The organism is Nocardioides sp. PD653-B2 (assembly GCF_002117935.1).
Lineage (GTDB): Bacteria > Actinomycetota > Actinomycetes > Propionibacteriales > Nocardioidaceae > Nocardioides.
In genome coordinates this window covers 112,217-153,832 of sequence record NZ_BDJE01000008.1, presented here as the reverse complement: position 1 = coordinate 153,832, position 41,616 = coordinate 112,217, and the positions used below count along the sequence as shown (strand labels likewise).

Below are 41,616 nucleotides of genomic sequence, written 5' to 3'. Positions count from 1 at the left end.
CAGGACTTCGTCCTTCCTCAACCACCGGTGGGCCGGGAGGCGACCGCAACCACCCGCCCGCCGTACCCGCGTTGTCAGCCTGTCGGCGCGCAACCCGGAACGGCCCGCAGCCCACCTGAGGGAGGGCGGTTGGGCTGCGGGGGTTTCGAGACAGGCGCCAGAGCGCCTTCCTCAACCACCGGTGGCCTGGTCCCGTGGCCGGCCTGCCGGCGCGCAACCCGGAACGGCCCGCAGCCCACGTGAGGGAGGGCGGTCGGGTCGCGGCGGACGCCGGCGGCCGCCCTACGAGCTGATCGGTCTGCAAGGTTTCCTCAAGTTCGGTGCGGCGCCCTTGTGCGTGCCGCACACCGTGACAGCATCGAACGAAGGGCTCGCAACCCGCACACGAGAAGTCCGGGGGGACTCGATGCGAACAGTTCTGCATGCCATCGCCATGTCATTGGTCGTGCTGGCCGCCACGGTCGCCACGCAGATGCAGGTCAACGACGTGGACCACGCCGTCAACCACCTGAACAACGACGAGCAGGCGGTGATCCAGCCGGCGGACAGCAGCACGTCCGGACGCTGACCGACGTACGGCGCGTTCGGTGCCGCGCCGTACCGTCGGGGGCATGACTGCTCGACCGACCGTCGCCCTGCTGGGCACCGGCACCATGGGTGCCGGCATGGCCCGCAACATCGCCGCCGCCGGACTGCCACTGCGCATCTGGAACCGCACGCCCGAGAAGGCCCGACCCCTGGCCGACGTGGCCACCGTGGCGGAGACCGTCGCCGACGCCGTCGCCGGGGCCGACATCGTCGTCACGATGCTCTTCGACCGGGAGTCCGTGGCGGCGACGATCGCCGAGGCCGGCGAGGCGTTGGCCAGCGGCGCGCTCTGGATCCAGTCGTCGACCGTCGGCGTCGAGGGCACCGAGGAGCTGGCTCGGCTGGCGAGCGACCTGGGCCTGGCCTACGTCGACGCCCCGGTGCTCGGGACGAAGAAGCCCGCGGACGACGGTGCCCTCGTCGTGCTGGCGTCCGGCCCGGACGAGACCCGCGAGCGGGCCCAGCCGGTCTTCGACGCGATCGGCAGCCGCACCCTCTGGGTCGGCGCCGGGCTCGAGGCGTCCCGGCTCAAGCTGGTGGCCAACGCCTGGGTGTTCACCGTCGTGGAGGGCGTCGCGGAGTCACTGGCGCTGGCGCGCGACCTCGGCGTCGACCCGCGGCTCTTCCTCGATGCCGTGAAGGGCGGCGCGCTCGACGCGCCGTACGTCCAGCTCAAGGGCGCGGCGATGCTCGACGGCGAGCTCGCGCCGGCGTTCCGCCTCGAGGGTGCGCTCAAGGACGTCGACCTGATCCTGGCCGCGGCAGCGGGCGCCGGCGTCGACCTCGGGCTGATGCCCGGCATCCGTGCGCACTTCGCCCGTGCGGTCGACGCGGGCGACGGCGACCTCGACATGGCGGCCACCTACCGGACGCACTGAGGTCCGACGGCTCAGAGAGACGTCATCACGCCGACCGACTCCGGCGCGAAGTGCGGGAAGACCGCCGCGGTCGAGGCGCCGAAGCGAGCCGACACGATCTCGGCCAGCACGCTGCGGTAGTCGGTCGTCACCAGCAGGTCGGAGTCGACGTCGTCGGTCAGCGGCGTCCACGTGCCGTAGTAGCGGCCGCCCTTGACGCCTGCGCCGGCGACGAGCATGACGTTGCCGTAGCCGTGGTCGAGACCGTTGCTCGCGTTCTCGACGACCCGCCGGCCGAACTCGCTGATCGTCACGAGGGTGACCTTCGCGGCCTGGGTGCCGAGGTCGCCGAAGAACGCGGCGACCGAGCCGGCGAGGTCCTGGGCGTTGTCGCTCATCCAGCCGTTCTCGACCGAGCCCATGTCGGAGTGCATGTCCCAGTCGCCCTGGTCGACGGTGATCACCTCGACTCCGACATCGCCGCGGATGACCCGGGCTACCTCGGAGAGCGCGCGGCCGAGGTCGGAGTCCGGGTAGGAGTCCTGGTTGTCCACGGACTCCTTCACCGGCGCGAAGTCGTCGAGCGCGCCGAACATGGAGCGCATCGCGGTGCCGAGGGGCCCACTCTCGCGGTCCCACAGCGTGTGCAGCGACGAGCGGCGCCCCTTGGTGACGTCCCACTTGTCGTCGCCGGGGATCTCGACCGAGTCGATGCTGCCGGCGGACATGACGGGCTGCGCGCCGTACAACGAGGTCGGGACGACGCCACCGGCCGCGTTGAAGCCCTGGAGCGGTGAGGTCGAGGCGTCGGTGCCGATCAGCCGGTTGAGCCAGCCACTGCGCTTCGTCGAGCCCGGGTCGGCGTCCTCCACCTCCTCCATCGCCGAGAAGTGCGAGCGGTTCGGCGCCGGGAGCCCGGTCGCCTGCACGGCGGCGAGCCTGCCGGCGGTCCACAGCGGCAGCAGCGGCGCCAGCTGGGGATGCAGGCCGAACATGCCGTCCTTGGCCAGCAGCCGGTCCGACGGCACGGCGATGCGCGGGCGGGCGTCGTAGTAGACCGGGTCGCCGTGCGGGACGACGAGCGAGAGCCCGTCGGCGGCGCCACGCAGGGACAGGACGACGAGCACGGACGGCGCCGAGGTCAGGGCGGCAGCCGAGGTCGTGATCGCGGCGGAGCCGACGATCGTCGTGGCGCCGACGAGGGCGACCGAGCCGCCCAGGAACGAGCGGCGGGAGAGGCGGGCGAACTCGTCGCAGCAGGGGTTCCTGGTCATCGCGGTCACCGGGTGAGGAAGGCGGGGGAGTCGAGGAAGGTGGTCAGCAGGCGGTACCAGTTCCACTTCACGACACCGTGGTCGCGGGTGATCCTCTCGTGCGGCCGCACGTCCACTGCCTGGCAGCAGGCCTCGAGCAGCTGGGCGGTCGAACGGCGGTGCAAGATCACCTGCGACAGGTGGTCGACGAGCAGGTCGAACCGGATCGGGTAGCGCGGCACCCACCAGCCGACGGGGCGGTAGGTGGCACCGGTCCTCGGCCACCAGCCGCCCGCCATGTTGATGTGGATCGACATCGACGAGAGCATCCGCGACGGCGACGCCCAGGCGTCGTTGTCGATCGGCTGCCCGTCGGGCCGAGGCCAATCGAACGGCTTGGTGCCGATGTCGTCGGCCTGCCAGAGGATCTGGTTGGCAGCGTGGGAGTCGCCGGCGTCCCCCTGGGGCGGCCTGGCGATCCGGATGTCGAGGGCGCGGTACGCGGCGACGACGTCCTCGCCGGGGTCGCGGACCTTGGCGCCGACCGCGGCCTTGAACTCCGCCGACCGCACGAGTGCGCTCAGCACGGGCCGGATCTCGGTGTCGTGGTCGAGGTAGACCTGCGCGAGCTGGTCGACGAGGGAGTCGGAGGGCGTGTCGCTGACGAACTTCACCGCGAGCTTGCGCGCCACCCGGCGAGCCGTTGCCGGGTGGTGGGCGAGGTAGGTGAGGTACTTCTGGGTCACCGCGCGCCCGTCGGCGTCGCCGTTCGGGTGCGTGAAGTCGATGACCTCCACCGGGCCCGTCCAGTGCCACTGCTTGCGGTAGACCGGGTCGAAGGTCCTCCACATGTCGGCGCTCCAGCCGGTGAGGATGCGGGCGGAGCTCTTCACGTCGTCCTCGTCGTACTCGCCGCGTCCGACGGTGTGCAGCTCGAGCAGCTCGCGACCGAGGTTCTCGTTCGGGTGCTCGGCGGAGGAGCTCACGTTGTCGAGGTTGATCAGCATCGCCGGGTGGGTGATCACGGCGTGGAGCAGGTCGTCGAAGCGGCCGAGCGCGCCCGCGCGGATCGTGTCGCCGTACTGGGTGCGCCAGAACCACGCCGAGTCGTTGTAGACCGGCACGTTGAAGTGGTTCTCCCAGAGCTCGGTGACCGTCTCGAGCACCTGGCGCTTGGACTGGATGCGGCGCAGCAGCACCCAGCGCTGGTAGTCGGCCATCACCTCCCAGCCGCCCTCGATGTCGTCGCGCTGACGTCGCCAGATCTCGGTCGCGCTCCGGGAGAGGCCGGACCACCACGACCGGAGCTCGTCGGCACGCTCGTCACCGATCGCACCGGCGTCGAGCTGGGCGTCGAACCACGCCAGGGGGCCCCCGGCGCGACGGACGTCCGCGGCGAGCTCCGGCGTCACGCCGTACGAGAAGCGGCCGACGAGGTGCCGGCCGGCCGGCGACAGCAGCCGGTCGCCCCGGTAGTGGGCGGGGGTGTACGACGTCGCGGCGCCTGCGGGACCGGCGAGGGTCACGGCGGTGCCGGTGGCGGCCGCGCCGCCGAGGACGGTGCGGCGGGACGCGCGAGCGGTGCTGGTGGGCATGCGGGCGGCTCTCCCAGTCGTCGCGGTACCCGGTGGCTTCCCGAGAAGGAAGGGTGGTCCGCGGTCGGGGACAGCCTATGCGGACCGGCCGTGCCGGGGCGGGACATTCCCCGAATCCCCTGCGGGGGCGCATCCCGGTACAGTTCGCGAGACCAATCCCGCACCGTGAGGACTCGACGCTCCGCCCATGGACGGCTCTCAAAGTCCCCCGCTCTCCCCGCCTGACCTGCTCGGCCGCGGAGAGCACCGATGACCGCGTGGCTGCTGCTGGCCGCAGCGATCCTCCTGATCCTCGCCTGTGGCGTGTTCGTCGCGGCCGAGTTCTCCTTCGTCACCGTCGACCGCACCAAGGTCGAGCAGGCCGCCGCGGCGGGTGACGCCGCCGCGCGCGGCCTCCAGGAGGCGCTGCGCACGCTCTCCACCCAGCTCTCCGGAGCGCAGGTCGGCATCACCATCACCAACCTCGCGATCGGCTATCTGGCCGAGCCGGCGATCTCCGACCTCATCGACGGCCCGCTCAGGAGCGCCGGTGTGCCCGACGGTGCGATCACCCCGGTCGCGGTCGGCGTCGGCCTGACCCTGGGCACCATCCTCACGATGATCTTCGGCGAGCTCGTCCCGAAGAACCTCGCCCTGGCCAAGCCGATGGAGGTCGCCCGGGCCACGCAGCGGTTCCAGCGGACGTTCACGGCCGTCAACCGGGTGCCGATCCGGTTCCTCAACGGGTCGGCGAACGCCGCCGTACGCCGCCTGGGCATCGAGCCGCAGGAGGAGCTGCGCTCGGCGCGGAGCTCCACCGAGCTCGCGTCCCTCATCCAGCGCTCGGCGCACCTCGGCACGCTCGACGTCGAGACCGCCGAGCTGATGGAGCGGTCGGTGGAGTTCGGCTCCCGGACGGCCGGCGAGATCATGACGCCGCGCGTCCGGTGCAACTGTCTCCACGTCAACGACCGGGCGAGCGCCGTGATCGAGCGGACCCGCGAGACCGGCAACTCCCGTTTCCCCGTGCTCGACGACGGCGAGAACGTCGTCGGCACGGTGCACGTCAAGCACGCGGTCGCGCTGCCGGTCCCGGAGCGCTCGACCACCAAGGTCAAGCACCTGATGGCCAAGCCCATCGTCGTGCCCGACTCACTGCGTCTCGACCCGCTGTTGGCGCTGCTGCGCACCGACGGCTTCCAGCTGGCCGTCGTGATGGACGAGTACGGCGGGTTCGCGGGCATCGTGACGCTCGAGGACGTCGTCGAGGAGATCGTCGGCGACATCGCCGACGAGCACGACCGGCTGAGCACCAACGCCCGGCTGCAGCGCGATGGCAGCTGGTCGTTGTCGGGCATGCTGCGCCCCGACGAGGTCGAGGACCTCACCGGGATCGAGCTGCCCGACCACGAGGACTACGACACGATCGCGGGCCTGGTGCTCCAGGTGCTCGGGAAGATCCCGGAGGTCGGCGACCTCGCGGAGGTGTCCGTGCCGGACCGCTCCGACCCGGACGAGCCGCGCGAGCAGCTGGCCGTCCTCACCGTCGACCGGATGGACGGGCTGCGCATCGACCGGCTCACCCTGCGCCTGCTCGACGGCACCAACGCGTCCGACGACCCGTCGGAGTCCCGCGACACGGGGGAGGAGCGATGAACAGCGGCACCGCGGTCGCGCTCGCGATCCTGCTCCTGCTCGGCAACGCGTTCTTCGTCGCTGCGGAGTTCGCCCTCGTCTCGGCTCGTCGTACCCAGATCGAGCCGCGCGCCGAGGCCGGGTCCCGGATGGCGAAGACCACGATCAAGGCGATGGAGAACATCTCCCTGGTCATCGGTGTCAACCAGCTCGGCATCACGGTCTGCTCCCTGGTCCTGGGTGCCGTCGGCGAGCCCGCCGTCGCCCACCTGGTCGAGCCCGGGCTGCACGCCCTCCACCTGCCCGAGGGCGCCCTCCACCCGGTCTCGTTCGTGATCGCGCTCGCGGTGGTCGTCTACCTGCACGTCGTGCTCGGCGAGATGATCCCGAAGAACATCGCGCTCGCCGGGCCCGACCGCGCCGCCCTGGTGCTCGGCCCGCCGATCTGGGCCATCGTCACCGTGCTGCGCCCGGTGGTGGTCGTGATCAACGCGCTCGCCTCGGTGATCCTGCGCCTGCTCGGCGCCAAGCTCACCGACGAGGTCAGCTCGACCTTCACCCGCGAGGAGGTCGCCGCGCTGGTCGAGGAGTCGCGGGGCGAGGGCCTGCTCGAGGCCGACGAGTACGACCGCCTGGCCGGTGCGCTCGGCTTCACCGAGAAGACCGTCACCGCGGTCCTGATGCCGCCCGAGAGCCTCACCACGGTGCGCCGCGGGTCGACCGGGGCCGACGTCGAGGCGCTGTGCGCCGCGACCGGCTTCAGCCGCTTCCCGGTGGTCTCCGACGACGGGGAGCTGCTCGGCTACCTGCACATCAAGGACGTGCTCGAGCCCGACGAGGAGCGCCGCGAGCGGCCCATCGACGACAAGTGGATCCGGCCGTTCGCGCCGGTCACCGCCGACGAGCCGCTGCACGACGCGCTCGAGACGCTCCAGCGGCGTGGCGCCCACATGGCGCGGGTGGTCGACGACGCGGGGGTCACGCTCGGGCTGGTCACCCTGGAGGACGTCATCGAGGAGCTGGTCGGCGAGATCCGCGACGCGGCACACCTCGAGGACTCGGTCTGAGGTCGACCCGGCCGATAGGGTGTGCTCGGCAACAGCCCCCGGACATCATCGAAGTGCAGGGAATCAGTGGCGGACGACTCGACGCGCAGTCGCGTGTGGACGGTGCCCAACCTGCTCAGCATGATCCGGCTGGCCGGGGTGCCCGTCTTCCTCTGGCTGATCCTCGGGCCCGAGGCCGACGGCTGGGCGCTGGCGCTGCTCATGGTCTCGGGCATCACCGACTTCCTCGACGGCTTCCTGGCCCGCAAGCTCGGTCAGACCTCCACGCTGGGCCAGATCCTCGACCCGGTCGCCGACCGGCTCTACATCCTGGCCGTCGTCGTCGGGCTGGCGCTGCGCGAGGTCATCCCGTGGTGGGTGGCGCTCTCGCTGCCGCTGCGCGACCTCCTGCTGTGGGGGCTGGTCCCGCTGCTGCGCACCCGCGGCTACAGCGCGCTCCCGGTGCACTTCCTCGGCAAGGCCGCGACCTTCAACCTGCTCTACGCCTTCCCGCTGCTGCTCCTCGGCGACGGCGACGGCACGGTGGCGACCCTGGCCAACGTCTTCGGCTGGGCGTTCGCGATCTGGGGCATCGGCCTCTACTGGTGGGCGGGCGTCCTCTACGCGTGGCAGGTGCGGACCCTGCTCGCCACCACCGAACGGCGGGCGGCGGCCACCGATGCCTGAGCCCACGCTGGAGCAGCTCCGGCACCAGGACCGGGTCAGCACGCCGCTGCTCACCCTGATCACCCAGCAGTCGTTGGACGAGGACTACCTCCACGTCGCGGCGCGCAAGGCCGCCGAGCGCGCCGCCACCGGCGGCGACGGCCCGCGCCGCAGCCGGCCTCACCGGACCGCGGCAGTCGTGGTCGCCGCGTTCGGCCTGCTGGTGACCGTCGCGGCGCTGCAGACGTCCGCCCGCGCCGGTGTGGACGACGCGGGCCGGGCCAGCCTGGTCAGCCGGATCGACGAGAGCCGCGACGACGTCGCCGAGCTCCAGCGCCAGATCGTGAAGCTCCGTGAGCTCAACGTCGGGCTCCAGGACAACCTCGACGAGGTGACGTCCTCCGAGCAGGCCGCCCAGAACCGGAAGGTGCGGCTCGGGGCCGTCAGCGGCTTCCGGGCCGTCTCCGGTCCCGGCATCCGGATCACCGTCGACGACGACCCGAGCGGCATCCCGGGCGGCGAGGTCAAGGACTCCGACCTCGCGCTGCTGGTCAACGGGCTGTGGCGCGCCGGCGCCGAGGCGATCTCGATCAACGGGATGCGGCTCACCTCGCGCTCCGCGATCCGCAACTCCGGGATCGTGATCCGGGTGAACTTCCAGGCGCTGTCGCCGCCGTACGTCGTCGCGGCGATCGGCGACAAGGACACCCTGCAGGGCAGGCTCCTCGACACGGCGAGCGGCCGGCAGTTCTTCGACCTCCCCAACCAGGTCGGGATCGTGGTCGACATGGACAATGTGGACCAGCTGTCCCTCCCGGCCGCGCCGAGCAGGCTCCTGCGGCTCCGCTCAGCGGTCCAGGGCACGGCCCAACAGAACCTGAACCAGCCGCAGAAGGAGACAGAGCCGTGATCGCCGCACTCGGGCTGCTGGTCGGGATCGTGCTGGGCGTCGTGTTCCAGCCCGACGTGCCCCTGGGCCTCGAGCCCTACCTCCCGATCGCGGTCGTGGCCGCTCTCGACGCCGTGTTCGGTGGCCTGCGCGCCTACCTCGACGGGATCTTCGACGACAAGGTCTTCGTGGTCTCGTTCGTCAGCAACGTCGTGATCGCGGCCGGCATCGTCTATCTCGGCGACAAGCTCGGCGTCGGCGGGCAGCTGTCGACCGGCGTGATCGTCGTCCTCGGGATCCGGATCTTCTCCAACGTCGCCGCGATCCGGAGACACCTGTTCCATGCCTGACGACCTCGAGGACGACCACGGCGGCGCCGAGGCGACGCCCGAGCGGCAGCCGTCGGGGCGGGACCGCCTGCGGCGCGCGTTCCTGCGGCCGTCGCGCGGCCAGCTCGTGGTCGCCGTGCTGCTCGCGCTGGTGGGCTTCGCCTCGATCACCCAGGTGCGCTTCAACGAGGTCGACAACACCTACGGCAGCCTGCGCGAGCAGGACCTGATCGACGTGCTCAACGGCCTCGCCGGGACCACGCAGCGCGCCGAGGCCGAGATCGCCCGGCTCCAGCACACCCGCGACGACCTGCAGTCGAGCACCGGAGCCCGCGAGGCGGCCCTCGCCCAGGCTCAGGACGAGGCCGAGACCCTGGCCATCCTGGCCGGGCTGGTGCCGGTCACCGGTCCCGGGATCCGGGTGACGATCACCGAGGGCGACACCGCCGTCGACATCAACACGGTGGTCGACATGATCCAGGAGCTCCGCACCGCCGGGGCCGAGGCGATCCAGATCAACGGCGAGGTGCGCGTGGTCGCGAGCACGTCGTTCGCGGACGGGGTCGGCGGCATCCTGGTCGGCGACCAGCTGGTGTCCTCGCCGTACGTCGTGGACGTCATCGGCGAGCCGCACCTGCTCGCCGAGTCGGGCATCGACTTCCCGAAGGGGCCGCGCGACCAGTTCGAGGAGGGCGGCGCGACGGTCGAGGTCGACGAGCTCCCGTCGCTCGACATCGAGAGCGTCGTCGAGCCCGAGCGACCGGAGTACGCACTCCCGAACACGTCGCAGTAGCCTCACGGCTGGTGCACCCGCACACCCACCCGAGCTCGACCGGAGGAAAACGCCTTGTATCCCGACGACCTGATGTACACCACCGAGCACGAGTGGGTCCGCCAGCCGGGTGAGCAGGAGGGGTCCGTGCGGATCGGGATCACCCACTACGCCCAGGACGCCCTCGGCGACATCGTCTACGTGTCGCTCCCCGAGGTCGGCGACACCGTCGACGCCGGCGGCACCTGCGGTGAGCTCGAGTCGACCAAGTCGGTCAGTGACGTCTATGCACCGATCTCGGGTGAGGTCGTGGCCCGCAACGACGCGCTCGACTCCACCCCCGAGCTGGTCAACAACGACCCGTACGGCGGCGGCTGGCTCTTCGAGGTCGTGCCGTCCTCCGGCGGTCAGCTCGACGACCTGATGGACGCCATCACCTACGAGGCGTCGCTCAACGTCTGATCCCCGGCCGGCACCCCCGGCCGGTCGCCCCGAGTTCGCTTGAACGTCGGGCGCGGGCTGATAAGTTCGGGTGACCGTCACCCTCAACCCCGCGTTAAGGGTTCGGGACACCGCGATCCGATGGCGACCGAAGGACTGACCGATGCCGTTCTGCACCTCGTGTGGCAGGCAGAACCCCGATGACGCCCGCTTCTGCTCGCAGTGCGGCACCCGGCTGGTGACCCCCGAGCCGGCCGAGCCGTCAGGGGCGGGGGAGACGCCGGGCGCGGGAGACGGCGAGTCCACGGCCACCATCTCCATCGGCACCGGGGCCGACAAGGTCGAGACGTCCGACCGGCAGCTCAACGCGGTCGACGCGGCCGCGGTCGACGCGCTGCCCTCGGGCCACGCCCTGTTGGTCGTCCAGCGCGGACCCGGCTCCGGGAGCCGCTTCCTGCTCGACGCCGACGTCGTCAACGCCGGTCGGCACCCCGACAGCGAGATCTTCCTCGACGACGTGACGGTGTCGCGTCGGCATGCGGAGTTCCACCGCAGCGGCGACACGTTCACGGTGAGCGACGTCGGCAGCCTCAACGGCACCTACGTCAACCGCGACCGGATCGACCGGGTCCAGCTCACCGACGGCGACGAGGTCCAGATCGGCAAGTACCGCCTGGTGTTCTTCGCCGGCCACGAGACCGCATGAGCGTCCCGTCCGGAGCGTCCGCGTCCGCCCGGGCCCGCATGAACATCGGTGAGGTGCTGGACCAGCTGCGTCCCGACTACCCCGGCATCACCATCCCGAAGATCCGGTTCCTGGAGGACAAGGGGCTGATCAAGCCCGAGCGCACCCAGTCGGGCTACCGCAAGTTCTCCCACGACGACGTCGACCGGCTGCGCTACGTGCTGCGCATGCAGCGCGACCACTACCTGCCCCTCAAGGTCATCGGCGAGCACCTCGACGCGATCGACCGCGGCCTCGAGCCGCCGCCGATCGACCCGGTCGTGCCGACGGTCCCGCGGGTCGCGCTCGCGGCCGACGGACTGCCGAGCGCCGAGTCCTTCAACCGGCGCGACCAGGTCCGGCTGTCGCGCCGCGAGCTCGTGAAGATCGCCGAGATCTCCGAGGAGCTGCTCGACGAGCTCGAGCAGTTCGGCCTGGTCACCCCGCGCGCCGGCACCGGTCACTACGACACCGACGCGCTGGTGGTCGCCACCACGGCCCGCGAGCTCGCGGACTTCGGCTTCGAGCCGCGCCACCTGCGCGCCTTCAAGACGGCCGCCGACCGCGAGGTCGGCCTGGTGGAGCAGGTCATCGCGCCGCACCGGGGTGGCCGCGACGCCGCCGCGAAGGCCCGGGCCGACGACGCGGTCAGCGAGATCGCGGCGCTGTCCGTGCGACTGCACGCGACCCTCGTCAAGGCGGGTCTGCGCCGCACCTGAGGCGGCGCCCGCGGCCTTTCGGCCGGGAGTAGGGTGAGGGACGTGCGCGAAGTCGATGTCATGGGTGTCCGGGTCGAGATGCCCTCGAACCAGCCGATCGTGCTGCTGCGCGAGGTGACGGGGGAGCGCTACCTCCCCATCTGGATCGGGGCGGTCGAGGCCACCGCGATCGCGTTCGCCCAGCAGGGCGTCGTCCCGCCGCGGCCGCTGACGCACGACCTGATGAAGGACGTGCTCGACGCGACCGGCAACGAGCTCACCGAGGTCCAGATCACGGACGTGAAGGACGGGGTCTTCTTCGCGAACCTGGTCTTCGGCTCCGGTGCGGAGGTCAGCGCCCGCCCGTCGGACTCGATCGCGCTCGCGCTGCGCACGGGCACCCGGATCATGTGCGCGGAGGAGGTCCTCGACGAGGCCGGCCTCGCTGTGCCCGCCGAGCAGGAGGACGAGGTCGAGAAGTTCCGCGAGTTCCTCGACCAGGTCACGCCGGAGGACTTCGAGGCCCCGCAGGACTGAGCACAGGTCTAACCCTCAACCTGAGGTTGATGGTTGCGACACGCCGCCCACCTCTTTGACGACCCTCAGGTAGAGGCCTACCTTGAACTGTCTCTGTTGTAACTCCACCGCTGTGGTGCCCGATCATCGTGGGCCGACCGGCACCCTTCCCCGGGAGTTACGCACACGGAGTAGCCAGCGGAGGACCGAGTGAACGAGAACGAGCAGCAGCACGGCGAGGGCGTCGAGGCGGCCCTGGCTGTCGAGGCGGCCGAGGAGCAGGGCCTGCTCTTCACCGACGACGTCTCCCCGCTGCCCAGCGACACCGGCTACCGCGGGCCGACCGCGTGCAACGCCGCCGGCATCACCTACCGGCAGCTCGACTACTGGGCCCGCACCGGACTGATCGAGCCGACCGTGCGCGGCGCCAAGGGCTCCGGCTCCCAGCGGCTCTACTCGTTCCAGGACATCTTGCTGCTCAAGGTCGTCAAGCGTCTCCTCGACGCCGGGATCTCGCTGCAGCAGATCCGTACGGCCGTCCAGCACCTGCGGCTGCGCGGCACCGACGACCTGACCCGGGTCACGCTGATGAGCGACGGCGTCTCGGTCTACGAGTGCACCAGCAACGACGAGATCATCGACCTCCTCCAGGGCGGCCAGGGCGTGTTCGGCATCGCGATCGGCGGTGTCTGGCAGGAGATCGAGGGCACCCTCGCCGAGCTGCCGTCCGAGCGCACCGCCGAGGCCGAGGCCGAGCCGACCGCCGGCGACGAGCTCGCCGCTCGCCGGGCGGCCCGCAAGACGGGGTAGCACCCACCCGAACCACGGACGTCGGCCCGTCGCCCCTCCGGGCGGCGGGCCGACGTCGTCTCTGCCGAGATCGGCCGGTAGATTAGGCCGTGCTGACACTCCTGCACGGGAGAGTCCCCGGCGCACGACGTGGCCGGGGCGCCGAAGGGGCAATTCCTCCCCGGAACCTCTCAGGCCACCGGACCGTGCGGGTCAGGCACTCTGGAGCGCCAACGGCGGCGCGACAGAGGGGGAGGCACCCGAACGACCTTCGAGGAGCCACCATGTCACCGCACCCCTCGCTCACCGAGCTCGACGGCGCCCTGCCGTTCGTCGACCGGCACATCGGCCTCCGGCCCGCCGACATCGACACGATGCTCGCCCGGCTCGGCTTCGAGTCGCTCGACGCCCTGATGGCGGCCGCCGTCCCCGGCGGCATCCGGTCCGCCGCGTCCCTCGACCTCCCGGAGCCGGTCAGCGAAGAGGTCGCCGCCCGTGAGCTGCGCGAGATCGCCGACACCAACCGACCGGGCGAGCCGATGATCGGCCTGGGCTACCACGGCACGATCACGCCCCCGGTGATCCGGCGCAACGTGCTCGAGGACCCGAGCTGGTACACCGCCTACACGCCCTACCAGCCCGAGATCTCCCAGGGCCGGCTCGAGGCGCTGCTGAACTTCCAGACCGTGATCGGCGACCTCACCGGGCTGCCGACCGCCAACGCCTCGCTGCTCGACGAGGGCACGGCGGCCGCCGAGGCGATGACGCTGGTGCGCCGGGGCAACCGGTCGGCGTCGGGCCCGTTCGTGGTCGACGCCGATGCGCTGCCGCAGACGATCGACGTGATCCGCACCCGCGCGGAGGGCATGAGCATCGAGGTCGTGGTCGCCGACCTGAGCGACGGGCTGCCCGACGGCGAGCTGTGCGGCGTCCTCGTGCAGTACCCCGGGGCCTCCGGGCAGATCCGCGACCCGCGGCCGGTCATCGCCGCCGCCCACGAGCGCGGCGCGCTGGCGGTCGTGGCGGCCGACCTGCTCGCGCTGACCCTCCTCGAGGCACCCGGCGAGCTGGGCGCGGACGTCGTGGTCGGCTCCAGCCAGCGCTTCGGCGTGCCGCTCTTCTACGGCGGCCCGCACGCCGGCTACATGGCCGTGGCGGCAGGGCTCGAACGACACCTGCCGGGCCGCCTGGTCGGGGTCTCGGTCGACGCCGAGGGCCGCCCGGCCTACCGGCTCGCCCTGCAGACCCGTGAGCAGCACATCCGGCGCGACAAGGCCACCTCCAACATCTGCACGGCGCAGGTCCTGCTCGCGGTCGTCGCGTCGATGTACGCCGTCTACCACGGCCCCGAGGGCCTGCGCGGCATCGCGCGGCGCGCCCACCTGCTCGCCGCCCGGGCGGCCGCGTCGCTGTCCGGCGCCGGCTACACCGTCTCGACGACCAGCTTCTTCGACACCTTCACCGTCCAGACCCCGGGCCGGGCCGAGAAGATCGTCGCCGCCGCCCGCCAGGAGGGCCTGCAGCTGCGGCTGGTCGACGCCGACACGGTGGCGCTGTCGTTCTCCGAGCTCAGCGGCGCCCACACGCTCCGGGCCGTGCACGCCGCCTTCGACGTGGTCCCGAGCGCCGTCGAGCCCCTCGACGCGCTGCCGCAGGAGCTCGCCCGCACCACCCCGTACCTGACCCACGAGGTCTTCGGCAGCCACCGCAGCGAGACCCAGATGCTGCGCTACCTGCGCCGGCTGTCGGCGCGCGACTACGCGCTCGACCGCGGCATGATCCCGCTGGGCTCCTGCACGATGAAGCTCAACGCCACCACCGAGATGGAGCCGGTGTCGCTGCCCGGCTTCGCCGACCTCCACCCGTTCGCCCCGGCCGAGGACGCGCTCGGCTACCGCCGGCTCGTCACCGAACTCGAGGGCTGGCTCGCGGAGGTCACCGGCTACGACCGGGTGTCGATCCAGCCCAACGCCGGGTCGCAGGGCGAGCTCGCCGGCCTGCTCGCGATCCGTGGCTACCACCGCGCCCACGGCCAGGCCGCGCGCGACGTCTGCCTGATCCCGTCCTCCGCCCACGGCACCAACGCGGCCTCCGCGGTGATGGCGGGGATGCGGGTCGTGGTCGTGAAGTCCGGTGCCGACGGGACCGTGGACCTCGACGACCTGCGCGCCCAGTGCGAGGCGCACTCGGGCGACCTGGCCGCGATCATGGTGACCTACCCGTCGACGCACGGCGCCTACGAGGACACCATCGGCGAGCTCTGCGAGATCGTGCACGGCCACGGCGGGCAGGTCTACGTCGACGGCGCGAACCTGAACGCCCTGCTGGGCTACGCGAAGCCGGGGGAGTTCGGCGGCGACGTGTCGCACCTCAACCTGCACAAGACCTTCTGCATCCCGCACGGCGGCGGCGGGCCGGGTGTCGGCCCGGTCGCGGTGCGCGCGCACCTCGCGCCGTACCTGCCCTCCCACGCGATGCACCCGGAGGAGGCGAAGCGGGACGGCATCGGGCCGATCAGCGCGGCGCCGTACGGCTCGGCAGGAATCCTGCCGATCTCGTGGGCCTACATCCGGCTGATGGGTGCCGAGGGCCTGACCCGGGCGACGGCGGCCGCGGTGCTGTCGGCCAACTACATCGCCAGCCGGCTGGGCGAGGCCTACCCGGTGCTCTACCGCGGGCACGGCGGGCTGGTCGCCCACGAGTGCATCCTCGACCTGCGCGGGCTGACCAAGGAGACGGGCGTGACCGTCGACGACGTCGCCAAGCGGCTGGTCGACTACGGCTTCCACGCGCCGACGATGTCGTTCCCGGTCGCCGGCACGCTGATGGTCGAGCCGACCGAGTCGGAGGACCTCCCCGAGATCGACCGCTTCATCGACGCGATGATCGCGATCCGGGCCGAGATCGACCGGGTCGGTGCGGGGGAGTGGAGCCCGGAGGACTCGCCGCTGCGCGGCGCTCCCCACACGGCCCGTGCCCTGGTCGGCGAGTGGGACCGCCCCTACTCCCGCGAGCTGGCGGTCTTCCCGACCGGCATCGACCCCGACAAGTACTGGCCGCCGGTCGCCCGGATCGACCAGGCCTACGGCGACCGCAACCTCGTCTGCGCGTGCCCTCCGCTGGAAGCCTTCGCGGAGTGACGCCCACCCCGCGGGCGAGCGTCAGCGACCACACCTCCCGCCGGTTGCTCGCCCGGCTCGCCCATGCCCAGTCGAGCGGTCGGCTGCCGTCGGTCGTCGCGGGCCTGGTCCGCGACGGCGAGCCGGCGTGGTTCGGCTCGTACGGCTCGACCGGGGTGCCCGCCCACGACCCGCTGGACGTGCAGTACCGGATCGGGTCGATCACCAAGACGATGACCGCGGTGCTGGTGCTCCAGCTGGTGCGCGACGGCCGGATCGGGCTCGACGACCCGGCGTCCACCGTGCTCGGCGACGTCGGCTACGCCGACCGGACCCTGCGCGGGCTGCTCGCCCACGACGCAGGCCTCCAGTCCGAGCCGGCCGGCTCGTGGTGGGAGCGGTCGGTGGGCGTCTCCTTCGAGGAGCTGGTGGCCGCCAACGACGGGTCGGCGGCCGCCTTCCCGGCCCACCAGGAGTTCCACTACTCCAACCTCGGCTACGCGCTGCTCGGTGAGCTGGCGGCCCGGCTGCTCGGCACCACGTGGTGGGAGGCCGTGCGGACGCGGATCCTGGACCCCCTCGGCATGGACCGTACGTCGTACCTGCCCGAGGGCGCGGCCGCTCAGGGGCAGTCGGTGCACCCGTACGACGGCACCCTGCTCGACGAGCCCTCCACCGACAACGGCGCGATGGCGCCGGCCGGCCAGGTCTGGGCGACGATCGCCGACCTCGCGACGTACGCGGCCTTCCTGGGGCAGGGGCACCCCGACGTGCTCTCCGCCGGCGAGCTGGCGCAGGCCTTCGGGCCCCAGTCCGGCAACCCGCACGACGGCGTGACCTACGCCCACGGCCTCGGCTTCCAGCTCTTCCCGGGCGGGTCGGGCACCCTGGCCGGCCACAGCGGCTCGATGCCGGGCTTCCTCGCCGCCTGCCTGGTCGACCGCAAGCGGCGCGTCGGGGGAGTGGTGCTCGCGAACGCCACCACCGGCTACTCGCCCGTCCAGCTGGCGACCGAGCTGCTCGACGAGCTGCACCGCTGCGAGCCCACCATCGACCGGCCATGGGTGCCGACCGCGCACGTCCCGGCGGAGCTCGCCGGCGTGCCCGGCGTCTGGCACTGGGGCAACACGCCCTTCGTCTTCGCGATGGACGGCAGCGAGCTGGTCGCCCGTCGCAACGGTGCCGAGGCCTACCGCTTCGCCGTCGTGGACGGGCGGGTCGTCGGGCGCTCCGGCTACCACGCCGGCGAGGAGCTGCGCGTCGTACGCCGCGACGACGGGTCGATCAGCCACCTCGACATCGCGACGTTCGTCTACACGCGCACGCCGTACGACCCGGACGCCCCCATTCCTGGGGGACATCCGGGTCGCTAGCGGGTGCCGCTGCTGATCCGCGGTCAGTCGACCGTGGACTCCCGGGTGACCTGGAGGTCGTAGACGAACGAGTCCGCGCAGTCGAGCGGGACCGTGGTGCCCTTCCAGGTGAGCGTGAGCTCGCTGGCCAGCCGGCGGTGGGTGCCGTCGACGGTGATGTGCTGACCGGCGTCGTCGTGCTCCTCGTGGACCGCCGTCTTCCGGCCGACCGCGTGGGCCCGACCCTCGACGAGTGCGCGCCGGCCGTCGAGCTTCAGCACGCCACGGACCGCGCGCCCGTCGACGAAGTCGCGCCGGGTGCGGCGTGAGTCGCCGGCGACGGCGCCGTCTCCGATGACGACCTGGATGGTGTTGCCGTGGAGGTTGTTCTCGTAGAGCGACGAGTAGACGTGCTCGCCCCGCCAGGTGCCGGAGCAGTCGAGGACGATGCCCTTCTCGTGGGTGGTGGTGGGCGCACCGGCGTGCGCCGCGCTCCCCAGGCCGATCAGGCTGGAGGTCGCGACAGCGGCCAGGACGCCCGTGATCAGCTGGTTGCTGCGCATGGTCGGATCCTTGCTTCCTGTAGGTGGACGAACACCGGGGATACGCCTGGACCGCTGGTCGGGTTGCACGAGCGACCAGACATTTTCCGCTGCCGTCCACCTGGGTGCGATAGACACATCTCGTGTCAGGTGCGCGGAAGGCCGGAACTGCTCGGGCGGTCCTGCACGCACGCCTGGTCGCCCAGGTCGAGGACCTGGCGCGGCGAGACGCCGAGATGCGCCGTGGCGACCCGTCCGGCGTCCATCAGGCGCGGGTCGCCTGCCGACGGCTGCGGGCGGTCCTGGTGTCGTTCCGGCCGCTGCTCGACGAGACGGCCACCGGCCCGCTGGCGGACGAGATCCAGTGGCTGGCGCGGTCGCTCGGCGCCGCACGGGACGAGTTCGTGGTGCACGAGCGCCTCCGGCTGCTGCTCGACCAGGAGCCGCCGGACCTGGTGGTCGGCCCGGTCTCCGACCGGCTGGCAACGACGTACGGCGACCGGGTGCACGTGCCGGGCGTGCTGCTGAGCCAGCGCTACCGCGACCTGCGCGCCGGGCTCGACGGTCTGGTCACGGAGGTGCCGTGGACCGCGCTCGCCGAGGGACCGGCCGACGAGGTGCTGCCGGAGGGGCTGCGCCGGCAGTGGACGCGGCTGCGGAAGCGGTACGCCGCGGTCGTCGACGACCCGCACGACGACGTGGCACTGCACGGTCTGCGCAAGGCGGCCAAGCGGTTCCGCTACACGGCGGAGGCGGTCGAGCCGGTGGTGGGCAAGCCCGCGCGCCGCTCGGTGCGCGCGGCGACCCGGCTGACCGAGCACCTCGGCGAGCGGCAGGACACGGTCGCGAGCAGGGCGCAGCTGGTCGCGCTGGCCGGGGCCGCGGCGGCCGCCGGCGAGCCGACGTTCACCTACGGCCGGCTGCACGCTCGCGAGGAGCGGCGTGCCGACGAGCTCGACGCGGGCCTGGCCGACGTCTGGGAACGGCTCACTGGGCCTGCGAGACGCTCGACATGTTGAAGTCGGGCACCCGCAGCGCCGGCATCGCCGTGCGGGAGAAGTAGTCGTCGCCCCACTCCCGGCTGAACGCCGGCACGGTGGCCGACGCATGCGTGAAGCGGTTGAGCAGGTCGACCGGGCTCTCGTTGAAGCGGTAGTTGTTGACCGCGCCGGTGATCTCGCCGTGCTCGACGAGGTAGACCCCGTCGCGGGTGAGGCCGGTGAGCAGGAGGGTCTGCGGGTCGACCTCGCGGATGTACCAGAGGCAGGTGAGCAGCAGCCCGCGCTCGGTGCCGGCCACCAGGTCGTCGATCGACCCGGTCGCGCCGGCGACGGACAGCACCAGGTTGTCGATCGCGGGGGTGACCGGCTGCTGGGTCATCGCGGCCGAGTGCCGGGTCTGGATCAGCGAGGTCAGCTCGCCGTCGCGGATCCAGTCGGTGTGCCCCAGCCGCAGCCCGTTGTCGAAGACCGACGACTCGTTGCTCGACGAGGTCGCCACCGCGAACGGCTCGCACTCGAGACCGGGGTAGGCCGGATCGGACGACAGCGTGACGCCCGGCTTCGCGACCGGCCGGCCGATCCTGATGCCGCCGCCGCGCAGGCTGTAGACCGACTGGCCCTCGAACGCGACACGAGCACCGGCGCTCCAGTACGCGTCGATCATCAGGTCGGCCACCGCGGTCGGCGGCAGGATCGTGTCGTAGCGGCCCGCAGGCAGGTCGACGCGGCGCTGCGCCCAGCCGAGCCGGCGGGCGAGCTCGGCGTCGAAGGCGAGCGGGTCGACGTCGGCGAAGTCGCGGGTGGCGCCGCCGACCCAGGCGCTGCTGGCGAGGTCCGCGGTCTTGCCGGTGCACCCGTAGTGGCCGGTCGGCTGCACGTGGCGCAGCCGGAGGCCGGTGGTCGAGCCGAGGTACGTCGTGGTCATCTCGTGGTTGACGAAGCCGTAGAGCACCCTGCCCTCGGCACCCGCCCGGCCGAACGCCTCGCCCAGCGCGGGCGCGACCGCGTCGTACACGTGGATGTCGGTCGTCACCGACACGTCGTCCCAGTCGGCCGACACGGCGTCGCGGACCAGCTCGGCGGCGTCCTCGGCGGGCGTGGCGGCGCGGGCCGCCGCGTCGGCCGCGTCGACGAGCACGGTGACACCGGCCTGGGTGGTGGCGCTGCCGGTCACCGAACCGGTGGCGACGCCGTCGGCGGTGCGCACGAACGAGATGACGGTGACGTCGATGCCCTGCATCACGCCGTTGGTCGTCAGGGTGTTGTTGGCCCAGCGCAGGTTGGCGCTCGTCCTGTCCCGGACGATCACGATGCAGTCGTCGGCGATCGACGTGGCGAGCGCGTGCTCGACGAAGGACTGGGGATGCAACGCCGTGCTCATCAGTGCCCCGCCTCGTCGGTCGTGTTCAGGATCCGGACGCCTCGGAAGAGCGACGTCGGACAGCCGTGGCTCACGGCCGCGACCTGCCCGGGCTGGGCCTTGCCGCAGTTGAAGGCCCCGCCCAGCTGCCACGTCTCGGGGCCGCCGACGGCCTCCATGGAGTTCCAGAACTCCGTGGTGGTCGCCTGGTAGGCCGCGTCGCGGACCTGGCCGCCCAGCTCGCCGTCGGTGATCGTGTAGAACCGCTGGCCGGTGAACTGGAAGTTGAAGCGCTGCATGTCGATCGACCACGACTTGTCGCCGACGACGTACAGCCCACGCTCGACCCGGGAGATCAGCTCCTCGGTCGACGGGCCCCCTGGCGCCGCCTGGAGCGACACGTTGGCCATCCGCTGGATCGGGATGTGGCCGGGGGAGTCGGCGTACGCGCAGCCGTTGGACCGGCCCCCGTTGAGCTCGGGGTGCATCAGGCCCATCTGGCGGTCGAGCTGGTAGCCGACGAAGAGCCCGTCCTTCACGATGTCCCAGCTCTGCGTCTCGACACCCTCGTCGTCGTACCCGATCGTGGCGAGGCCGTGCTCGACGGTCCGGTCGCCGGTGACGTTCATGACCGGGGAGCCGTACTGAAGGGTGTGGAGCTTGTCGTACCTCGCGAAGGAGGTGCCGGCGTAGTTCGCCTCGTAGCCCAGCGCCCGGTCCAGCTCGGTGGCGTGCCCGACCGACTCGTGGATGGTCAGCCACAGGTTGGAGGGATGGATGACGAGGTCCATGGTGCCGGCCTCGACGCTGGGCGCCTTGAGCTTCTCGGCGAGCAGCTCGGGGACCTCCTCGATCTCGCCGTCCCAGTCCCAGGCTCCGGTGCCGCCGGCGAGGTACTCCCAGCCGCGGCCGACCGGCGGGGCGATGCTCGCCATCGAGTCGAACGTGTCGGCGCCCGCGCCCATCGCCTCGAAGCCCGGGTGCAGCCGGACCCGCTGCTGGGTGGTGCGGGTGCCGGACAGGTCGGCGTAGTACTTGTTCTCCTGCACCTGCAGCAGGTGGGCGGACGCGTGGTCGACGGCAGCGCCGGTGCGCAGCCGGTCGGTCCAGTCGATGAGCAGCGCGGCCTTCTCGGCCACCGCGACGTCCAGCGGGTTCACGTCGTACGACGACACCCACTCGACGTCGGCGTGCACCGGCTCGTCGGCGATCTCGACCGGCGTGCTGGTCATCTCGGCGGCGACCCGCGCCACCGCGACCGCGGTCTCGGCCACCCGGACCGCTTCCTCGGGGGTCAGGACGACGCCGGACGCGAAGCCCCACGCACCGCGGTGGATGACCCGGACCGCGAAGCCCAGGTCCTCCTGGTCGTTCGCCCCCTGGAGGACGCCGTCCCGGACGGTGAGGCTCTGGTAGCGGACCCGCTCGAACCGGAAGTCCGCGTGCCCCACGCCGAGCTCCCGGGCCCGGGTCAGGGCGGCGTCGCCGAGGTGGCGGTAAGGCAGGGACGTGAACGACGGATCCAGCCTCGACGCGCTCATGGGCCGAACCTATCTGATGTCTGCCTGCCGATTTCCATCCCTTAGGGTCGGGCCATGGGTGCACCGGCGTGGGTGGGTATCGGCGCGCAACGCAGCGGGACCGCGTGGTTCACGGGCCTGCTCACCCAGCACCCCCAGGTCGGCCTCGGGACCAACGGGAAGAAGGAGCAGCAACTGCTCCACAAGGTCGCCGACGGCCGGGTCCCGGCCCAGGAGTACCTCGACCTCTTCCCGGACGACGGCGTGCGCCGCGGCGACTTCTCGCCGCAGTACCTGCGGCACCCGTCGTGCGGCGTGGTCGTGCCCCGTCTGCTCCCGGACGCACCGATCCTGGTGCTGCTCCGTGACCCGGTGGAGAGGTACCGGTCGGCGATGCGGCTGGCGGTGACCCGCGGCAGGTCCCAGCCGTACCCGATCCCGATCAACCTCCAGACCTGGGCCGGCTTCTACGCCGACCAGCTCGACACCTGGGCGTCGTTCGTCGGGCGGGAGCGTCTGCACGTGATGGTCTACGAGCAGGTGCGCGAGGACGCGCAGCTCGCCGTCGACGCCGTCTGGCGCACGCTCGGGCTGGACCCGGTCCCGCTCTCCGCGGTCGACGAGCGCTCCCGCTCGAGCTCGAGCAGCGAGGCCGACTGGGACTGGCCGGAGGGCACCCGCACGGCGCTCCAGGTCATGTACCGCCCCCAGGCGCGACGGCTCGCCGACGACTGGGGACTCGACGTCAGCCGGTGGGAGTCGCTCGGCTGACGGGTGGGTACTGCCCCGCCATGACCGACACCGGGGACCAGAAGAAGCTCGTCGACCTGGTGGACGACATGCCCCTCGCGATGCTCACGACGTTCGGCGCCGACGGCGTGCGCAGCGTGCCGATGGCCCGCCAAGAGGTCGAGCCCACGGCGGAGATGTGGTTCATCGCCGCCCGCGACAGCGCCCACGTCCGCGCCATCCAGGAGAATCCGGCCGTCGCGCTGACCTTCTCGTCACGCGACGCCTGGGTCTCGGTGACCGGGTCGGCGGCGGTCGTCGACGACGACGCGAAGCTCGAGGAGCTGTGGAACACGTTCGCCGAGGCCTGGCTCCCCGGCGGCCCCGAGGACCCGAACGTCGTCCTGCGCGAGGTCGACGTCGAGCGCGGGGAGTACTGGGACACGCCCGGCGGCAAGGCCGCCTCGATCGTCAGCTTGGTGAAGTCCAAGCTGACCGGCGAGCCGTACGAGGCCGAGCACGGCCAGGTCGACGTCTGACCGTCAGCGACTGACGGCCAGCGTCGAGCCCCGGCGGGACTTGGTGACGCGGAGCTGGACCGGGATCCGGTCGCGCATCTCGGGCACGTGGCTGACGACGCCGACGACCCGGCCGCCGTCGCGCAGCGAGTCGAGGGTGTCCATGACGTCGTCGAGGGTGTCGGCGTCGAGGGAGCCGAAGCCCTCGTCGACGAAGAGCGTGTCGAGGTCGGCACCGCCGGCCTCGTGGGTGACCACGTCGGCGAGCCCGAGCGCGAGAGCGAGGGAGACGACGAACGTCTCGCCGCCCGACAGCGTCGCCGGGTCGCGGGACTCACCCGACCAGTCGTCGCGGACCAGGATGCTCAGCCCGCCCCGGGTCTCGCCCGCGCCGCGGCGCCCGGTGTGCTCGAGGGAGTAGCGCTGGTCGCTCATCCCGGCCAGCCGGGCGTTGGCGGCCGCGACCACCTGGGAGAGCCGGTAGGCGAGGACGTAGGCGGAGAGGCGCATCTGGAGACGGTTGTCCGCGGACTTCCCGTCGACGAACGACGACAGCCGGGTGGTGAGCTCGAGGTCGTCGCGGATCGGGGCCCAGGCACCCAGTGCGGCCGTCAGCTCGGTGCGGAGGGTGCCGAGGCGCTCGAAGCGCCGCTGCCACATGGCCGCGGTCGACCGGGCCTCGCCGAGGGCCGCGAGGGCGTCGTCGTGGGCGGAGCCGAGCTGCGCCAGGTCGGGGACGGGCTGGTCGGCGAGCTCAGCCGCGCCGGGCTCGGCGAGCACGGCGGCGACGGCGGCCAGGCGGCGGTCGTGCGCCTCGAGCCGGGTGTGGAGGGCGTGCACCTCCGGGTCGGGCCGCGCGGCGGCGACCGCGTCCTCGGCGCTCGCGAAGCCGGCGCGCTCGACGGCGTCGGCCAGCGACGTGGTCGCCTCGACCAGCGACGACTCGGCGGCGGCCACGGCGTCGAGCGCCTCGCAGGCGGTCCGACCGGTGGCGGCCTGGGCGGAGTGCTGGGCGTGCAGCGAGGCCAGGTCGGGCGCGCCGGTGCCCTGGAGCAGGTCGTCGATCTCGTCGCGGAGGGCGGCCAGCCGCTCCTGGCCGTGGCGCTGGTCGGCCTCGAGCGCGCCGGCCTCGAGGCGCAGGCGGGTCAGCTCCTCGCCGAGCCGGGTCGCCTCGCCCTCCAGGTCGGTGAGCTCGCGGGACCGGGGCTCGACCCGGGACGCCAGCTCCTGGAGACGGGCGAGCTCGGCGGCGGCCTCGGCGCGCTGTGCCGTCAGGAGACCCGCCGGCTCGGGTCCGGCCGCCTGCCGCGTGAGGGCCAGGTTGGTGACGAGGTTGCGCACCCGCTCCTCGTGGGCGACCTGCACCGACGTCGCGTCGACGTGGCGCTTCTCGGCGGCCTTCTCCGCGAGCGCGTCGGGTGCGCCGGGGGCGGCGTACGCCTTGTGGGGGTGCTCCGCCGAGCCGCAGACCGGGCACGAGTCGCCGACCGCGAGCGCCCTCGCCATCTCCGCGGCCATGCCCTCGAGTCGCGCTTGGCGGACGTCGAGGTATGCAGACCACCGGGTCAGCGTCTCGGACGTGGCCACCTGGAGGTCGAGCCGGGCCAGCGCCAGCTCCTCCTCGAAGGTGACGACCTGCGCCGCTGCCTCGACGCGGGTCGTGAGGTCGGAGACCCGGGCGGCCTGGCCGTCGACCGCGGCGGCGGCCGCGCGCGCGGTCGCCAGCTCCTCACGCAGCGTGACGGTCCGCTGCGGCAGCGCGGCGGCGGCGGCCTCGGCGACCGAGATCTGCTCGGCCAGCCGACCCGCGCGCTCCTGGGTGGCCTCCAGGGCCGTGGCGGCCTGGGTCAGCGCGGCCTCGCGGGGGAGCGCGGCCTTGACCCGACCGGCCGCCTCGACCGCCTCCTCGACGGCTGCGTCGAGCGACCCCCGGTCGACCCAGAGCCCGTCGAGACCGGGCAGGTCGAGCGCGGTCGCAGCCCGCTCGCACGCGTCCTGGGCCACCGCAGCGGCCCGGTCGCGCGCAGCGGTCGCCCGCAGGGCCAGGTGGTGCAGCGGCAGCACGGCGGCCGAGCGGCGCGCGGCGTCGAGCGCCGCCCGGGCGGCCTCGACCGCGGCGGCGTGGTCCGCCAGCGCCGCCTGCTCGGCGAGGGCGGCGTCGACCCGGGCCCGCCGCTCTGCCAGCGCCCGCGCGTCGTCCAGCGCCTGACGCGCGGCCGCCTCGGCCGCGGCCGCCCGGTCCGCGGTGGTGTCGGCGTCGCCGCGACCCCGGTCGGCCTCGGCGTGCAGTGCCGCCGCCCAGCCGAGGACCGCGCCGTCGGCGGCCGGGACGGCGAGGTCGTGCAGGTCCCACGCCTCCGGGGCCGGGGCCTCGACGGCCTCGCTGATCCGGCTCACCAGGGCGGCCACCCGCTGATGGGCGCTCTCGGAGGAGCGCCTGAGGGCGATCCGACGGTCGCGCAGCCAGCGCTCGACGTCCTCGAAGCGGCCGGTGCGGAAGAGCTGCTGGAGCAGGCGGTGCCGCTCCTCGGACCGGGCCCGCAGGAACGTCTGGAACTCGCCCTGCGGCAGCATCGCCACCTGCGTGAACTGGGCGAGGTTCATGCCGACCAGCCGGGTGACCAGGTGGCCGGTCTCGTCGAGCCGGGTGGAGTGGGTGACCCAGTCACCGTCGACCCGCTCGGCGATCGACACCGACGCCTGCTCAGTGGTGACGCCGGTGCCACGCTTCTTGGGCCGCTCCCACGACGGTGAGCGGACCAGCCGGAACCGGCGGCCCGACAGGGTCGCCTCCAGCGCCACCCGGGGCCGCACGCCGGGCGCCGCCTGGTCGGAGCGCAGCCGCTTGGCGGTGTTGCGGGCGCCGGGCACGTCGCCGTACAGCGCGAAGCAGACGGCGTCGAGGACGCTCGTCTTGCCGGCGCCGGTCGGCCCGGACAGCAGGAACAGCCCGGCATCGGACAGCTGGTCGAAGTCGACCGCCACGGTCTCGGCGAACGGTCCGAACGCAGTGATCTCGAGCTGGTGAAGCCTCACGGGCCGGCCTCGGAGAGGAGGACGTCGAAGTCGGGGTCCTCGCAGCAGGCGTCGGTGGCGGCGAGCAGCAGCGCGGACTCGTCGTCGGTGGCGGGCGTGCCGCGCAGCTCGGCCAGGAAGTCGAGCGAGATCAGGTGGTCCGAGCGGCCCTGGGTGCGGGCCAGCGGGACCGACGCCGAGGCGCCGCCGGCCGGCTCGAACCCGAGCACCAGGGTGTGCGGGAACCGGGAGCGCAGCCGGTCCATCGCCTGGAGCGGCCGGCTGTCGTCGGTGAGCGTCGCCTGCACCCACGAGCTCTCGTGGTCCACCAGCCGCGGGTCGGCGAGCAGCTCGTCGAGCGTGCCCCGGATCCGGGCCAGCCGGCGCGGCACCGGCGCCTCGACGAAGTCCGCCGACACCAGGCCGGTGGCGCCCAGCTCGACGAGCCAGGAGCCCTTGACCTGGGTCGCCTCGGAGAACGAGTAGGCGAGGGGGGACCCGGAGTAGCGGACGGACTCGGTCAGGGTGTGCCGGCCGTGGAGGTGGCCGAGCGCGGCGTAGGAGACCCCGTCGAAGACCGAGGTGGGCACCAGCGAGACGCCTCCGACGCTGATGTCGCGCTCCGAGTCGCTCGGCTCGGCCCCCGCGACGAACGCGTGGGCCAGCACGATCGACCGGGAGCCGGGACGCCGGTCGAGGTCCGCCCGCACCCGACGCATCGCCTCGGTCAGCGCCGCCTCGTGGGAGCGAGCGGACAGCCCCCACGGCTCGCGGACCGCGTCGGGGTCGAGGTAGGGGATGCCGTGGACGGCGACCGGGCCGTGCTCGTCCTCGAGCAGCACCGGGGTGCCGACGGTGGACGCGTCGGTGCGGATGAAGATGCCGGAGGCGTCGATCAGCCGCGAGCTGAAGCCGAGCCGCTGGGCGGAGTCGTGGTTGCCGCTGGTGAGCACGACCCGGGCCCGCGACGCGGCCAGCCTCGCGAGGCTGTCGTCGGCGAGCCGGACCGCATCGACATGGGGGAGCGCGCGGTCGTAGACGTCGCCCGCGACGACCACGAGGTCGACGCGCTCGGAGGCCACGACGTCGAGCAGGTGGTCGACGTACGACGCCTGGTGCGTCAGCATCCCCTCACGGTGGAACGACCGGCCCAGGTGCCAGTCGGACGTGTGGAGGATACGCATGGGTCCAACCTAGGAACGACCACCGACACTCCGGCGATCCCACGCCGCGCCCGGCGGGTCGGTCAGCAGTAGCGGACGGTCCGGCCGGGGGAGGTGAAGCCGTAGAGCGCCAGCCCCGACTCCTCGGCGAGCCGGGCCGAGAGGCTGGTGGGGGCGCCGACGGCGACCAGCGAGCCGATCCCGGCGGCGACGGCCTTCTGCACGAGCTCGAACCCGGCCCGGCCGCTGACCACCAGGCAGGCCTCGGCGGGCGAGGCGCCGGCCAGCACCCGGGCGCCGCTCACCTTGTCGACGGCGTTGTGCCGCCCGACGTCCTCGCGGACGGCGAGCAGGTTGCCATCCGCGGTGGCCAGGGCCGCGGCGTGCACGCCTCCGGTGCGGGCGAACACCGCCTGGTGCTCGCGGATCCGGTCCGGCAGGCCGCGCACGACCTCGGACGTGGGGAGCGGGCCCGCCCAGCGGTGCGTGGCCGGGGCGGCCAGCGCCTCGGCGATGCTGTCCTTGCCACAGACACCGCAGGCCGACGAGCCCGACGACTGGCCGACGTGCCGGTGCCCGGGGTCCTTCAGCGGCGTCCCGGCCAGCGTGACCGTGACGACGTTGAACTCCTGCTCCGGCGCCAGGTCGGCGTCGGTGCAGTAGGCGACCGCGTGGATCCCGTCCGGTCCGGTCAGGCCCTCGTGCAGCAGCCAGCCGGCCGCCAGCTCGAAGTCGTTGCCGGGCGTGCGCATCGTGACCCAGACCCGCCGGGGCGCCCCGCCCGGCCAGGCGAGCCGGATCTCCAGCGGCTCCTCGGTCGCGAGCCGGTCCTCGTGGTGCCGGTCGGCGTCCGCGGTGAGCTCGTGGACGCGCGTGCGGACCGTGGGGCCCGGGCGTCGCGCGCGGTCGGTGCTCATGCTTTCGGGAAGGCTCGGGCGATCGCGACCCGGCGGGTGAGCTCGTCGACCTGGTCGACCACCCTGCGGCGCATCGACGGGTCGAAGTCGTCGAGCGCGAGCAGCGCCTCGGCCTTCGCGAGCGTCGCGTCGTCCTCGAACACGACCGGGAAGAACGCGTCGGCGGCGTCGGCGAGCACCCACCCGCTGCGGCGCGCGGCGGTCCCGGGGACGTCCGCGAAGTAGCGGTCGACGTACTCCTCGAGGAGCGGGCGCTGGTTGCGTCGCCACATGCCCAGGCCGGCGGCCTCGAGCTCGTAGTTGGGGACGTCGACGTCACCGGTGAACCGCGCCCACGCCCAGGCCTTCGCATCGGCGTCGGGCAGCGAGGCGACCGCCCGGGTGTGCTCGACCCGCGAACGCGCGGTGGGCTCGGCGTCGAGCGCCGCCAGCAGCTCGGCGCGGTCGGTCTCGCCCAAGGAGGCGAGCTGCACGAGGATCCGCCAGCGCAGGTCGAGGTCGATGTCGATGCCCGCCGGCAGGTCCCGGCCGCCGAGCCACCCGCGCAGCAGGGCGGCGTCCGTGGCCGACGAGACGGCCGCCTGGAAGGCCGCGAGCTGGAGGGTCGACCCCGGGCTCGCGGCCTCGGCCTTGGCGAGGGCCGCACGGTGCACCCGGGCCAGCGCGGCGTCGGGGTCGGCCGTCAGCGGCACGACCTTCGCGACCACCCACGGCATCGTGTAGAAGACCGCGTCGTCGCTGTCCTCGACCGGCAGCCCTGCCTCGACGAGGTCGATCACCGCGGCCGGGTCGATCGCGGCGTTGTGGAACGCGCTGCGCACGTTGTTCCAGACACCGGCGCGCAGCAGCGTGTCCTCGGTGCGGGGGAGCAGGCCGGGCAGCGCCGCGACGGTCACCGGGTCGGGCTGCACGAGCGCCCAGGTGTCCTCGTAGGGGTCGAGGACGACCGCGCTGCCCTCGGCGACGTCGTACGACGTCTCCGGTCCGGAGACCGTCAGCGACGCGACCTCCCACGTGCCCTCGGGTGCGGCGGTCGCGACCCGGAGGGTGTGCGAGCGGTCGGCGGGGTGGTCGGCGGGCGGCGTGCGCCGGACCACGCCGGCCGCGCGGTCGAGCACGATCGTGTCGGGGCCGGCCGTGCGCAGCCAGTTGCTCGTGAACGCCGACAGGTCGCCGGCGCCCGCCTCCTCCCAGCTGGCGAAGAGGTCGTGCATGGTCGCGTTGCCGAAGCGGTGCTTCGTGAAGTGGTCGATCGCACCGGCGAAGAACACGTCGTCGCCGAGGGTCGCGTTGAGCTGCTTGAGGATGCTCGAGCCCTTGGCGTAGGAGATCCCGTCGAAGTCCTGGAGCGCGGCGCTCGCGTCGACGGCGCCGTTGCCGGCGACGGGGTGGGTGCTCGGCCGCTGGTCGGCGACCAGGCCCCACTGCCGGCGGGCGTAGGCGTTGTGGGTCCAGGCGTCGTCGTACTCCGTGACGTCGGCGGTGACCCGGTTGCCCATGTACTCGGCGAACGACTCGTTGAGCCACAGGTCGTCCCACCAGCGCGGGGTGACGATGTTGCCGAACCACTGGTGCGCCATCTCGTGGGCCACGGTCGTCGCGCGCTGGATGCGCATGCCGCGGGTCACCCGCGAGCTGAAGACGAGCGGGTCGCGGAAGGTCACGCAGCCCGGGTTCTCCATCGCGCCGGCGTTGAACTCCGGCACGAACGCCTGGTGGTAGTCGCCGAACGGGTAGCGGATCCCGAACAGTCGGTGGAACTCGTCGAAGCACTGCCTGGTCATGGTGAAGAGCTCGTCGGCGTCGGCGTCGAGGTCCTTCGCGATGCTCGCCCGGGCGCTGAGACCGAGCGGGATGCCGTCGTGCTCGTCGCGGATCAGGTGGTAGGGCCCGGCGACCAGCGTGACGAAGTACGTCGACAGCGGCTGGGTCTGCTCGAACTCCCACACGCCGGGCTCCGGGTTCTTCCCCGGGGCGTTGCCGATCACGGTCCAGTCCTCGGGCGCGACGACGTGGAACGTGTACGGCGCCTTGAGGTCGGGCTGGTCGAAGCAGGCGAACACCGTCGGGGCGGCGTCCATGAAGGACATGCCGTAGACGTAGTGCTTGCCGTCGGCGGGGTCGACGCTGCGGTGCAGCCCCTCGCCGTCGTTGCGGAAGGGCATCACCGCGTCGACGATCAGCTCGTTGTCGCCGTCGACGGTCTCGATCGGCAGCCGCCCGCGCACGAGCAGGTCGGGGTCGAGCGGCCGGCCGTTGAACCGGATCTCGTTGACCCGCTCGGGCTTGAGGTCGAGGAACGTCGAGCCGCCCGTGCTCCGGAACCGGATGGTCGTCACCGACCCGAAGGTCTTGTCGTCGCTCGCCAGGTCGAGGCGCACGTCGTACGCGTCGACGGTCAGGAGATCGTGGCGGGCGATCGCCTCGGCGTGCTGGAGACTTTGGTACGGGCTGCTCACCCGGTCACCCTAATCCGGACCTATCGTGGGACTCATGGCGGCTGAGGGTGCGGACGACAAGCAGGCGCTGCTCGCGTTGATCCGGGAATCCGTGATCGGTGACGACCACGTCATGGAGACGCCGTACGGCCGCCGGCGGGTGACCTACGCCGACTACACCGCCTCGGGCAGGGCGCTCGGCTTCATCGAGGACTTCATCCGCGACGAGGTGCTGCCCGGCTACGCCAACACCCACACCGAGTCGAGCGGCACCGGCCTCCAGACCACCCGGCTGCGGGAGGAGGCGCGGGCGATCATCCGCGAGTCCCTCGGCGGCGACGACGACACCGTCGTGCTGTTCGCCGGCTCCGGGTGCACGGGCGCGATCGCCAAGCTGATCGGCGTCCTCGGCCTGCGGATCCCGTCGGCCCTCGACGACGCCCACGCGCTCACCGAGCACATCGCGCCCGCCCAGCGGCCGGTCGTCTTCATCGGCCCCTACGAGCACCACTCCAACGAGATCCCGTGGCGCGAGTCGATCGCCGACGTGGTGACGATCCGCCAGGACGCCGACGGGGGAGTGGACCAGGACGACCTGCGCGAGCAGCTCGAGAAGCACGCCGAGCGGCCGCTGAAGATCGGGTCCTTCTCCGCCGCCTCGAACGTCACCGGCATCGTCTCGGACACCGCGGCGATCGCCACGCTGCTCCACGAGCACGGTGCCCTGAGCTTTTGGGACTTCGCCGCGGCCGCGCCGTACGTCGACATCGAGATGGGTCCGGCCAAGGGACAACCGCTGTCCTACAAGGACGCCGTCTTCCTCTCGCCGCACAAGTTCATCGGCGGCCCGCAGACGCCCGGCGTGCTGGCCGCGCGGCGCGAGCTGTTCGCCAACCGGGTGCCGGACGTCCCCGGCGGAGGGACCGTCGCCTACGTCAACGACGACGACCACAGGTACCTCGCCGACCCGACCCACCGCGAGGAGGGCGGCACCCCCGCCATCATCGAGTCGATCCGGGCCGGCCTGGTCTTCCAGCTCAAGGAGGCGGTCGGCACCACGACCATCCGCGCCCAGGAGGAGCGGCACCTGCGCCGGGCGGTCGACGCCTGGCACGACGAGCCGTCGATCGAGCTGCTCGGCAACCTCGGCGCGGATCGGCTCTCGATCGTGTCGTTCGTGCTCCGGGCACCCTCGGGGCGCTACCTGCACCACAACTACGTCGTCGCCCTGCTCAACGACCTCTTCGGCATCCAGTCCCGCGGCGGCTGCTCGTGCGCCGGCCCGTACGGCCACCGGCTGCTCGGCATCGACATCGAGCGCTCCCACGAGTTCGAGCGCGAGATCACCGGCGGCTGTGAGGGCATCAAGCCCGGCTGGGTGCGGATCAACTTCAACTACTTCGTCTCCGACGCGGTCGTCGACTACCTCATCGAGGCGGTCCGGCTGGTCGCCCGCGACGGCTGGAAGCTGCTCGGGGACTACCGCTTCGACCCGGCCACCGGGCTGTGGCGGCACCGCAACGGCCTGGTCACCCCGCCGCTCAGCCTGCTCGACATCTCGTACGCCGGCGGCCGGGTGTCGATGCCGTCGAACCAGCACACCGGCGGCGAGGAGCTGCTCACCGAGCACCTGCGCGACGGCGCGGCCATCCTCGACGCGGCCGCCGGGCCGGACCTGTCCACCCACCCGGCGCAGGTCAGCCCCGACTTCGAGCACCTGCGGTGGTTCGACCTGCCGGCATCCGCGCTGGACTGACGGGCAACGTAACCGGGACTCCTCGACGCTCGTTGCCCCTGCGAACCGACGACAGGAGTGACGGGTGCAGACGTTCGGACGCAGGACGCTGGTGGCCACGGTGGGGCTGCTGATCGGCGCGGCAGGGCTGGTCGACCCGGCGGCCGCCGTCGAGGACGACACCGCCGACGACGTACGGCGGGTGGTGTTCGCGGGCAACAACTGGGCCGGCACCGCCGACATCCTGGCGCCGCAGAGCTTCGAGCGGCTGGGCCGCATCGACGTCGTACCGGACGAGATGGAGCGGATGCAGGAGATCGCGACCGACCCCTACCGGTTCGCCTACTTCCTGGCGATCCGCGCGCTCATCGGTGAGGGCCACGACCAGTTCGTCGACGACATGTACTCCTCCAACGACGGCCGGATGCTGATCGTCTCCCGACCGTCGTTCGCCGACGTGGTCGCGATCAGCCTCGACACCCAGGAGATCGTCTGGCGCTTCCAGGTCGACGGCGTGCGCTCCGACCATATGGCGATCTCGCCCGACGGCAAGCGGGTCGTCGTCAGCGCGTCGACCGCCAACGTCGTGCACGTGCTGCGGGTCAGGGACGGCCAGGAGATCGGCCGCTTCCCCTCCGGCGGCTCGCCGCACGAGAGTGTCTTCATCGACGGCGGCAAGCGGATCCTCCACGCCAGCATCGGCATGGTCTACAGCCCGCTCGACGACCCGGCGGCCGACCCGACCAAGCAGGAGCGGCGGCTGCAGATCGTCGACGCGAAGACGTTCAAGGTGATCAGGCGCTACGACCTGCGCGCGGCGCTCGACGAGCGCGGCATGACGAAGACGAGCACCGCCGTACGCCCGATGACGCTCTCGCCGGACGAGCAGACGTTCTACTTCCAGCTGTCCTTCCTCCACGGCTTCGTCGCCATGGACCGCGCCAGCGGGAGGATCACCCGGGTCAAGCACCTGCCTAACCTGGTGCCCGACACACCGCGCGAGCAGTACCTCCTCGACTCCGCCCACCACGGGATCGCGATGAACCCCGCCGGCACGAAGATCTGTGTCGCCGGCACGATGTCCGACTACGCCACCGTGGTGGACGCGAGGACCTTCGAGCGCGGGCCCCTGCTGAAGAGGGAGGGTGGCAAGCCCTACTGGGTCACCCCGAGCTGGGACGGCCGCTACTGCTACATCTCCTGGAGCGGCCGTGACCAGGTCGCGAAGATCTCCTACCGGACCGAGCGGATCGTGCAGACGGTCCCGGTCGGCGACCACCCGCAGCGGGTGCGCAACGGGTTCGTGCTGAGGTCACTGGTGCCCGGGCTCTAGGAGCGACGCGAGCCCCGGCTCACCCGGCGTGATCGAGGATCACCAGGACGACCACCGCGACGAACAGCAGGAACGCTGCCTTCAAGACGATCGACATGATGTCGAGCGTCTGCTTGTCCCGCTCATCCTGGCTGCGCACGGCCCCATCATCGCGTGCGCCGGGCGACTGGTGAAGAGGCACGGCCGATCGCGCCGGCCGACCGTCGGGCAGCGGCCGGCAGGACGCTGCGCGCCGTCTCGACCACCGAGACGACTCAGACGCGCACGAGCATCTTCCCGGTGTTGTCGCCCCGGGAGAGGCCGAGGAACGCGTCGACGGCGTGGTCGATGCCGTCGACGACGGTCTCCCGCCAGGTGAGCGACCCGTCGGCCACCCAGGCGCCGGCGCGGCGGTAGAACTCGCCGGCGAGGTCGGAGTGGTCGGTGACGATGAAGCCGCGCAGGGTGAGGCGCTTGCTGATCACCATCATCAGGTTGCGCGGGCCCGGAGCGGGGGAGGTGGCGTTGTAGTCGGCGATCATCCCGCAGGCCGCGATCCGCCCGAAGTCGGCCATCGCGAAGAGCGCCGCCTCGAGGTGGTCGCCGCCGACGTTGTCGAAGTAGACGTCGACCGGACCGTGCTCGCGCAGCTGCTTGCCGATCGGCGCGGCCTTGTAGTCGAGCGCGATGTCGAAGCCCAGCTCGTCGACGAGCCACGCGCACTTCTCGGCCGAGCCGGCGGAGCCGATGACCTTGCCGGCGCCGAGCTGGCGGGCGATCTGGCCGGCGACGGAGCCGACCGCACCGGCGGCGCCGGAGATGAAGACGGTGTCGCCCTCCTTCATCTCGGCGATCCGGGTGAGGCCGACGTACGCCGTCATCCCGGGCATGCCGAGCGCGCCGAGGTACGTCGAGGCCGGGAGCACGGACGTGTCGACCGCGCGGGCCTCGCGCTCGGGCAGCAGGGCGTGCGTGCGCCACCCGGCCTGGTGCAGGACGGTGTCGCCGACCGCGAACCGGTCCGAGCCCGAGGCGACGACCTCGCCGACGGCGCCGCCGTCCATCACGGCGTCGAGGGCGAACGGGGGCACGTACGACTTCACGTCGTTCATCCGGCCCCGCATGTAGGGATCGACCGAGAGGAAGGTGTTGCGGACCAGCACCTCGCCCGGGCCGGGATCGCCCAGCTCGGTGTCGACGGCCCGGAAGTCCTCGGGAGTCGGCGAGCCGGTGGGACGGGAGACGAGATGGATCTCGCGGGAGGTCGTCATGCGTCGATCCTGCCAGCCGCGAGAACGGCAGCGGACCCCGGACCATGAGGTCCGGGGTCCGCTGCGAGCAGGGAGATCAGCCCTGGAGGGCGAGCGCGAACTCGACCTTCCCGGCCGGGTCGACCGCTGCGTCGAGGACCTTGTCGTCGAGCAGCTGGGCTGCGGTCTCGTCGAGGTAGACGGTCGCTCCGCCCTGTTCGACGACCTGGTCGCCGGGCTCGGCCTGCTGGGCTGCGGAGACCTCGAAGGCGGGCTCCGGAGAGGCATCGGAGGTGATCCGGAGCCCCGCGGTCTCGGCGAGGCCGGGCTGGGAGGTGATCTCGTTGACGATGGCGCTGGCGTTCTCGGTGAGGGTGAGCATGCTCGCCTTCCGATAGCTTGGCTGGTCCCCTCCACCGTCCCCAATGCGGGCGCGAGACACAAGTCCGGTCCCGATCCCGGGCGTGTCGGCCTTCTGGCAGTCTGTGCCTCATGACCGAGCCCACACCCGAGCCCACACCCGACCAGCACCGCAGCATCGAGCTCACGAAGATGGGGGAGGGCCGGTTCAAGGCCACCAACCGGCGCGGGGGCGTGGTGTCCGTCGGGTCGGGCGGTGACCCGGACTTCACGCCCGTCGAGCTGCTGCTCGCGGCCCTGGCCGGCTGCAGCGCGATCGACGTCGACCTGATCACCGGCAAGCGCGCGGCGGCGACGGCGTTCGCCGTCACCGCGGGCGGCGACAAGGTGCGCGACGAGCACGGCAACCACCTGGTGAACCTGCAGATCACCTTCGACGTGCGCTTCCCGGACGGAGAGGAGGGCGACCGGGCCCGCGAGGTGCTGCCGCGCTCGATCGCACAGTCCCGCGACCGCCTCTGCACGGTCGGTCGCACGGTCCAGCTCGGCGTCCCCATCGAGTACGTCGAGGTCTAGGCCGTGCCACGCAAGCGGGCCCACTGGGACTCCGTGCCACGCCAGGACGGCCGGCGCTTCGTCGTGACCGGCGCCAGCGGAGGGCTCGGCAGGGAGACCGCACGGGTGCTGGCCGCGGCCGGCGCGGAGGTCGTGCTCGCGGTGCGCAACCCCGCCAAAGGGGAGCAGGCCGCGGCCGCCATGCGCGGGACGGTGGAGGTGCGCCGGCTCGACGTCGCCGACCTCTCCTCGGTGCGGGAGTTCGCCGCCGAAATCGGCCCGGTCGACGTCCTGGTCAACAACGCCGGCGTGCTGGCCGTGCCGCACGCCATCACCGCCGACGGCTTCGAGACCCACCTCGCCACCAACCACCTCGGTCACTTCGCGCTGGCCAACCTGATGCTGCCGCAGCTCAGCGACCGGGTCGTGGTGATCTCGTCCGACGCCCACCTCCGCGCCGACCTCGACCTCAGCGACCTGACCTGGCAGCGGCGCGAGTACAAGCCGTTCGCCGCGTACGCCACCTCCAAGCTCGCCAACCTGCTCTTCCTCGCAGAGCTGCAACGCCGGCTGACGGCGTCCGGGTCGACGCTGCGGGCGGTCGGCTCGCACCCGGGCTCGACGGCGACGGCGATCACCGCCAACACCGGGAGCGCCTTCAAGACCTGGGTCGGCAGCTGGGGCCACAAGATCGCCGGCATGCCGGTGCAGAAGGGCGCGCTGACGACGTTGTACGCAGCGACCATGGACCTGCCGGGCAACTCGTTCATCGGGCCGGACGGCTTCCTGGAGATGCGCGGCTGGCCGACCGGGGTCGGTCGCAGCCGCGAGGCCAGCGACCCCGACCTGGCGAAGCGGCTGTGGACCGTCTCGGAGGAGCTGACCGGGGTGACCTACCCGCTCTGATCCTCGGTCCCGGAGGTCAGTCGACCGTGACCGACTCGATGTCGACCGGCGTCCGGGGCGGGCCGTCGGGACCACCGTCCGCGGTGCCCTCGTCGGCGATGCCCTTCAGCACCTCGAGCCCGGCGTCGTCGACCGTGCCGAAGACGGTGTAGCTCGCCGGCAGCGGGGTGTCGGCGTACACGAGGAAGAACTGCGAGCCGTTCGTGTCCGGCCCGGCGTTCGCCATCGCGAGGGTGCCGGCGGGATAGGTCTCGGAGCCGGAGAGCTCGTCGTCGAAGGAGTAGCCGGGGCCACCCATGCCGGTCCCGGTCGGGTCGCCGCACTGGAGCACGAAGATCCCGGCGTCGGTGGTCGTGAGCCGGTGGCAGGTCGTGCCGTCGAAGTAGCCCTGCTCGGCCAGCGACACGAACGAGTTGACCGTGCACGGGGTCGTGTCGGCGTCGAGGGTGAGCCCGATGTCGCCCGCGCTCGTCTTCATGGTCGCGCCCACCTCGCCCGAGACCGCCGCGCGGGCCGGCGGCGGGTTCACCTTCTTGGCGGCACCCTGGGCGTCGGCCGGGTAGTCGCACGCGGGCCCGGTCGGGCTGGCGCTGGGGGTGTCCGTGGCGACGTCGGAGTCCGAGTCGCCTCCACAGCCGGCGAGGGTGAACGCGGCGACGACGGCAAGGCCGGCGAACGCGGCACGGGAGCGGGTCAGCATGGACGCGATCGTAGTGACTCAGGTGTTGCGTCCGCGCGCGGACACCGACCAGGGGACCAGTGCGTCGCCGTCGTCCGCCCACAGGGTGTCGGTCAGGTTGACGGCGTTGCAGACGTGGTTGGGGACGACGTCCACGCGGCTGCCGATCGGTGGCAGGGGAGCGCCGCCCAGGTCGACCACCGCGTGGTGCTCCGAGAGCAGCACGATCCGGGCGTCCGGGTGATCGAGCAGCCGCCCCCCGCCGGTGGCGTACGGCGCCCGGTCGGCGCCCAGCGCCTTGCTGCCGGAGTCGAGCACCAGCCGCCCGCCGGCGTGGCTGACGACCGTGGCCCGGCAGGTCAGCGCGATGTCGGAGGGCGCCATCGTGCCGAGCTCCCACTGCTGGGCGTCGCCGAAGACGTAGACACCGGGCCGCAGCTCGGTCAGGAGCGCGGTGTCGCTGTGCGCGAGGCTGGGGGTCGAGCCGCCGCTCACGACGTCCGGCTCCAGCCCGCTCTCGCGCAGCGAGGCGACGGCCGCGGTCAGCGCCCGCGACTCGTCCTCGGCGGAGCTGGCGAGGGCGTCGGGTGCGTAGCTGTGGCCCGGGAACGTGAACACCCCGCGCACCGGCAGCCCGGCCTCCTCGGCCGCGACCGCGAGCGCTCCCGCGTCGGACGGCCGCACCCCGGAGCGGTGGCGGCCGCAGTCGACCTCGACGAGCGCCTCGACTCCCGAGCCCTCGAGGAGCGAGCCGGCCCGGGCGGCCGCCTCGGTGGAGTCGACGCCGATGGCGAGGCGGGCGTGCTGGGCGACCTCCCGCAGCCGGGCAGCGGCCTCGTCGGTGAGCCAGAGCGGGTAGGCGACGAAGACGTCGTCGAACCCGTGCCGAGCGAAGACCTCGGCCTCACCGACGGTCGCGACGGTGATGCCGATCGCGCCGGCGTCGAGCTGCAGCCGGGCGATCTCGACGCACTTGTGGGTCTTCACGTGCGGGCGCAGCGAGACCCCGGCGCCGGCCGCGCGCGCCGCCGTACCGGTGATCGTGCGGTGCAGCCGCGCGACGTCGACCCGGAGGTACGGCGTGGCGGGCTCGGTCACATCTCCTCGTGCGTGTCCGGGTCCCCGCCGAAGAGCCGCCCGGTCGGTCGCCCGAGGGCGGTGATCGCGGCGACCTCGTCGTCGCTGAGCTCGAAGCCGAAGACGTCGAGGTTCTGCCGCTGCCGCTCGGGGGTCGCCGACTTGGGGATCGGGATCGAGCCGAGCTGCACCTGCCAGCGCAGGATCACCTGGCCGGGCGTCACGCCGTGCTTCTCGGCGGCCTCCGCGACGGGCGGCTCGGAGAACGGCGCCTGGCGCTTGCCGAGCGGGCTCCACGACTCGGTCTGGATGCCGTACTTCGTGTTCACGTCACGCATCACCGACTGCGGGAAGTACGGGTGCAGCTCGACCTGGTTGACCGCCGGCGTCACGCCGGTCTCGTCGATGATCCGCTCGAGGTGCTCGGGGGTGAAGTTGGAGACGCCGATCGACCGCACCAGCCCCTGCTCGCGCAGGTCGACCAGGGCGCGCCAGGCCTCGACGTACTGGCCGATCCGCGGGTTGGGCCAGTGGATGAGGTGCAGGTCGAGGTAGTCGAGGCCGAGTCGCTCCAGCGAGCCGTGCACGCTGGCGATCGCGTCGTCGTAGCCGTGGTCGCGCCCCGGGATCTTGCTGGCGACCTGGAGCTGGTCGCGCGGCACGCCGGAGCGCCGGATCGCCTCGCCCACCTCGCGCTCGTTCTCGTAGTTCACCGCCGTGTCGATGAGCCGGTAGCCGTTCTCGATCGCGCTGCGGACCGCCTCGATGCCGTCCTCGTCCTTCAGCGGGTAGGTGCCGAAGCCGATCGCGGGGAGGGTGTGGCCGTCGTTGAGGGTGTGGGTCGGGATGTCACTCGCCATGGGCTCAACGTACTCAGTGCTCGGCAGGAAGGTCAGCGGGTGTCGCCTCGTGGCCGGGCGCCCCGTGGGTGCGCCGGTCCTCCTTCATCCGCGCTTCGTAGAGGTGCCGCCGCCCCGAGGCGAGCTCGTCGCGGGCCGCGCGCTCGAGCTCCTTGAACGTCGCGTAGTAGCCGTCGTCGTACTCCTCGACGATCTGGAAGGTCCAGCGCCCGGGCAGCACGTTGCGCCCGATCAGCTCCCGCTCGATCCGGTCGGCGAGGCCGCCGTGGCCCGCCTCGCGGAGCATCTCGACGGCCTCGCCGGCGGTCAGGTCGGCGGTGCCGGACAGCCGGTGGAACGCGTAGAGGTGGCCGCGCGCCACCTCGACCGCCTCCAGTGCCTCCGAGAGCCTGCCCAGTGCGTCCACGACAGCGGCATCCATGCGGCTCGGGGTACCCACTCGCCGCGCCGGGCACGCCTGCTGCTCGCAGATCGGCCCCGGGAGGGCCACACTTGCGGGCAGTGGGGGACCGACCGCTGCACGGCTGTCGGTGTGCGATCCATGCTGCATCGGGCTCGGGAGGACGAGATGCAGGACTTCCGGACCTGGCGCGCGACCGCTGTGGTGGTCGTCGGCGCGTTGACCCTGCTCATGTCCGGCGTGCTGCCGGCGGGCTCGGCGCGGCACCCGACGGTGAGCGACTCGGCCGGCGTGCTGGCGCTCGACTGGGGTGACCTCGACGCCACCCCCGACGCCTGGCGCGGCAACTACGTGGTGATGCAGCCGTGGGAGCACGCCCGCATCCCGGCGCTCAAGGAGAAGAACCCGCACCTCACCGTGCTCATGTACAAGGACACATCGGCGGCCGTGAAGGTGCCGCACGAGTCCGGCGTCTTCGCGACCGGGGTCTCCTACCAGGAGGCCGCGGAGGCCGGCTGGCTGCTGCACGGCCAGGACGGGCAGATCGTGGAGTGGTCGGACTGGGCGGGTCTCTTCCCGACGGACATCGCCGACCCGGCGTACCAGGACCGCTGGGCCGACAACGTGCTCGCCGAGCTGCGTCGCGGCGACTGGGACGGCGTGATGATGGACGACACCCTGACCTACCTGAGCCACGACACCGCCGGCGGCCGGGTCCCGGTCGAGATCCCGACCGACGCGGCGATGTACGACGCGACCGGGTCCTTCCTGCGCGAGGTGGCGACCCGGATCAAGCGCAACGGCTTCCTGGCCATCCCGAACGTGACCGTCGAGTGGAACACCTGGCGCGACGTGATGACCGACTGGACGCCGTACGTGTCCGGTTGGGAGAACGAGTACGCCGTGAAGTGGGGCCTCGACAGCGCCGGACCCCGGTTCGTGGGGGCCGACTGGCAGTGGAAGATGGAGCTCGCCGCCTGGTGCGCCGACCGCGACGTGCCGCTGCTCTCGGTCACCTACAGCAACCGCGGCGACTTCGGGGCGGTGACGTACAGCAGAGCGACCTGGCTGCTCACCTGGAACGGCCGCACCGGCTCGAGCATGTTCGTCCCGGCGGAGCCGTTCACCGACCACTGGGTGCCGCGCGCCGTCATCGACATCGGCCTTCCCGTCGCGCCGCGCCAGCGGCTGCCCGACGGGACGTGGCGACGCCCGTACACCGCCGGCCTCGTGCTCGTGAACCCGACGACCAGCTGGCACGACGTGCAGTTGGCCCGTGCCTACGAGAAGCCGAGCGGCCGCCGGGTCACCGAGATCGTCCTGCCGCCCCTGTCGGGGGCCGTCCTCCGGCGCTGATCAGCCGGCCAGGACCTGCTCGACCGACACCGCGCCGTGCTCGGCCTCGATCGCGGCGGCCAGCTTGGTGACGTCCTCGTCGGAGACCTCCACACCGGCCTCGCCGAACCCGTCGCGCAGCTCCTTCTCCACCGTGCCCTCGGGCGCGCCGTCCTGGTAGGAGGAGACGCGGTCGACGACCGCCTGCATGGCTTCGCTCTTCTCGTTGCTCATGGGTCCCGCGTACCCAGTGCGCCGCCGGCGTACGCGCGTCCGGCAGGCTGGTCGGGTGACCGCCACCGACGTCCTCGCCTCGATCTGGGACGACGTCGCCGGCACCCAGGCGCCGCTCGATCGCGGCGGTGTGGTCGTCTCGGCCGTGGTCGCCGCGCTCCTGGTGGTCTGCTTCTGGCCGCTGGTGCGACACGTCGTCACGATCGCGCACGAGGGCGCGCACGGGGTGGCCGCGCTGCTTAGCGGGCGCCGGCTGTCGGGCATCCGCCTCCACTCCGACACGTCCGGGCTCACCGTGTCGCGAGGGAAGCCGACCGGCCCGGGCATGGTCGTCACCGCGTTCGCCGGGTACGTCGGGCCCGCGCTGCTCGGTCTCGGCGCGGCGTACCTGCTCAGCCGTCAGCATGCCCTCGCCGTGCTCTGGCTCGCGGTCCTCCTCCTGGCGCTCCTGCTGCTCCAGAT

40 protein-coding genes and 1 riboswitch (1 of these 41 running past the window's edge) are annotated in these 41,616 nt (G+C 72.4%); of the genes, 24 read left to right on the top strand and 16 right to left on the bottom strand.

Translation table 11 applies throughout. The features are described 5' to 3' along the window. The first annotated feature begins 406 nt into the window (after positions 1-406). Positions 407-568 (top strand): hypothetical protein, encoded by a 162-nt coding sequence (locus PD653B2_RS24735; RefSeq protein ID WP_165763312.1) that lies wholly within the window; start codon positions 407-409, stop codon positions 566-568. 19 nt (positions 569-587) lie between these two features. After that, positions 588-1,466: an NAD(P)-dependent oxidoreductase gene (locus PD653B2_RS03725; RefSeq protein WP_345775739.1), complete on the top strand. Its 879-nt coding sequence runs from the start codon at positions 588-590 to the stop codon at positions 1,464-1,466. Between the two features lie 11 nt (positions 1,467-1,477). Here PD653B2_RS03725 and PD653B2_RS03720 read toward each other — a convergent pair whose 3' ends face one another. Both PD653B2_RS03720 and PD653B2_RS03715 read right to left on the bottom strand, forming a co-directional pair. Continuing rightward, the gene (locus PD653B2_RS03720) at positions 1,478-2,719 is read right to left on the bottom strand and encodes a DUF1501 domain-containing protein (protein ID WP_133058892.1); all 1,242 of its coding nucleotides are present in this window, start codon (positions 2,717-2,719) and stop codon (positions 1,478-1,480) included. 5 nt (positions 2,720-2,724) lie between these two features. After that, positions 2,725-4,293 (bottom strand): DUF1800 family protein, encoded by a 1,569-nt coding sequence (locus tag PD653B2_RS03715; protein ID WP_085870977.1) that lies wholly within the window; start codon positions 4,291-4,293, stop codon positions 2,725-2,727. Between the two features lie 249 nt (positions 4,294-4,542). On the opposite strand from PD653B2_RS03715, the gene PD653B2_RS03710 reads away from it, so the two are divergent. The 13 genes from PD653B2_RS03710 (at position 4,543) to PD653B2_RS03650 (ending at position 17,269) form a co-directional block, all read left to right on the top strand. Continuing rightward, entirely contained in the window at positions 4,543-5,928 is a 1,386-nt protein-coding gene (locus PD653B2_RS03710; RefSeq protein ID WP_085870976.1) for a hemolysin family protein, read from the top strand. Next, the gene (locus PD653B2_RS03705) at positions 5,925-6,974 is read left to right on the top strand and encodes a hemolysin family protein (protein ID WP_085870975.1); all 1,050 of its coding nucleotides are present in this window, start codon (positions 5,925-5,927) and stop codon (positions 6,972-6,974) included. The genes PD653B2_RS03710 and PD653B2_RS03705 overlap by 4 nt, the downstream gene beginning before the upstream one ends. A 66-nt stretch (positions 6,975-7,040) precedes the next feature. After that, positions 7,041-7,640 carry a CDP-alcohol phosphatidyltransferase family protein gene (locus tag PD653B2_RS03700; RefSeq protein WP_085870974.1) on the top strand — a complete coding sequence of 200 codons (600 nt, stop codon included), beginning with the start codon at positions 7,041-7,043 and terminating at the stop codon, positions 7,638-7,640. After that, the gene (locus tag PD653B2_RS03695; RefSeq protein ID WP_085870973.1) at positions 7,633-8,529 is read left to right on the top strand and encodes a DUF881 domain-containing protein; all 897 of its coding nucleotides are present in this window, start codon (positions 7,633-7,635) and stop codon (positions 8,527-8,529) included. The genes PD653B2_RS03700 and PD653B2_RS03695 overlap by 8 nt, the downstream gene beginning before the upstream one ends. Continuing rightward, the gene (locus tag PD653B2_RS03690) at positions 8,526-8,858 is read left to right on the top strand and encodes a small basic family protein (protein ID WP_085870972.1); all 333 of its coding nucleotides are present in this window, start codon (positions 8,526-8,528) and stop codon (positions 8,856-8,858) included. The genes PD653B2_RS03695 and PD653B2_RS03690 overlap by 4 nt, the downstream gene beginning before the upstream one ends. Then, a complete protein-coding gene (locus PD653B2_RS03685) occupies positions 8,851-9,630 on the top strand; it encodes a DUF881 domain-containing protein (protein ID WP_085870971.1) in 780 nt (259 codons plus the stop codon). The genes PD653B2_RS03690 and PD653B2_RS03685 overlap by 8 nt, the downstream gene beginning before the upstream one ends. Positions 9,631-9,684: 54 nt before the next feature. Further along, on the top strand, positions 9,685-10,071 hold the full coding sequence (gene gcvH, locus PD653B2_RS03680; protein WP_085870970.1) for a glycine cleavage system protein GcvH: 387 nt from the start codon (positions 9,685-9,687) through the stop codon (positions 10,069-10,071). Positions 10,072-10,213: 142 nt separating this feature from the next. Beyond that, entirely contained in the window at positions 10,214-10,756 is a 543-nt protein-coding gene (locus PD653B2_RS03675; RefSeq protein ID WP_085870969.1) for an FHA domain-containing protein, read from the top strand. Beyond that, the gene (locus PD653B2_RS03670) at positions 10,753-11,493 is read left to right on the top strand and encodes a MerR family transcriptional regulator (protein ID WP_085870968.1); all 741 of its coding nucleotides are present in this window, start codon (positions 10,753-10,755) and stop codon (positions 11,491-11,493) included. Before PD653B2_RS03675 ends, PD653B2_RS03670 begins: the two co-directional genes overlap by 4 nt. A 42-nt stretch (positions 11,494-11,535) precedes the next feature. Further along, positions 11,536-12,009, top strand: a complete 474-nt coding sequence (locus tag PD653B2_RS03665; RefSeq protein ID WP_085870967.1) for a bifunctional nuclease family protein — start codon at positions 11,536-11,538, stop codon at positions 12,007-12,009. A gap of 189 nt (positions 12,010-12,198) precedes the next feature. Then, positions 12,199-12,798, top strand: a complete 600-nt coding sequence (locus PD653B2_RS03660; protein WP_085870966.1) for a MerR family transcriptional regulator — start codon at positions 12,199-12,201, stop codon at positions 12,796-12,798. A 96-nt stretch (positions 12,799-12,894) separates the two neighbouring features. Continuing rightward, positions 12,895-12,994: riboswitch (glycine riboswitch) on the top strand. A gap of 67 nt (positions 12,995-13,061) precedes the next feature. Further along, positions 13,062-15,917, top strand: coding sequence for an aminomethyl-transferring glycine dehydrogenase (gcvP, locus tag PD653B2_RS03655; protein ID WP_085870965.1), 2,856 nt, complete (start codon positions 13,062-13,064; stop codon positions 15,915-15,917). Further along, complete coding sequence (locus tag PD653B2_RS03650) at positions 15,914-17,269, top strand: serine hydrolase domain-containing protein (RefSeq protein WP_085870964.1); 1,356 nt, start codon at positions 15,914-15,916, stop codon at positions 17,267-17,269. Before gcvP ends, PD653B2_RS03650 begins: the two co-directional genes overlap by 4 nt. Positions 17,270-17,292: 23 nt before the next feature. On the opposite strand, the gene PD653B2_RS03645 is transcribed toward PD653B2_RS03650, so the two are convergent. Further along, the gene (locus tag PD653B2_RS03645) at positions 17,293-17,811 is read right to left on the bottom strand and encodes a hypothetical protein (protein ID WP_085870963.1); all 519 of its coding nucleotides are present in this window, start codon (positions 17,809-17,811) and stop codon (positions 17,293-17,295) included. Between the two features lie 122 nt (positions 17,812-17,933). Between PD653B2_RS03645 and PD653B2_RS03640 the strand changes: the two genes are divergently transcribed. Next, positions 17,934-18,809, top strand: coding sequence for a CHAD domain-containing protein (locus PD653B2_RS03640; RefSeq protein ID WP_085870962.1), 876 nt, complete (start codon positions 17,934-17,936; stop codon positions 18,807-18,809). On the opposite strand, the gene PD653B2_RS03635 is transcribed toward PD653B2_RS03640, so the two are convergent. Next, positions 18,778-20,172 carry a metallopeptidase TldD-related protein gene (locus tag PD653B2_RS03635; RefSeq protein ID WP_085870961.1) on the bottom strand — a complete coding sequence of 465 codons (1,395 nt, stop codon included), beginning with the start codon at positions 20,170-20,172 and terminating at the stop codon, positions 18,778-18,780. The two genes, PD653B2_RS03640 and PD653B2_RS03635, sit on opposite strands and share 32 nt — an antisense overlap. Then, positions 20,172-21,692 carry a TldD/PmbA family protein gene (locus tag PD653B2_RS03630; protein ID WP_085870960.1) on the bottom strand — a complete coding sequence of 507 codons (1,521 nt, stop codon included), beginning with the start codon at positions 21,690-21,692 and terminating at the stop codon, positions 20,172-20,174. The genes PD653B2_RS03635 and PD653B2_RS03630 overlap by 1 nt, the downstream gene beginning before the upstream one ends. A 54-nt stretch (positions 21,693-21,746) precedes the next feature. Here PD653B2_RS03630 and PD653B2_RS03625 point away from each other — a divergent pair, with 54 nt between their 5' ends. Continuing rightward, positions 21,747-22,442: a sulfotransferase gene (locus PD653B2_RS03625; RefSeq protein WP_085870959.1), complete on the top strand. Its 696-nt coding sequence runs from the start codon at positions 21,747-21,749 to the stop codon at positions 22,440-22,442. Positions 22,443-22,462: 20 nt separating this feature from the next. Then, positions 22,463-22,939, top strand: coding sequence for a pyridoxamine 5'-phosphate oxidase family protein (locus PD653B2_RS03620; RefSeq protein ID WP_085870958.1), 477 nt, complete (start codon positions 22,463-22,465; stop codon positions 22,937-22,939). Positions 22,940-22,942: 3 nt separating this feature from the next. Here PD653B2_RS03620 and PD653B2_RS25830 read toward each other — a convergent pair whose 3' ends face one another. The 4 genes from PD653B2_RS25830 to pepN form a co-directional block, all read right to left on the bottom strand. After that, a complete protein-coding gene (locus tag PD653B2_RS25830) occupies positions 22,943-25,954 on the bottom strand; it encodes an AAA family ATPase (protein WP_085870957.1) in 3,012 nt (1,003 codons plus the stop codon). Next, positions 25,951-27,117 carry an exonuclease SbcCD subunit D gene (locus PD653B2_RS03610; protein WP_085870956.1) on the bottom strand — a complete coding sequence of 389 codons (1,167 nt, stop codon included), beginning with the start codon at positions 27,115-27,117 and terminating at the stop codon, positions 25,951-25,953. The genes PD653B2_RS25830 and PD653B2_RS03610 overlap by 4 nt, the downstream gene beginning before the upstream one ends. Before the next feature lie 62 nt (positions 27,118-27,179). After that, positions 27,180-28,013, bottom strand: coding sequence for a formate dehydrogenase accessory sulfurtransferase FdhD (locus PD653B2_RS03605; RefSeq protein WP_085870955.1), 834 nt, complete (start codon positions 28,011-28,013; stop codon positions 27,180-27,182). Next, entirely contained in the window at positions 28,010-30,472 is a 2,463-nt protein-coding gene (pepN, locus tag PD653B2_RS03600; RefSeq protein WP_085870954.1) for an aminopeptidase N, read from the bottom strand. Before pepN ends, PD653B2_RS03605 begins: the two co-directional genes overlap by 4 nt. A gap of 34 nt (positions 30,473-30,506) precedes the next feature. On the opposite strand from pepN, the gene PD653B2_RS03595 reads away from it, so the two are divergent. Continuing rightward, positions 30,507-32,207 (top strand): aminotransferase class V-fold PLP-dependent enzyme, encoded by a 1,701-nt coding sequence (locus PD653B2_RS03595; protein WP_085870953.1) that lies wholly within the window; start codon positions 30,507-30,509, stop codon positions 32,205-32,207. Between the two features lie 64 nt (positions 32,208-32,271). Next, a complete protein-coding gene (locus tag PD653B2_RS03590; protein WP_089503875.1) occupies positions 32,272-33,519 on the top strand; it encodes a YncE family protein in 1,248 nt (415 codons plus the stop codon). Between the two features lie 254 nt (positions 33,520-33,773). On the opposite strand, the gene PD653B2_RS03585 is transcribed toward PD653B2_RS03590, so the two are convergent. Together PD653B2_RS03585 and PD653B2_RS03580 are read right to left on the bottom strand one after the other, a co-directional pair. Beyond that, entirely contained in the window at positions 33,774-34,769 is a 996-nt protein-coding gene (locus PD653B2_RS03585) for an NADP-dependent oxidoreductase (protein ID WP_085870952.1), read from the bottom strand. A gap of 76 nt (positions 34,770-34,845) precedes the next feature. After that, complete coding sequence (locus PD653B2_RS03580) at positions 34,846-35,130, bottom strand: Fe-S cluster assembly protein HesB (protein WP_085870951.1); 285 nt, start codon at positions 35,128-35,130, stop codon at positions 34,846-34,848. Positions 35,131-35,240: 110 nt separating this feature from the next. Here PD653B2_RS03580 and PD653B2_RS03575 point away from each other — a divergent pair, with 110 nt between their 5' ends. Together PD653B2_RS03575 and PD653B2_RS03570 are read left to right on the top strand one after the other, a co-directional pair. Next, positions 35,241-35,684 carry an OsmC family protein gene (locus PD653B2_RS03575; protein WP_085870950.1) on the top strand — a complete coding sequence of 148 codons (444 nt, stop codon included), beginning with the start codon at positions 35,241-35,243 and terminating at the stop codon, positions 35,682-35,684. Positions 35,685-35,687: 3 nt separating this feature from the next. Beyond that, positions 35,688-36,569: an oxidoreductase gene (locus PD653B2_RS03570; protein ID WP_085870949.1), complete on the top strand. Its 882-nt coding sequence runs from the start codon at positions 35,688-35,690 to the stop codon at positions 36,567-36,569. A 16-nt stretch (positions 36,570-36,585) separates the two neighbouring features. Here the strand turns inward: PD653B2_RS03570 and PD653B2_RS03565 are convergent, their stop codons facing one another. From PD653B2_RS03565 to PD653B2_RS03550, 4 genes are read right to left on the bottom strand one after another with little or no spacing between them, the layout of a single operon-like run. Then, on the bottom strand, positions 36,586-37,269 hold the full coding sequence (locus PD653B2_RS03565; RefSeq protein ID WP_085870948.1) for a peptidylprolyl isomerase: 684 nt from the start codon (positions 37,267-37,269) through the stop codon (positions 36,586-36,588). An 18-nt stretch (positions 37,270-37,287) separates the two neighbouring features. After that, positions 37,288-38,346: an alanine racemase gene (locus tag PD653B2_RS03560; protein ID WP_085870947.1), complete on the bottom strand. Its 1,059-nt coding sequence runs from the start codon at positions 38,344-38,346 to the stop codon at positions 37,288-37,290. After that, positions 38,343-39,185: an aldo/keto reductase gene (locus PD653B2_RS03555; RefSeq protein WP_085870946.1), complete on the bottom strand. Its 843-nt coding sequence runs from the start codon at positions 39,183-39,185 to the stop codon at positions 38,343-38,345. Before PD653B2_RS03555 ends, PD653B2_RS03560 begins: the two co-directional genes overlap by 4 nt. Positions 39,186-39,198: 13 nt before the next feature. Beyond that, positions 39,199-39,606 (bottom strand): hypothetical protein, encoded by a 408-nt coding sequence (locus PD653B2_RS03550; RefSeq protein WP_085870945.1) that lies wholly within the window; start codon positions 39,604-39,606, stop codon positions 39,199-39,201. Between the two features lie 120 nt (positions 39,607-39,726). Here PD653B2_RS03550 and PD653B2_RS03545 point away from each other — a divergent pair, with 120 nt between their 5' ends. Then, a complete protein-coding gene (locus tag PD653B2_RS03545; protein WP_085870944.1) occupies positions 39,727-40,941 on the top strand; it encodes a putative glycoside hydrolase in 1,215 nt (404 codons plus the stop codon). Here PD653B2_RS03545 and PD653B2_RS03540 read toward each other — a convergent pair whose 3' ends face one another. Continuing rightward, complete coding sequence (locus tag PD653B2_RS03540; protein WP_085870943.1) at positions 40,942-41,154, bottom strand: hypothetical protein; 213 nt, start codon at positions 41,152-41,154, stop codon at positions 40,942-40,944. Between the two features lie 55 nt (positions 41,155-41,209). Between PD653B2_RS03540 and PD653B2_RS03535 the strand changes: the two genes are divergently transcribed. Beyond that, on the top strand, positions 41,210-41,616 hold the 5' portion of the coding sequence (locus PD653B2_RS03535) for a M50 family metallopeptidase (RefSeq protein WP_207559257.1). Its footprint extends 307 nt past the window's final position; only the first 407 of its 714 coding nucleotides appear in the window; its start codon is at positions 41,210-41,212; its stop codon lies off the right edge, out of view.

Excerpts from the sequence above, each read along its gene's own strand:
- PD653B2_RS24735 (WP_165763312.1), top strand. The coding sequence starts at position 407 with ATGCGAACAGTTCTGCATGCCATCGCCATGTCATTGGTCGTGCTGGCC.
- PD653B2_RS03720 (WP_133058892.1), bottom strand. The coding sequence starts at position 2,719 with ATGACCAGGAACCCCTGCTGCGACGAGTTCGCCCGCCTCTCCCGCCGC.
- PD653B2_RS03715 (WP_085870977.1), bottom strand. The coding sequence starts at position 4,293 with ATGCCCACCAGCACCGCTCGCGCGTCCCGCCGCACCGTCCTCGGCGGC.
- PD653B2_RS03710 (WP_085870976.1), top strand. The coding sequence starts at position 4,543 with ATGACCGCGTGGCTGCTGCTGGCCGCAGCGATCCTCCTGATCCTCGCC.
- PD653B2_RS03705 (WP_085870975.1), top strand. The coding sequence starts at position 5,925 with ATGAACAGCGGCACCGCGGTCGCGCTCGCGATCCTGCTCCTGCTCGGC.
- PD653B2_RS03695 (WP_085870973.1), top strand. The coding sequence starts at position 7,633 with ATGCCTGAGCCCACGCTGGAGCAGCTCCGGCACCAGGACCGGGTCAGC.
- PD653B2_RS03685 (WP_085870971.1), top strand. The coding sequence starts at position 8,851 with ATGCCTGACGACCTCGAGGACGACCACGGCGGCGCCGAGGCGACGCCC.
- PD653B2_RS03675 (WP_085870969.1), top strand. The coding sequence starts at position 10,214 with ATGCCGTTCTGCACCTCGTGTGGCAGGCAGAACCCCGATGACGCCCGC.
- PD653B2_RS03670 (WP_085870968.1), top strand. The coding sequence starts at position 10,753 with ATGAGCGTCCCGTCCGGAGCGTCCGCGTCCGCCCGGGCCCGCATGAAC.
- gcvP (WP_085870965.1), top strand. The coding sequence starts at position 13,062 with ATGTCACCGCACCCCTCGCTCACCGAGCTCGACGGCGCCCTGCCGTTC.
- PD653B2_RS03645 (WP_085870963.1), bottom strand. The coding sequence starts at position 17,811 with ATGCGCAGCAACCAGCTGATCACGGGCGTCCTGGCCGCTGTCGCGACC.
- PD653B2_RS03635 (WP_085870961.1), bottom strand. The coding sequence starts at position 20,172 with ATGAGCACGGCGTTGCATCCCCAGTCCTTCGTCGAGCACGCGCTCGCC.
- PD653B2_RS03630 (WP_085870960.1), bottom strand. The coding sequence starts at position 21,692 with ATGAGCGCGTCGAGGCTGGATCCGTCGTTCACGTCCCTGCCTTACCGC.
- PD653B2_RS03625 (WP_085870959.1), top strand. The coding sequence starts at position 21,747 with ATGGGTGCACCGGCGTGGGTGGGTATCGGCGCGCAACGCAGCGGGACC.
- PD653B2_RS03620 (WP_085870958.1), top strand. The coding sequence starts at position 22,463 with ATGACCGACACCGGGGACCAGAAGAAGCTCGTCGACCTGGTGGACGAC.
- PD653B2_RS03610 (WP_085870956.1), bottom strand. The coding sequence starts at position 27,117 with ATGCGTATCCTCCACACGTCCGACTGGCACCTGGGCCGGTCGTTCCAC.
- PD653B2_RS03605 (WP_085870955.1), bottom strand. The coding sequence starts at position 28,013 with ATGAGCACCGACCGCGCGCGACGCCCGGGCCCCACGGTCCGCACGCGC.
- PD653B2_RS03595 (WP_085870953.1), top strand. The coding sequence starts at position 30,507 with ATGGCGGCTGAGGGTGCGGACGACAAGCAGGCGCTGCTCGCGTTGATC.
- PD653B2_RS03585 (WP_085870952.1), bottom strand. The coding sequence starts at position 34,769 with ATGACGACCTCCCGCGAGATCCATCTCGTCTCCCGTCCCACCGGCTCG.
- PD653B2_RS03580 (WP_085870951.1), bottom strand. The coding sequence starts at position 35,130 with ATGCTCACCCTCACCGAGAACGCCAGCGCCATCGTCAACGAGATCACC.
- PD653B2_RS03575 (WP_085870950.1), top strand. The coding sequence starts at position 35,241 with ATGACCGAGCCCACACCCGAGCCCACACCCGACCAGCACCGCAGCATC.
- PD653B2_RS03565 (WP_085870948.1), bottom strand. The coding sequence starts at position 37,269 with ATGCTGACCCGCTCCCGTGCCGCGTTCGCCGGCCTTGCCGTCGTCGCC.
- PD653B2_RS03555 (WP_085870946.1), bottom strand. The coding sequence starts at position 39,185 with ATGGCGAGTGACATCCCGACCCACACCCTCAACGACGGCCACACCCTC.
- PD653B2_RS03550 (WP_085870945.1), bottom strand. The coding sequence starts at position 39,606 with ATGGATGCCGCTGTCGTGGACGCACTGGGCAGGCTCTCGGAGGCACTG.
- PD653B2_RS03545 (WP_085870944.1), top strand. The coding sequence starts at position 39,727 with ATGCTGCATCGGGCTCGGGAGGACGAGATGCAGGACTTCCGGACCTGG.
- PD653B2_RS03540 (WP_085870943.1), bottom strand. The coding sequence starts at position 41,154 with ATGAGCAACGAGAAGAGCGAAGCCATGCAGGCGGTCGTCGACCGCGTC.